This window comes from Phocaeicola sartorii JCM 17136 = DSM 21941 (assembly GCF_054653615.1).
The window spans coordinates 346,028-403,698 of the sequence record NZ_BAAIFW010000006.1; the positions used below are offsets into that span (position 1 = coordinate 346,028).

The window sequence follows — 57,671 nt, forward strand, 5'->3', positions numbered from 1 at the left end:
ACTTTATTGATACGGCACAAAGCCCCTACCATATCACAGAGGAAGAAGAGATCCGCAGCCTCATCAAACCGCGGAAACGATTTGCCCACAAGGGAACATTCGGACATGCGTTGCTCATCGCCGGATCTTATGGCATGGCCGGAGCATCCATTCTATCCGCCCGTGCCTGTCTGCGTTCGGGAGTGGGGCTGCTGACCGTCCATGTACCGATCCATAACCACGACTTACTTCAGACAACTGTCCCCGAAGCCATTGTACAGACAGACATACACGACCATTACTTTGCCGAACCTGTAGATACGGAACGCTATCAAGCCATAGCCATCGGTCCGGGATTGGGACAAGAAGAAGATACAGCGCTGGCCATGATGGAACAAATACAAGGTTGTCCGGTGCCTTTGGTTCTGGATGCGGATGCCATCAATATTTTCGGTACCCACCGCAACTGGCTCAGCCGGATGCCGAAGCGTTGCATCCTCACCCCTCATCTAAAAGAGCTGGAACGGCTGATAGGTAAATGCATGGACACTTACGAACGCCTGACGAAGACTAAAGAACTGGCCGCCTATCTGCAAAGTTACATCATCATAAAAGGATCATGGAGCACCGTTGTCACCCCCGAAGGAAATTGCTATTTCAATCCCACGGGAAATCCGGGCATGGCAACAGCCGGAAGCGGTGATGTGCTGACCGGTATCTTGGCAGCCTTGCTGGCGCAAGGATATACCCAGGAAGACGCTTGCCGTCTGGGAGTCTATGTGCACGGCCTGGCAGGAGACATCGCGGCGGAAGAAAAAGGAGAAATAGGAGTCACCTCAAGTGATATTATTGATGCATTGCCTGCCGCATGGAAGAAATTAACAGAAACAAAAAGCAGATTTACAAAAGAATAGCTATATTTGCTTACATATATGATAGAATATAGAAATATGAAAAAAGGATTAATCGCAGCCGGACTGCTGATTTCATTGAGCGGCGCCGCACAGGATGTCAGCACATATACTCCCGGAACCATGGGGGAAGGAATCGTTTACTACTTGCCCAAGACCGAAATAGAGTTGCAAGTCACCGCAACCAAAGTCGCCTACACCCCCGGAGAATTCTGCCAATACGCCGACCGCTATCTGCGTCTGACAGGCATCTCATCCAAGCCGGCAGAGTATTGGGAGATTAACAGCATCAAGGTAAATTCCGTAGGTATCCCCGATCCGGACAATGCATACGCTGTAAAGCTGAAAGACAAAAGCGCCGCCTCACAAGTGGAACTGACTCCGGAAGGAATCATAAAGGCCATCAACACCACTTCTCCTGTAGAAAAAGTACCTCTGACAAAGATCACCGATACGGCCAGAAAACGGGTTGACCCGCGCAGTTTTATGACTGAAGAGATCCTGTTAGCCGGTTCTACCGCAAAAATGGCTGAGCTGGTGGCTAAAGAAATCTACAATATACGGGAAAGCAAAAACAGCCTGACCCGCGGACAAGCTGATTATATGCCCAAAGACGGAGCCGCTTTAAAACTCATGCTGGACAACCTGGATGAACAAGAACAAGCCATGACACAAATGTTTGCCGGAACAACAGACCGCATGGAAAAGACGTTTACCATCCGCATGAAACCGGAAACCGACATGAAAGAAAAAGTCGCTTTCCGGTTCTCAAAGAAACTGGGGATGCTGGATGCCGACAACTTAGCAGGCGAACCTTATTATATCTCCATCGTCAATCAGGAGCCACTGCCACCTGCAGATCCGAAAACGAAAGAAAAAAAGAAAGTGGAAGGGATCATTTATAATATTCCGGGGAAAGCCCAGGTTACCGTATTCACTCCAAGCAAACGCTATTTTGAAGGAGAATTGCCAGTTACACAATTTGGGACAACAGAATGTCTGGTGGACAACCTTTTTAACAAGAAAGTAAACACACGAGTTCTTTTTAATCCTAATACCGGAGGAATTGTGAAGATTGACAAAGACTAAAATTCCATCTCATCCCTATATAGCAAAAAGAGGATGTTCCGGCCGGAACATCCTCTTTTTGCTATATAAGCCATCCATTACTTTTTAATATTGGGTTCTTCCAATCCATAGCCCTTTTTCCTGTTCTCACCTTTCAGCCACAAAGCAAAGCACAAGGCAGCCACCCCAAAGCCTGCAAAGATCCACATGGGAAGTGTATAATCATAAGTCTGCATTCCATCCACTACCGGCCCCTTGCAATACTCATTCAAGACAAAACCGATCAAAGCAGGTACGCCCATCAGCCCCCAGTTTTGCACCCAGAAGATCAATGCATAAGCTGTACCCAACTGCTTTTCCGGAATAATCTTAGGCACAGAAGGCCACATGGCCGATGGTACCAAAGAAAAGCCAATACCCAATATGATCATGATGATCGTAGCAAACCACCATACATTCAAAATGGGCAACGCAAACATGGTATGAACAAAGATCAACAACACGGAACCGATAATCATCAATGTAGCTCCCCTGCCTATACGGTCATATACATTACCGAAGAGCGGAGTAAGGAACAAGGTGCCCAACGGCAACAGACTAGGAATAGTGCCTGCCAGTTCCGGGTCCACATTATATTTCTGCACCATCAGGTCGGTGGCATATTTCAAGAAAGGGAATACGGCCGAATAAAACAAGACACACAGCAATGCGATCAGCCAGAATCCTTTATTGGAAACAATCAACAAAATGTCTTTCATACGGAAAGGCTCTTCAGGTTCAGCTCCTCCCTCTTCCAAAGAAGCATCCAGCTTCTTGTCATAGAACGTATAAATAAAGAATGCCACCGTGCCGATACAAAGCATGACAAGACACAACAACAACGGAGCAGGGATATTAGGATGGAACACACCCTCACTATCAGTAACGCCAAAGAAAGTAGCGATAGGCACTGTAACAGCCAGAGCCAGCATTGTACCTAAACGGGCTGTCGCCATCTCCATCCCCATGGCCAGAGCCATTTCTTTTCCCTTGAACCACTTCACAATGATTTTCGAGACCGTGATGCCGGCAATCTCCACACCGACACCGAATATGGCGTATCCCAACGCAGCCATCGCCACCTGAGTTTTCATTCCAAGCAAAGTGCTCCCCTCGGCAAATGTCGTAGAAATAGCATAATATTTTAATCCACAGCCCAGCACCATCAAAAGACAGGCTCCCATTCCGGTGAAACGCACTCCCATCTTATCCAGAATGATGCCACCGATAATAAGCATAAAGGCAAAAACATTGAACCAGCCGTACGCACTGGTAAAAATACCATAATCCAGACTATCCCACAGCAGCTCCTTTTCAAGCATCGGTTTTAAGGGGGACATTACATCGGTCAAGAAATAACCGCACAACATGGTGAAAGCCACCAGCACCAACACACTCCACCGGAGAGCCTTGGAGTCATTGAGCTTTTTTTGAATTCGTTCTTTCATTCTTTTATAGGATTTTTAATTAATAGTTTTTCATATTCGGAATACAAAGATACAGTTTTTTAAGCAGAGAAGCCTCTTTCCATAAAAAAGTTCTATCTTTGCGTAACGATAAAATCACTTCGTGGTGGAGAATCGTCATAAATTCACTTTTTATAAACTTAACTTTATTGATCATGAAGAAAAGCAAAACTCTTCTTGTCTGTGCCATATTGAGTGGCAGCGTCTTATTTTCATCATGCATCGGTTCTTTCGGATTATGGAATAGTTTGAAAGACTGGAACCAAGGGGTAAGCAACAAGTTTGTCAACGAACTTATCTTCCTTGCTTTCCATATTGTCCCGGTGTATGAAATCGCCTACCTGGCGGATGTCCTGGTTTTAAATTCCATCGAATTCTGGAGCGGCTCCAATCCCACGGCTTCCATTGGTGAAGTAAAGACCGTACAAGGAGAAAACGGTGAATACCTGGTTAAAACCAACGAAAATGGTTATACCATTACTAAAAAAGGAGAAGACAAATCTGTTGACCTGGTCTATAACAAAGAGAACAATACATGGAACGCTGTTGCTGACGGACAAAGCTTCGAACTGGTAAAAATGAACGAAGACGGAACTGCTACCATGAGCCTGCAAAACGGCACTTCCATGACAGTTACTCCCGATGCGCAAGGCATTGCCACCGCAAGAATGGCTACAGGAAGTTCCTTGTTCTTTGCAGCAAGATAACAGACACAATATGATTCAAACACAAAGAAAAGAAGTTGCTCATACAAACAACTTCTTTTCTTTCATAAATATACTACTATGAAAAAAACAATCATCCTAGGCGGCCTGATCCTATTATTAGGCTCCTGTGCCCCCCAGAACAATGCCGGCCACCCGGATGCGATCGACATTGCCGCAAGTTTAGAACACCCCACCGAGTTAAAGCTTTCCCAATTGGGAAAAGAGATCCGTTACATCCCTTTGGAAACAACAGACTCGTCCCTGATCGGCAACTCTTATTCCATCAAGCTGTCCAAAGACCACATCTTCGTCTCCACCAACGGACGATGCCTGTCATTCGACAAACAAACCGGGAAATACCTCGGCAGCATCGGCCACAAAGGGGAAGACCCACAAGGATACAGCAATGCCAACTGCTTCATTCATCCCCGGACCAACCATCTCTACTTTTACCGCCAGCCCGACAATCTGGTAAAATATGACGCAAAAGGCAACTATCTAGGGCAAGCAAGCCTGCCACAAAATATCTCCCCGACTCTTTATTTCACTTTCGCCGACTCCCTGATCCTTGCCCATTACGGAGAAGGAATAGGACAACCGCAAGCAAGTGCGTTACTTTACTTCAACGAGCAGGGAGAAGTCAAAGACTCCTTGCCGGAATTTGCCAACCCGGGGGATCCCATGGGCATGGATCAGATATCCAGCATCAACGTATTCAAACAACTACCCGGTAACGCTGGTATAGGAGGATTAATCTATATAAATTATCAGAATGGAACAATGACCGCTCTTCCCATAGACCAGCCTTCACTTTGGCAAAGCAACGGCAGCATACGTTTCAGAAAAACGTTCAATGACACGATCTATGACATCAAAGGACACGAAGCTACTGTCCACACCACCTTCCATACCGGACAATGGCATTTCCCGGCCGAAAAAATGGGACAGAAAGAAGATACGGACAATTACATCGTAGTCACCACTATCCTGGAAACCCCCAAACGCCTCTTCTTCATATCCCTACAAGGATTATACAATAAGAAAAAACCGTTCTACGGCATATACGACAAAGAAAAACAGGTGACTTATATGAACGATGCTAATAAGGGACTGGCAGATGATCTGACACATTTCATGCCTTTCTATCCCACCGCTTGTACAGAAGAGGGAGAGTATGCCACTTTATTGGAAATCGGGAAGATAGATGAATGGATGGATAAAAACCCGGGAGTTGTACAAGAAGGGAAGCTAAGCTTCTTACAAGAAATCAATGAAGACTCCAATCCGGTTTGTGCCATAGTGGAACCCTGATATACCCATAAAGGAAAGCCGCTTTCCTCACGGAGAGCGGCTTTCTCTTCCTTCAACACGTTGAAGATAACAGTATGCTAAATTAGTCACAACCTCCGCCCAATGCCTGATAGAGATTGATCACGCCCTGCACTTCAGCAAAGCGGTTGGCAACCTGGGCCAGTTCCGCGTTCAGCAAAGTCTGCTGAGCCGTCAAGACTTCCAGATAAGTCGTATTTCCATGCTGCATCAGCAAAGAGGTGCTTTCCAAAGCTTTATTTAATGAATTTATTTGTTTGTCATAATAAGCAGACTTATCACGGGCTGTCTGGTATTTCACCAAAGCCTCGTTCACTTCACTTCCGGCATTCAACAAAGCCTGTTGAAAAACCAGTTTTGCTTCTTCCTGCTGAGCCTTAGCTATCTTTAGTTGTGCGATGTTCGCACCTTTATTAAAAAGCGGCTGGGTCAGTGAAGCTACCGCCGTTGCAATGAACTTGCCCGGATTGACAATCATACTTCCGGCAGAATTAGTCCATCCCGCACTTCCACTTAAAACAATAGAAGGATAAAAAGCGGAACGAGCCTGATTTGTGGCATAGAAAGCCGCTTCCAACGAACGCTCCGCACTGCGCACATCGGGACGGTTGGCAAGCATCTGCACAGGAATGCCTACCGGGAAATGTTCCTTCAACATGTAAGAGCTGTCCCATGTGCCCGTTCTCTCAATGGCATGAGGAGACTCAGCCAACAATAACGATAAACTGTTCTCTACCCGGTTGATTTGTTCTTTCAAATCAAGCACCGAGGTACATATAGTATAATAGGTAGCTTCCATTTGTGAAACAGCAGCTTCATTTGCCAATCCGGCTTCCATCAGAGCACGAGTCGCATCTACGGTTTCCTTCCAGGACTTTTCAGTCCGGACAGAAATGTCCAGCTGATTGTCCAACATCAGCAAGGTATAGTAAGTATTAGCTATACCGGCTATCAGCTGCGTCCGGACAGCCTGTTTATAGTCACGGCTCTGTTCCAGCAATGCCTTCGCCTGACGTTTCGCATTACGGACACGGCCGAAAATATCAATTTCCCAACTTGCCGCTACCGGTAAAGTATAAGTTTGTGCAGCTTTTCCTTTATCAAAACTACTTGCTGTCCCTTGAGGTGACAGAGCGAAAGAAGGCAGATAAGCCAATTTGGCTGACAGCATAGCAGCCTCCGCCTCCTTCACACGCCATTGTGCAGACTGCAAATCCGTATTGTTCCGCAATCCTTGCTCTATCAATTCCTGAAGCCGCGGATCAGTAAAAACCTCCTGCCAGCCCAGTCTGCCGATATTATCCACAGTATCAGCAACCGCCACCTCTTCCCCATACAAATTCCCGGGCACTTCGGTTGCAGGTTTATATTGGGTATATATGCCGCAGCCGCTCAGTGTGAGCACCGCGACAGTCAGAGTGATCATCTGTCTTTTCATTTTTTCTCTTTGTTTTTGCTTTCGATGTGGTGTTGTCTCTCTTCTTTTGCTTCTACACATTCCTCCTGAATCTGCCAATCGGACGCCGGCTGGAACTGAATAGGACGTACCTTTTCCTGCAAATATTGGAATACGATAAACAAAGAAGGTACGATAAACAGCAATGCCAGCGTACCGACCACCATACCCCCCACAGTACCTGTTCCCAGTGAACTGTTGCCATTAGCACCTACGCCACTGGCAACCATCAACGGGAACAGACCGAAAATCATTGTTCCGGCCGTCATCAGAATAGGACGCAAACGAGCTTTGGCGGCAGAAAGTGCGGCAGAAGTCAGACTCATACCAGCCTTACGACGCTCGGTGGCGTACTCGGTCAGCAGTATGGCAGTCTTGGCAAGCAAGCCAATCAGCATAATCAAACCGGTCTGCAAGTAAATATTGTTTTCCAGTCCCATCATCTTCGCAAACAGGAAGCTGCCCATCAGACCGAACGGTACGGACAGCAACACGGCAAACGGAATGAGGAAACTTTCGTAAAGCGCACTCAAAATCAAGTAAATCATCAGGAAGCAGATACCGAAGATGATGATGGTTGTTCCACCCTGATCGGTTTCCTCACGGGTTATACCACCGAAATCATATCCAAAGCCTTTCGGAAGAGCCTGTACAGCAGTTTCCTGAACGGCACGGATAGCATCACCGGTACTATACCCTTCGGCAGGCATCGCATTCACCGCAATAGAGTTGAACATATTGAAACGGCTCAACGATTCCGCCCCATAACTACGGGTCAATGTCACGAACTGCCCCAGCGGGGCCATCTCACCATTTGACATACGTACAAACATATTGTTTAATGAAGCCTCATCCACACGGTATTTCGGATCGGCCTGAATCATTACCTTATACACTTTAGAGAAACGATTGAAGTTTGAAACATACTGTCCTCCATAATAACCGGATAATGTGCTCAGAACGGCATCCGGAGTAATACCGGCACGCTTACACTTGGAAGCATCCACCTCTACCGTCCATTGCGGATAACGGATATCGAAAGTAGAGTATGCCATCGCGATCTCGGGGCGCTGGTTCAGCGCACCCAGATATTGCTGGGTGGTATTGAAGAAAGTACCCACATCACCCCCTTGCTTATCCTGCATGTGAAGTTCCAACGCATTACCCATCCCATAGCCCGGAATCATACCCGGAGAAATAGCAAATATACTGGCATCCTTGATATCCACCGTACGGCCATACACTTGTCCGATTACTGCCTGGACATCATTTTCTTTTCCTTCACGCTCATCCCAAGGTTTCAGTTTCAGAATCAACATACCAAAAGAGTTACCCTGTCCCGACAGCAGATCATAACCTGCCACACGCTGCACATGCAATACCTGCGGAATATCTACCATACGCTTTTCAATACGCATCATCACGTCATTGGTCGTTTTCAATGAACTGCCAGCCGCCGTGCTGACATTGACAAACACAACCCCCTGGTCTTCATCAGGCACCAAACTGGTTTTAGTTGTATTCATCAAGAAAGCCAACAGTACCACCGAAGCCGCGAGAAGTGTCCATACCATCCATTTGCGCTTAATAAAGAACAATACCCCTTTCTTATATCTTTCAATCATCGCATCGAAAGCCGCATTGAACGCTTTACGGAAACGTGCCGCAAAATTGTTTTTCTCTGTACCATCCTCATTGATATACGGTTTCAAGAACAAAGCACACAACGCCGGACTCAAAGTCAGTGCATTGACGGCAGAGATACCTACGGCAACCGCCATAGTCAAGCCAAACTGAGTATAGAACGTGCCGGAAGTCCCACTCATGAACGAAACCGGAATAAACACAGCCATAAATACCAATGAGGAAGAAATAACCGCATTACTGATTCCCTTCATCGCATCAATGCTGGCCATATAAGAAGAACGATAGCCCACATCAAAACGCGCCTGCACCGCCTCGACGACAACGATGGCGTCATCCACCACCGTACCGATCACCAGTACCAAGGCAAACAGAGTAATCAGGTTGATACTGAATCCGGCTATGGACATAAAGGCAAATGTACCAATCAAGGACACAATGATACCCACCAACGGAATAACGGTAGAACGAATATCCTGCAAGAATACATACACAATCAAGATCACCAGAAAGATGGCCTCGAACAAGGTCTTTACCACCTCATGAATCGATGCGTACAAAAAGTCATTAGAGCTCATAACCTGAACCATCTCCACCCCTTTGGGCAGATCCTTCCTCGCTTCTTCCAAAAAGGCGTCAATCTTATTGTTCACTTCTGTCGCATTAGATCCCGCTGTCTGAAAAATCATACAGGAAATACCAGGATGACCATTCATAGCCCCGTGATAGGCATAGCTTTCTTCGCCCATCTCGATATCGGCAATTTCTTTCAGTTTCAACACTTCGCCATTATCCGAAGAACGGATCACAATATCCCCAAACTCTTCCGGAGTAATCAGACGGCCTTTGTACTTCATGGTATATTGGTAAGTCTCATCAGAGTTTTCACCGAATGAACCGGTAGCCGATTCAATATTCTGTTCAGCCAGCACCTGTGCCACATCCGACGGAATCAATTTATACTGGGCCATCACATCAGGTTTCATCCAGATACGCATACTGTAATCACCCCCCATAATCATCATATCACCCACCCCCTGGATACGGAGAACAGCAGGTTTCAGATTGATACTGATATAGTTGGACAAGAATTTCTCATCATACGAATCATCCGGACTATACAGTGAGAACATCTGCAAGATACTGGTCTGCCGCTTCGAGGTGGTCACGCCCACCCGGGTCACTTCGGCAGGAAGCTGTCCGGTTGCCTTGGATACACGGTTTTGCACATTAACAGCCGCCATATCAGGATCTGTCCCTTGTTTAAAATACACAGTGATGTCCACTACTCCGGCATTTGAAGCGGTAGAGGTCATATAAGTCATGTTTTCCACACCGTTAATCGCTTCCTCCAGCGGGGCGATAACACTCTTCTGAAGAGTTTCCGCACTGGCACCGAAATAAGAAGTGTTCACCTGAATGGTAGGCGGAGCGATGTCCGGATATTGCTCGACGGGTAAAGTGAACAACCCGATGATCCCCACTACCACTATCGAAATAGAAATAACGGCCGACAGGATGGGGCGTTCTATAAAGGTTCTTAAATTCATTTTCTTCTTAGTTTTGTTTTACTTTAACCGGAGTACCTTCACGCAGCAAGCCTACGCCTTCTGCGACAATGATATCTCCCTCTTTCAATCCATCGTTCACGATATATTCCTGACCTCCATTTACACGAGTCACACTGACAGGAGCCGACTGCGCCTTGCCATCCACCAGTTTATAGACGTATGTAATATCCTGAATTTCAAAAGTTGTAGCCTGCGGAATAACCAAACTTCCTTTCATCGTAACCGGAAGGATCACATTTCCCGATGTTCCGCTATACAGTAATCCATTCTTATTCGGGAATACGGCACGCAAGCTTGCGGTCCCCGTATTGCGGTCCACCACCCCGCTGATGGTTTCAACACGTCCCTTTTCACCATACATGGACTTGTCGTTCAATTGCAGTTCCACTTCCGGCATATTTTTCAACGCCTCCGCTTTGGAACCATACTGACGGGTCAGAGCCAACAATTGATTTTCAGTCATCGAAAAATAGACATACATATCCGAATTGTCAGAAACCGTAGTCAACGGTTGTGGCAGGCCGGCGCTGACCAATGCACCTACCCGGTAAGGCAAAGTGCCGATCACCCCGTCCGAGGGGCTTTTCACTTCGGTGTACGAAAGATTATTGCGGGCACTCACTTCCTGCGCTTTGGCCTGGGCCAACTGAGCCTTGGCGGTGAGCCATGAGTTTTCCGCTGTCTTCAAATCAAATTCAGAAACTACTTTCTTTGCAAACAATTCTTTTTTGCTGTCGTATATCAACTGAGCTGTTGCCAGTCCGGCTTTCGCCGATTCCACATTGGCCACAGCCGTTTCCAATGCCGCCTTATAAGGTACCTGATCAATCATAAACAAGATTTGTCCCTTACGTACCGACTGCCCCTCCTCCACACAAAGTCTGGTCAGGAAACCGGAAACTTGCGGATAAATATCAATATCCTGCCGTCCGCGGATGGTAGCCGAATAAGTGGTAAACAAGACCTTATCCGACGGCGACACCTTCAATACCGCATACTCCGCCTCCATTTGTGCTGCAGGCGCCTGTTTACACGAGGCTGTCAAAGCAGCACAACCAACTAATACCATTAGTCGCATCCATTTTCTGTTCAATGTCATCATATTCCAATCTTTTTAAATTCGGACGCAAAGGTAGATGGAATTTCTCAAGCCAACCCATTCAATTATTAGCCGCCATTGTTCAAATTCGGAACATATTTCTTGCTATAACAAAAAAAATAGTTAATTTTACGTCAAAATAAAAACAAACATGAAAGTATTGAGTTTACCAGAAAATGAACCGTTTATCACCGGGATAGATGATATGGATATATGTTCCAATCAGATTATAAAGCTGGCAGATGCGTCCATTTGCCATTGCCGTAGCGGGAAAGCCCACATAGAAATTGATCTGCAGGCATACGAAGTGACGGAGAACACCCAACTTCTTCTTCTTCCCGGCAGTATCTTCAATTGCACCTATGCCAGCCATGATTTTACCGTTTCCTATATTGTCTTCTCCGACACCCTTTTCCGGGAAATCACCTCACGTCTGGATCCCTCCTTCTTTCATTTCCTGAAAGAGCATCCATGCATTGTCATCCCCGAAGAACGTGTACAACCATTCATCGGGCTCAGCCTGGCCATGAAAGATCTTTATGAGGACAGGGACAACAGTTTCCGCATTCAGATCTTCAAAAAATTCATTCAAAGCTTTATTCTGGACTTCTATGACAAGACCCAGCACCTGTTTCTCCAAAAGAAACCCGAAGGAATCAGCCGTCAGGAAGAGATCTTCAAACGTTTCATCCAGCTGATCCATAAACATTGCGCCACCCAACGAGAAGTTTCCTTTTATGCCGCCGAACTGTTCATCACTCCCCGTTATCTTTCCACAATCGTGCAAAACGTATCCGGTGACACAGCCAAAAGCATTATCGACCGGCATGTGATTCTTGAGATTAAAGCATTACTAAAATCCACCTCCCTGAGCATTCAGGAAATCTCCAACCACCTGTCTTTCCCCGACCAATCTTTTTTTGGCCGCTATTTCAAAAAGCATACCGGCAAATCCCCCCTCCAATATCGGAATCAGTCTTAAAATAAAAAAGCTGCCTTCCATCAAGAAAGCAGCTTTTCCTTTTTATATCGGATGAACTAATTATTCAGCCAGTTTATTGTCTGAACCCAGCACGTTGATAATTTTGTGCTTGTACAGTTTTTCCATGTTGTCACGAGCCGGGCCCAAGTACTTGCGAGGGTCGAATTCAGCCGGTTTTTCAGCAAACACTTTGCGGACAGCAGCAGTCATAGCCAGACGAGAGTCTGAGTCAATGTTGATTTTGCAAACAGCAGACTTGGCAGCCTTGCGCAATTCTTCTTCAGGAATACCGATAGCAGCCTTCAATGCACCGCCATACTGGTTGATTGTCTCAACTTCTTCCTGAGGAACTGATGAAGAACCGTGAAGAACGATAGGGAATCCCGGAAGTTTTTCCATTACAGCATCCAACACTTCGAATGCCAAAGGAGGAGGAACCATGCGACCTGTGGCAGGATCAATGTGGCACTGTTCCGGAGTGAATTTGTATGCACCGTGAGAAGTACCGATAGAGATAGCCAATGAATCGCAACCTGTACGAGTAGCGAAATCAATTACTTCTTCAGGATCAGTATAAGTATGATGGTCAGAAGAAACTTCATCTTCCACACCGGCCAATACACCCAATTCACCTTCTACAGTTACATCAAACTGATGAGCGTATTCAACTACCTTCTTTGTCAACGCTACGTTTTCCTCGTAAGGCAGGTGAGAACCGTCGATCATTACAGAAGAGAAACCTGAGTCGATACAGCTCTTGCAAGTTTCGAAAGTATCTCCGTGGTCCAGATGAAGAACGATTTCAGGTTTTGCACAACCTAATTCTTTTGCATATTCCACAGCACCCTGAGCCATGTAACGCAACAAAGTAGCGTTGGCATACTGACGAGCACCTTTTGAAACTTGCAAAATAACCGGAGATTTTGTTTCTACCGCAGCTTTGATGATAGCCTGCATCTGTTCCATATTGTTGAAGTTGAATGCAGGAATTGCATATCCACCTTTGATAGCCTTAGCAAACATATCTCTAGTGTTTACCAGACCTAAATCTTTGTAATTAACCATTGTTCTAATATTTATAATTGTTAGTGAATTAAATTCCACCGCAAAAGTAATCATAAATGCGCTAACTATGGCAAGTTCACACCAAAAATATCTCATAAAAAATGATTTTATTAACTATTTTCCTCACTTAAACGTACAAACTGATTATATTGTAATGTCCACCTTACAATACTATAAAAGAAGAAAATAAGGCTTTTAGAAGAAAAAATAGCCCGAAGTTTTTTCTATTTCAAAGAAAAGCAGTATCTTTGCAGTCCGAAAATGGACCATTACACCCAATATTGTTTACCAAACAAGTAAAATAATAACAATAAAATAACATACAGAAATGAAAAAAGGTATTCATCCTGAAAACTATCGTCCCGTAGTATTCAAAGACATGTCAAACGGTGATGTATTTTTGTCACGTTCAACTTGTAACACAAAAGAAACCATCGAATTCGAAGGTGAAACTTACCCGTTGGTAAAACTGGAAATCTCTAACACATCACACCCGTTCTACACCGGTAAATCTAAATTGGTGGATACAGCTGGTCGTGTTGACAAGTTCATGAGCCGCTACGGTAACCGTATGAAAAAGTAATTTGTAACTTATCCATAAGTTTCAAAATAAAAGGCTGCAAACTCAATAAAGTTTGCAGCCTTTTATTTTGAAACACCTGTATCCGCTTCTATTATAAAGAGGTATCCCTGTACTTTCCTTCCTTCCATTCATATACCACAGGTTCTTTCCTGATATACACTACCCATTTTTCCCGTTCCGTCTTTGCCAGATAATCCGGAGTGGTATAAGTAAAAGAAATAATCGGTTTGTCTTCCGACAAAGTGGCTTTCACCAATTCCATATCCGCCTTCTCTCTAATCGCGGCATAAGCCTCATCGGCCAGCGTATCCACCGGCAGATAAAAAGCCCCGGCAGAGGGAAGCTGGATAAAATCCTCCTTCGCCAGCTGCTGCCAGCCCGTATTATAAAAACGAACCTCACTATCACAGGCCGGACCGCAAACAGTATTCACGACACAAATCACCTTTACGGAATCATTCAAGGGCAACAGCTTCATTTCCATAGAACTGCTTCCGGTGGTTTGCAGGAACAAATAATCATCCGTCAGCCTCTTCAGTTCGGACACTTTACCAAAACGGTTTTTCACTTCCGCCTTCATATTGCTTGCCAGAAAGTCCACACAATCCTCCCGGTTTACCTTGGTCAATAAAGGAGCCACCGAATCGGGCATGGCAATAAAGAGAGTTTTCATATCCTGGGCATACAATGACAGCCCACACAACAGCATACCTATTATAAAGAATGTCTTTTTCATCACATTTTCAAATTAAAATCCTTCAAAGATACATATTTTGTCAGCTTATTCCCAACCGCATTATATTTTTTTCTATTTTTGTCGGACTAATAACCAACTAAACAGAAAATGCTATGTATTTACACAAAGAGTTAGAGACTCTGACACGGCCGGAAATTGAGAGATTGCAATTGGAACGCCTGCAAAAGACAGTCCGTCATTGCATGAATTCTCCTTTCTATAAACAACGATTTGCCGAGAATCATCTGAGTCCGGAAGACATCCGTTCACTGGATGATTTGCAGAAAATCCCGTTTACCACCAAACAAGATTTACGCGACACTTATCCTTTCGGACTAGCCTCCGTACCTTTGGAAAAAACAGTCCGCCTTCACTCATCCAGCGGAACGACCGGAAACCCCACTGTCATTCTGCATACCCAGAAAGACCTTGACGAATGGGCCAACGCAGTAGCCCGATGCCTCTACATGGTGGGATTACGCCCGGGAGACATTTTCCAGAACTCTTCCGGCTATGGTATGTTCACCGGCGGACTGGGCTTTCAATACGGTGCCGAAAGACTGGGAATGCTGACCGTACCCGCTGCTGCCGGAAACACCAAACGCCAATTGAAATTCATCTCCGATTTCGGGACCACCGCTTTGCACGCCATTCCCAGTTACGCAGCCCGCATGTACGAGGTAATGCAGGAAATGGGAATTGACCCGCGTCGTGACACCAAATTGAGGACATTGATCATAGGGGCGGAACCTCATTCCGAGGAGCAACGCCGCCGCATCGAAGATATGCTGGGCGTGAAAGCCTACAACTCTTTCGGCATGTCCGAAATGTGCGGTCCCGGTGTGGCTTTTGAATGTCAGGAACAAAACGGATTGCATATATGGGAAGACTATTATATCGTGGAAATTATCAACCCCGACACCCTGGAACCGGTGCCCGAGGGTGAAGTGGGCGAACTGGTACTGACCACCATCAACCGTGAAGCGATGCCGTTATTGAGATACCGTACCCGTGATCTTACCCGTATTCTGCCGGGTGAATGCCCTTGCGGCCGCCATCACAAACGTCTGGACAGAATGAAAGGACGCAGCGACGATATGATCATCCTGAAGGGTGTCAATATCTTCCCCATTCAAATTGAAACGATCTTATTACAATTCAAGGAATTGGGCAGTGACTATCTGATTACACTCGAAACCGCCGAATCAAATGATGAAATGACCGTAGAAGTGGAATTGAGCCAGCTGTTCACCGACGACTACGGACGCCTGCAATCATTGACCCGGGAAATCACCCGCCAGCTGAAAGACGAGATCTTAGTTACACCGCGTGTGAAACTGGTGCCCAAAGGAACGCTGCCTAAATCAGAAGGTAAAGCCGTCCGTGTGAAAGACTTACGTAAAACCTTTTAAAAAAATAAGTTTATGACTATACAACAATTATCCGTCTTCATCGAAAACAAATCGGGGACACTACAGAAAGTATTGAACTTATTGAAAGAGGCAGGCATACAACTGATTGCCTCCACCATCGCCGATACGGTGGAGTATGGCATTTACCGTATCATCTGCTCGGAGCCCAAACGCGCATACGAAACGCTGAAAGAGGCGGGAATCTCCGTGGCGCTCTCCGATGTGTTCGCCATCACACTGGACAATCAGCCGGGACGGGCGGCAGACGCCATCACCATTTTCAGTGAAGCCAAAATAGGTATCACTTATCTGTATTCCTTCCTGTTGGGAAATAAAGGCATCCTGATTTTCCGGACAGACAATCCGGACAGAGCAAGAGAAGTGATTATTTTAAATAATCTCTCTTTTGTAGCCGAGAAAGATTTATCGATGCTTATTTCTGAGATAGAGTAAGCGTTCTTTTTTGCCACAGAGAACACAGGTTATCACAGATTGATAATTGAATTTAATTTAAGCTTGTGTAATCTGTGGCCCAATCCCATACCATTAATTCCAACAAAAAGGATTCCTAATATTTGGAATTTTAAAATGTTAATTCTACATTTGCAGCGTAGCTAGAGCTACAAAATTAAAATATCGATTACGTAAAGCGTTAATAATATTTGCCTTCTTTGAAACTTAGCCACTTTCAATACCCATAGGCAAAGAGAACAACGCTTACGTCTTGATTGTATATGTATTCTAAATTCATATACTCTTAAAGGCGTGGGCTCTTGTTTGTCATATGGGTAGGAAGGCTAAGTCCTCAAAGAATGACATTCAGTAGCTTAACGCCTTTTATTTGGGGAGTATAGAAATGATAAAGGAATTTAAGAAATTCATAAAATTTGAAGGGGCTAACTTTAACAAAGAATTCAAAACGATTTATGATGAATGTAAAGGTACATTCATGAGGGTATTTATCTCAAAATACCCTTCCATAAGTTCTGCTGACATAGAAGAAATCTACGATGATGCTATCCTTGCATTCTACAACAATGTTAAAATAGGAAAACTAACAGAACTGACCTGTTCCATACAAAGCTATATCAACAGAATAGGTGAAAACAAAATTATCGATTTATCGCGAAAGCAACATCTCACCCTTGAATCCTTGCCTGAACTTGAAACGACAAATTATTGTGATATGACTGACTGTTTTTGGACAGCAGGCAGTGATGTACAAGAAGAAGAACGTAAAACTACCATATACAATTTAGTAGAGAAACTGATAGAGCCCTGCAAAAAGATTCTGTTCAGCTTTTATTATGATCATTTTACAATGGATATGATTGCACAAAGTATGGGATTTGCCAATGCAGATGTAGCAAAAACACAAAAAAACCGTTGCATGAATAAGATAAAACGAATTGCGGAAATTGAATTCAGAAACAAAGGACTAATATAAACTCAACCATGGATTTCCAAGAACTCGACAAAATAGAAAAATACCTGTCTAAACAACTTACCGAAGAAGAAGAAAAATCATTCGAGAAAGATATTTCTACATTCCAAAATATGGATGAAGAAGTAAAAGCTGTAGCTTATATCATTTATTCCATCCATAAAATCGGTATTAAAAATGACAATAAACGTCTAGACGGACTCCGCTCTTCACTAAAACAAGACTATAAGAAATACTGGACTTCGATTGCAGCCTTATTCATCATAACTCTGTCAATCGCTGCAATCACTTCTGTCCCTATATATAAATATGTAGCAAAACCCATTATAGAAAAAATAATGTCACCAAAAATTTCCGTTCCCAAACAAAATACAGTCCAACAACCTGTAACACCCACCATTATTCCAGACAGTGTAATAGCAGACAGTGTGATAGCAGACAGTGTGATAGCAGACAGTGTGATAGCAGATATGAATATAACAACAGAATGCCCTCAAATGGTTCCAACAGCAAGAGACACTTCAAATACAGAAGTAAAACAAGAGCTTACTGTACAGCATAAAGATACGATTGCCGTCCCAGTTATTACAAAATGCATTCTTCCAAACAGAATTCTTTCATATAGCCATCTGACCAACTATTCATTCAGCCCTGTCAGTGTACAGCGCAATGGTCGTCTGGTCATTTGTACTTTCACCATGACAAACACCGAAGAAAGTGCAGATATTCAGATGCACTCGGCACGAGCTGTCGATAAAAACGGAAAAAACTATCCGGCAAAAGTATGTCTGCTAAATGGCTCAACAAAACGAATCAAAGAACATTGGAAAAAAAACATTCCCTATACTGTCAGTATCAGTATCAACGAAGTACAAGAAGACGTAGATGCATTTGAACAGATAAGTTTCTCCTTCCAGTCAGACGGAGATTACTTAAAACAGAAAAGTCAAAGCATCATTGTCAAAGTTGGCGAAATAAAATAAAAAAAGTTTTTCACTGTTTACCTTTTCTCTAAAATTACGATAGACCTATAAAAGAATAACAACTTAAAAAATTAAAGTATTTATGATGAAACGTTTTTTAATAACAGCATGTATGATGGCAAGTATGAGTTTCTTTGCCCAAGCACAAAATGAAGTAATAACCAATGAAACCATTGTCAGCCTCCTAAAAGAAGGATTCGGTAGTGATGAAATCATCGGATTAATAGAAACAAGCCCAGATCGCGCCATCACATTCAGCATTGCAGATATGCGTAAGCTAAAAAATGCTGGTGCAGATTCAGGGCTCATCACTTACATTCAGAAAATAGCCAAAGTAGACCAAGGCCACGAAGGTGTATTATGGTGGAATCCATCTGATGGAGGGAAACCCAAAAAGTTGTACCGTACTACTTTCGAACGTGAATCGGCAAACGGTAGCGGAGCTATCATCGGCATTTTAGGCAAAGCTACCGGAGTTATCGGGAACAATGCTCTAGGTAATGCCGCAACAATAGGTTTGCTAAGCAGTTCCGGTGGCATCAAAAAGGTAGCTATGCAGGGAGCACATGCTAAAATTGTATTGACAGGTGCCAATGCAAGCAATCCCATCTTCCGTTTTTATCTTCCTAAAAATGAAAATAATAGCTTTGAAAAAACATCAGACTCTTGGTATTATAGCATGATGAATGAAATAGAAAGTCCAAATGAATTTCAGTGTATCCGTATGAAGGAAAAGAAAACCAAACGTACTTTTCCCGATGGAATTTCTTATTCCACTATGGGATTTTCCGCCAAGACTGCAACACGTGACATTATTGACTTTGAGATAAAAGACATTTCAAACAACGTGTTCGAAGTAACTTTTCCCAATGGGTTGGAACCAGGTGAATACTGCTTCTTCTATAAAAACGGAGCTAACAGCCAATGGTTTGCAGAACACATGTTTGGCTTTGATTTTTCAGTCCAATAAGCAAGGAAAAACATTCCTCAAATAAAAACCAATAAACAAGTGCCCAAAAATGTGAGGAGTCCAAACAAGACCTGTATGATTCCTCACATTCTACACTTTATATCCCTATTTCAAAACTTTTATTAACATCAAACTATGAAAACTACGATAGAACACTTTCATATATACTTACTGTTTATAGCTACAGTCCTCTTTACAGCATGCTCGGATAAAGACGAATCTCCTGTCATCACTCCAGATACCGACAGTGAAATATATTTCACTGATGCCATGAATTTCAATTCTAATGGAGGAGTGAAAATCTTTAAGTTCGCTACCAACAAAAACTGGACTATCAGTATCGCAAATACTGTCAACGGAAGCCGCTGGTGTACTGTATCCCAAGATTCAGGCAAAGCCGGAACTATCTCCATAGAAGTCTCCGCATCGAAAAATGAAGGATATGATGACCGTAGCATAGCGCTTACCATACAAGCCGGAGACTTAAAACGCACTATTATGATTACCCAGAAGCAAAAAGATGCCCTTACTCTTACAACAGACCGTTTCGAAATAGACCGTGAAGGAGGAATAATCGAAGTAGAAATCAAATCGAACATTGACTATCAGATAATTATTGCAGAAAAATGCAAAAGCTGGATTACACAACATGCCCCCAGTTCAACAAGCCGCGCTCTAAACTCAAAGAAACAATCGTTTGATATTGCCCCTAGCGAAGAATATGACAAGCGGGAAGGCGAAATCTATATAAAGAGTAATGATAAAGTAGAGACTATCCATATTTACCAGACCGGAGGAGGAATCCTTCTATTGAGCCAAAATAACTATGCGGTATCCGACAAAGGAGAAACCATTTCTGTCGATTTAAAAAGCAATGCAGAATACGGTGTCATTATGCCCAATGTAGCCTGGATCAAAGAGGCAACATCACGCAGTGCTTCTACCCATACCTTACTCTATACAATCAGCCCCAATGAAACACACGACAACCGTTCGGCAGAAATCGTCTATTATGACAAGAATTCCGACTTATCCGATACTCTAAAAATCAAACAAGTGCAGAAAGATGCGATTATTTTGTCTAAAAAAGAATATACAGTGAGCCCTTCCGGAGAAGTCCTTGAAATAGAGTTAAACAGCAATGTAGAAATTGAAGTCACAACAGATGATAATTGGATTACCTCCATAGAGACCCCAGAATCGCGTGCGTTGGTCAATCATAAATTATTTTTCCAAATAGCAGCCAATGAAACGAAAAATGCCCGTAACGGACATATCTTTATATCCAATGCCAACAAGTCTGTATCCGAAACGATCTCTATCAGTCAAGGTATACCACAACTGAAAAATATACACGTAGAAAAGGCCGGAACTTTGCCCGATTATATTACAGCTGATGAAAAATATAAAATAACGAGTCTCATCTTATCCGGAGAGCTAAACGGAACTGACATCCGCTTTTTACGAGAAATGGCCGGAAGTGACGTACTCGGCAAACCTACCCAAGGCGTATTAGCCGTTTTGGACATGACAGAAGCAAAGATTGTAAAAGGCGGTGATTACTATTACAATCATTATAATAAATATCAAGAGGATAATCCCTATCATCAATACTATCTTTATTATGACAATGATATTCCAAGTTTTTCTTTTAAAAACTGCCATTCACTAAAATCGGTCAGCATCCCCAACACCGCGACTATAATCAGCAATTCCGCTTTCAGCGAATGTACTTCACTAGAGTCTGTAAAGTTACCCGACAGCCTCATAAAAATAGAGGGTGCATTCTATAACTGCAGTTCCTTAAAAACCATTCAAATACCAAACAGCGTAAAAGAGATAGGCGGTCTCTGTTTTGGATTCTGCAGCTCATTAACCTCCGTCAAGTTACCGGATAACATAGCCTCTATACCATTTGCCATGTTCGCAGATTGTAGTTCATTGACAGACATTCAAATACCTAATAGCGTAAAAGCAATAGATAACAGTGCGTTTAGCGAATGCTATGCACTGACCTCTATACGGATTCCGGAAGGCATAACAAGAATAGAAAGCGGCACCTTCCATAACTGCGAATCATTAGTTTCTGTTGATATTCCTCAAAGCGTAACATTTATAGGAAAGGATGCATTTTATAATTGCCAAACATTGCCTTCCCTGAATCTTCCCGATAATATCACGACAATACAAGAATGGGCTTTTTCCAGTTGCGATTCACTGAAATCCATACATCTACCAAGCAAACTGACCAGTATTGATAAATGTCTATTCAATCATTGCTCTTCACTCACCTCAATAGATCTTCCAGAAGGAATAACCCGAATAGACACTTGCGCTTTTCAAGATTGCTATGAATTAAAATCTGTCAAAATCCCAAACACAGTTCAGTCTATCTATTGGGGAACTTTCATCCGATGCTATAAATTATCTGAAGTAAGTATATCAAAATCCCTTGCACGCATACCTTATGCTATGTTTTATGGCTGCATAACCTTAGAAAACATCACAATACCCCAAAATGTAACAGAGATAGAAGGTAAAGCTTTTTATGCCTGCTGGAAACTAAAAAGTATCACAATAGAAGCGATTATACCCCCAACCTTTATTATAGAGGGAAACAGACCACCTTTTGAAGATGAGGACTATAAGGAACTTACTTTGTATGTGCCGGATGTAGAAGCCTACCGGAAAGCAGAGGTATGGAAGAACTTTGAAACCATAAAAAATATCAAAGACAAAGAGAAAAATTCATTTTAGTGTTTACCTTTTCTGTCTTTTCACGATAGGACAGTAGAAGAGAATAACAATTATGAACTATTTAAATTAGAGTCGCATGAAAAAAACATTTCATTTTACATTTGCAGTTCTTATACTGCTGACAGTTATTGTATTGGCAAGCCTTAGCAGTTGTTCTAAAGAAGACGACCTCATTGCTGAAAAACCGGACCTAGAAAATCCAGACAATAACGGTGAAGAAGATAACGGAACAGTAACCGTTAATGACTTGAAATACACTTTTGCCGAAGCCACCATCGAGAACAACACTTTACATCTTCCATTTACCATAGAAAATGGAACAAAGGAAAGTGTCAGACTAAAATCTAATTACTACAATAACAATGATTGGTTACTTGATGACTGGGGGCTTTATTATAACTATTCAGTCGAATTTGAAAACCAAAAGGATGTATATACATTAGAAGCAAAAAAGAAAGTTGAAGGAAAGATTACAGTAAAAGAGTTAGCTGTTTCCGCAGCAAAAGTCAATTTACACATAACCCTTCATGAGAAATTAACGATGAAAGCAATAGACAAAGCCATCACCGGAAGAGTCTCTTCTCTTCCGGAAAATAAATATAACCAAACGCGTATCATCTCAGGCATTGAATTCACGGCTTTATGTTCCGAAGTTTCCGATAATGCTTGTGCCATTTATTACAAGATAAAAAATACAAAATCGAAAACTATAAAATTCAATCTAGGCAGCACTTCTTCCAGTACCGAAGATTCTTGGGTTATTGATGACTGGGGGTACATCTATAAAGATGTGTATAACAATGTTGGAAATGTTGACTCAAAGTACGGAATCAATAACATCAGCATTCCATCAGGTATCAGCCTATATGGCAAGATTCATTTTAAAAATATCAGAAACAATGCCTCTTTATTAAATTTATCTCTGAGGACATCACTCTCTGAAGACTACCGTGCAGATAACCTTCCACTAGAAGGCCGTCAGTCATCACTACCTAAAAATGTACTGGACATGAAACAGACCATTGATGGAATTGACCTGACAGTGCTGAACTGTACACTAAAAAAGAATATATGCACGGTAAACTATAAAATAAGAAATACAAATGCTACCCCAAAAAAGATCTACATAAAAGGAACAGCTAACGATACATGGATTATGGACGATTGGGGATTCTCCTATTGGAAAGCATTACATAGCTTAGGTAATTCCGAGAATGAAATCTACGGCATCAATACATATCTACCAAGCAATATCAACCGATATGGAAGTTTCGTCATAAAAGACATCAATGCCCAAGCATCCAAGATTTTTATCAGCTGGATGACAAATTTGAGCAATGATTTCAGAATAGACGATATTCCCCTGCCAGGAAGGACTTCTGCCTTACCCACAGGTAAGGCTAAGTATGAAATCGTTTACATGCCGGAAACATTCGACATCAACTTCATCAGCTGTAAGCGAAATGCAGATAAAGTACTCATTACATACAGTGTAAAAAACCTAAAGGAAAAAACACAAGATTTTTCCCTCGCTACATCTTTATGGGGGTACATTTCCAATCAAAATGGGGAAAAATGGGATAACAGCTCCATAAAATTCTCTTTTGGAGAAAAAAGAATTCCTTCCGAACTTATTGTTTACGGGCAAATAGCACTAAGCAAAGTCAAACAAGAAACAACGATGATAAATATCAAATCAGCCTCTAATTCAGACCTCAATGATACCGACTTTGAAATCAAAAATCTAGTTATCGAATAAGTAGTGAAGGAATCCGTCATCTATTCAAATGGGGGGGAGCAAACGCATGATAATACTTGTCATTAGCTTTCCCCCTCAATGGTTTCTTTCATCAAGGTATATTCCAGATAATCGTAAAGGTTCTACAAAAATCAAGAAAGTCCCCCCAGCATCATTCCTCTGTGCTCCATTATAAAAACAACAATTCCAAGCCTATTCATTCTTTAAACGAGCCGGCAACTCAGGCATAGCCCCATTCTGCGTACACACGTATGCAGAAACTTCAACAGCCAACCGGTGTGCCTCGGATACTGGCTTTCCTTTCAATATAGCAGCCACAAAAGTTGCTGTGAACGAATCGCCCGCACCCACCGTATCAGCTACCTCCACCTTGGGCGTCTCCACAAATGAAATCTCACCCGGAGTAAAGACATAACTGCCATTGACACCACATGTTAAAATCAACATTTTCAGATTATATTTCGCCAACAGAATCCAGCATTTATCCTGCAAGTCTATGTCAGGATAACCGAACATACGGCTCACCGTGATCAATTCCTCGTCATTGATCTTTAAGATATTACATTTTTTCATGGAGTTGCAAAGAACCTCCTTCGTATAGAAACCTTGGCGCAAATTCACATCGAAAATTTTGTATCGTCCTTCTCCGTCGGGCATAACATTCAGGAAACGGTTGATCGTTTCCCTTGAAACCACGCTGCGCTGCGCCAACGAGCCGAAGCATACGGAACGGGCATTCTTTGCCAACTCTTCCAAAGCAGGCGTAAAAGGTATATTATCCCAAGCCACCCCTTCTTTTATATCATATACAGGTATCCCATCAAGATCCAGTTCCACCTGTACGGTTCCTGTAGGATAAGGCACTTTCTCTATCAGATAATTCAAATTCTTGCCATCAAAGTTCTCTAGTATCTCATTACCCAGTTTGTCATCGCCAACCGCACTGACCACCCGGCTGTCAAAACCGAATTGTGACACATGGTAAGCGAAGTTTGCCGGAGCACCACCAATTTTCTTTCCTTCGGGCAGCACATCCCATAGTGCCTCACCCATTCCTACGATGATTTGATTCATGATATTATTACTGTTTACAATTGAAATCATTTCTTTATTTTTAAGGTCTGTATTGACAAATAGACAACTCCGACAGTCATCACCGCCACAGCACCTACAAGGGAACAATGGAAAACACATTGGAGTTACCGAAACCAATCATGATTATGCAAATATAAATAATCCTGTCATTACCGGCAACCTCTATAAAACATTTGTTACAGTTGCCGGCATTTTTGTTTCATTGCAACAAAAGTGATGGATTATGTAACATTTTTCGTAAACATCCTGCGTGTCAGAAAACACGCTTTTTCACGTACGTCCGCAAAGAGCTACACATACGTATGTGTAGGCCTATGCATACGTATGTGAATCATGACTGAAAGATCAAGTCGTTCTCAAAAAAGATCAAGAGCTTTTTTTAAAGACCTTGAGCTTTTTTAAAAACGTCTTGGTCTTTTTACCGCTACCGGAGAATCATATCCCGTGAAGGTACAAACCCTTCAATGCGCACATTTTACAAGGAAAAAGCCTGAAAACGCTCTGCTTTGCATCAAACCGGAACAGCCTATAAAAAGAAGCATATATAACTGAAAACAAGCGCATTATACAGAAATATGTATCTATATTAGTGAGGACAATGCCCTCACTAATATAGATGCTACCACCATTAATAAGCAGTTCATTATAAACAAGTTGGAACAAAAGTGAGGGCATGAGGGCATTTTCGCCTCCAACTTTCCGGTGAGAAAGGCCGATACATCAAGGACACTTCCGGAAGTTGTCCGGAGAACAAAACGCTCCTTTATTGTTAGATCATGCAAACCACCGGTCTGGATTTACCATACCTCACAGGCATTTCGGACCGCCCTCTTTTTAATCATACCAGGCGGGTTCTTGCGTCATATCTTCCGCCCAATCCGTAAAATGAGGATATTTATGGTCTACCCGCTGGCGTTCACCTGGATAATCCCAATCTTTAGGAACAACGATGGCATAAGGGATAGATGCAGTGGAATACTTGGGAAGAGAAACGTACATGTTATTTTCCACATCAAGAATTTTAAAGTCAGCGTTGCCCAGTGTACCATCCCCCGGCCAAACGATTGAACAATCCGTCACTATATCCCCTTTAACACCACCCGTATTTACCATCTGCCCCGGCTCGCATCCCATGGCCACATGTACTTCCCGGGCATCAAACAAAGGCGTATTTCCATAAAACACCTTCAAGTTTTTTGTCGCACCTGCGGCAACCAGCTGCACTTCCATCTTTCCATCGACTGGTATAGCGGACACTTTCAGCACCACATCATTAAAGTCATAGTCACCCGCTGTGGTGGTGATATCCTCAAAAGCATAAGTATAGACTAAAGGAGTATCAGTACCGGTGGAAGTTCCGCCATTATCGGTGGTATAACTGTTACCACAGCCATTAGCCGTCCCTAGTTTTACTTGTTCTGTACCGATTATCTCCACCGCTTCTTCCGCTATATAATAAATATTCCACTGAGTGTTTTCCGGAGTATGACCTTTTACCGCCACTTTTAAGTTGCCACTGTAAGTTACCGACTTCCAGGCACACTGACAGACAGCATCCACCCATAGCAGGGCCGATTTATCCCCCACGCCGGTAATCCTGCTTTGTCCGCCACTATATGTCATTGCCGACTTCACATAAAACATGGACTCCGATCCCAGGTTGATGGTCATACCATCCATTTTCACCTCATCGGCTTCAAAGCAGGCCTGTCCGTCCTGTTGGATATCCCCTCTTAACATTGCCGCCCCTGTTACTGTGAACCGGCAATTATTATAAAGTTGCATACCACCGGACACCTTAAGTGACGCCGTTGTAAAAGAGCCATTATTTTCGATAATATTCGTGCGATTCGCCAAAGATGTCTCACCACTTACCACCACCTTGGCTCCTGATTCATTAAGCAGTCTGCCTGATGCTGAGAAGGCCAGCTGCCGGGTTCTAAGTTCCGACAGATTTATAAAAGTCGTTGAATTGGTTATATTTACAACAGAGGCTTCAAAGCTCCCATCATTATAAATGATATTATCGCCATTGGAATTTTCCTCCACTGTCCCCGATACAAGAACAGTACCTCTGTTATATAATTGGCTATAGCCACCACCTGTGAGCTGCATATTCGTCACATTCAGCGTCCCACCCCTGGAAATATACAACGCCGTTCCGGCCAGCAGATTCAGGCTACCACTCATCTCCAGCGTACTGCCGGGAAGGACATACACCGTGGTACCGGCCGGCCAGCTATCGGAGCCTAACGAAACAGTCCCTTTTATAAATAAGTTATAAGTACCCGTGGTTCCACCATGCAATTGGCTGAATTCACAATTCTCAAGATAATAATTTCCATTTAGTATTCCAGTCCATGTTGTTGGATAAGGCTGAGCACCAGCAGGTATATCATTAAAGAAATCAGCGTCGGTGGGAGCTATATATGAAATGACACTACGGGAGAGAGCGTTTGCGCTACGGACACTTCGTCCCACCGCACCCCATGACACTTGCGGAGCAGCGACAGACATATCAACCATCTTCACCGAACGGTTATAGATTTTATCTTCCAGCAACACATAAACAAAAGCAGTCGCTTTCGGCATATCAAAAGTCAATGACAGCACAGTACCATCCTTTACCTGTTCTCGTTTTGCCATCAGCCTGGCACCGCTCTGCTCATTCAGCGGATTGGCTGTATATACTTTCACCGTATAAACTTCACCGGAACCTTGATTGACAGAAACCTTCAAAACTCCCACCGACGTCATATTCCAATCATGATCAGAATCAATATCCTGAGCTGGAAAATTTTCTTTCGACTCCTCCTCCACTTTAGCCTTATCAAACAAATCTTCTCTCTTTGAACAAGATATCATGCCGGCCAGGCACAATAATAACACGATACTCTTTTTCATACCTTTTCGTCCTATCTATAGTCTGTCATAATCATAACTCCGTTTTATACCAGTCTTCAGAGCCGATGCCTTGCCCCCATTCTTCAAATTGGGGGAATTTAGCATCTATGCGCTGATGTTCCACCGGATACGACCATGCCACCGGCACACACAGGGCATAAGGCACCCCGCCCGCCGCTGTATGCGATTCGACAAGATGCGATTTGCCTTCTTCGTTCGTCACATGAATGCGTATTCTTCCATTTGCGGCGAATGAAAAGTCATTATCGGAAACCGGGATCATGCAGGACGGAAAACCGGCATCTGTATCTATGACAGGTCTGTCTGTATTCTTCATCTGTGTCACGGGCACTCCGAAAGCCGCATGAACTTCCTGTTCTCCATTGAAAAGCAAATCAGTATAACCCGCTCCATTGTCCAAGCTATACTGCACCGTGATCGCATTCGTCGCTCCCGCCGCCACCAATATCACTTTTATCTTGTTATCTATCACATTGGTAACATGAAGCACCACATCGTTAAAATCATAATCGGTAGTTCCACCTATTATATCCTCAAAGCCGAAAGTAGCCACCGCCAGCTTATCCTTATCATCCTCCTCCGCATTTCCATGAGCCACGGTACATTCACCTTCATCTATCAAAAATGGATTGACGATCTCCACATGATCCGGCAGGTTGTCCTCATCACCGATATCTCCGCATGCGACTCTTAAAGATGACGAGCCCTCTGAAACAGTGACCTCCTCACTCCAGTCCATTTCACCGGCTTTTATCAAAGTATTCGCTCCTATGACGGAAAATGTCACATTATCCTCCAAGTCCAGCTCTCCCTTGATATGGAAAACACCTTCCCCCGCCAGGTTTACATAAATGTTCTCCCAACTTGCATCACCGTCCACCACTACATAACCTTGATTATTGAATACTGAATAAGCAGCGCCCTTATCTGCCGCCGTTCTTAGAATATCATCCTTGCCGCCTTTCTTGCTTTTTATTTCCAGACGGCAGTTATTCTGAAGCTGCACACCGTGCCCCATCTCAAATCCATCATCCGTTAAAGCTGTAAACATGCCGTCGTTCATCCAGACGCATGCTTTCAAATCCACATCCTCCACGCTGACAATGCCTTCTTCCCCGCAATAAAACTGAGGATTTTCATTATTCCCATTACTTCCATTCATTTCCAGATCAGCACGCGGTATTTCCAATCTCCCTTCCAGCACGCTTACGGATGAGTTCTTTCCGTCTATCCTCAGACCTCCGGTTCCCGTCATGACCAAAGCACCGCCCTCTGCAATATACAAATGAACGTCATTCCCTATTTTCACGCCCTCATCAACAGTCACCTCTGTACGAATGACATAATTTCCAGCCTTATTCAGATTCTTCAAGTCCTGTTCTTCCACTTCTTCCGCACCGGCAGGACATTCTCTATATCGGGGAGAGAAAGCCATCGCCTTTGCAACGGAACGAGCACCGGCCGCACCGGATAAAGACTCTCCAAAAATGACCTCAAACTGTCCGTCTCTCAAATCAGCCGCTTTCACATAATAATCAGTCGAAGTGAGCCGGCGCATGACGTACACACGCTTCAATATGGCAGGCGCGTCAAACTTTATAGTCTTCATCCCACCATCCTTCACCACTTCCTTCGCCAGAAGACAGGCTCCGCCCGCAGCAAAAGGATAACCATCATATACTTTGATTGTATAAGTTTCTCCGGTCTTTTCATTTACCGACACATTTAAAGAACGAGAAGTTCCCATGTTCCAATCCTGTTCAGGATCAATGTTTTGAACCGGAAAATTCTTTTTGGCTTCTTCTTCCGCCGCTCGTTCCTCATCATATAAATTCTCACGCTTCATGCAGCCGGAGGCCAAGACTGCAAATAACAAAATAGAAAGACTCTTTTTCATATTCCCCTGATTTAAAACTCTAACATTAAATGATTTACAGGCAAAAGTAAAAATTAAGCCTTTATCCGCCAAGAATTGGAGTCATTATTTTTAATAAATGTTATAAAAAGAGGAAGCGGGGATTCTGTACTTCGATGCAGAATTCCCACTTCCTTACAAATGTCTTTTTCACCGGAAGAGCTTTTAGTCCCCCGAAGACGTCTGATTATGACCTTATTCTTTCCGGGTACGGCTGGTGGCAATAAGATACGCACCCAGCAGAATCAGCGGTACACTGAGCCACTGCCCTATATTAAGAGTCATATCCACCTCTTCGGCAACTTGCGGATTCTTCATAAACTCCAGCGCAAAGCGGGAGCCGAAAAAGATGAGCAAACTGACTCCGGTTATCAATCCCACTCTTTTTTGCAAATGGTATGTATGGTACATCACCCAGGCAGTCACGCCGGCAACCAAGCAATACAGCATTTCATAAATCTGGGTAGGATGGCAAGGCAAACCTTCATACAGCTGATGCCACTCCCGGGAACGGACGAATTCAAAGCCCCAAGGCAACGTGGTGGGATATCCGAATATCTCGGAATTCATTAAATTACCAAAACGTATACAGAAGCAGACAATCGCCACAGCAGGTATCATGCGGTCGAACAACCACCACACACTTTTCCGGGTTACTTTTTTTGAATACCACATCAGAGCCAGAATGATGGCGAACACCCCTCCGTGACTTGCCAACCCGCCTTTCCATATCTTGAATATCTCAACAGGATGGGCGCCATAATAGTCCCATTCATAAAACAGACAGTGCCCCAGACGGGCGCCAATGACCGTACTGACAATGCAATAGACGAAAAGCTTGTCCACCCAGTCTTCCGGATACTTCTCTTTTTTGAATAAACGGCTCACTATTTCATAAGCCAATATGAAACCAAGGCCCCACATCAGCCCATACCAACGCACTTCCCAACTACCTACTTTAAATAAGATAGGATCCACATCCCATACAATACTTGCTATCATTGTTCTATTTCTTTGTTTATGAGCACAAAGGAAATAAAAAAATCTCTTCTCCGGAATAAAATGGAGAAGAGATTTTCAGAATATCGTTCTTTTTGAGGAAACCTCTTTATACCAGGTGCGCAATCAGTTCCTCACGGTCACCGCACAACAGGTCAATTACCGGAACCTCAATCATGGTATAACATCCGGGCTGCTGTTTCATGGAAGCGCGTGCCACGCAAACCAGTACCTGTGCGGTAAGAGCCGGATTATTGATCTTCATATCAAACTCGAACAACTGATTGTGAGTCTTGCCCGACACCCCTTTACGAACCAGATTGACACCATGACCCACGTCATTCAAATCGTCTACACATGGAACTTGTTTCACATGTGTCTCGTCATTTACAAAATAAGGATCCGACTTGATGGCAGCTTCCACAGTCTTGAAGTCCGCACCTTCCTCCAGTTCCACATACACCATGCGGCGATGGATACCGGTACCCACAGGAATAGTCATGGACAAAGCATCCTTCACACCGTCAATGGCACGGACTGCTACAGAATGCCCCATGCTGCGTCCCGGACCGAAATTGGTATAAGTAATGCCCTTCGGAGCGATGGCTTCCAGCAGCGTACGGACTACAGAGTCGCTTCCCGGATCCCATCCGGCAGAAATAATAGCGACAGCCTTACCGGCCTTTGCCGACTCGTCCAACGAACGGCGCAGGGAAGTGATCTGCGTATGAATGTCGAAACTATCCACCGTATTGATACCCATTGCCAGAATCTCTTTGGCATATTTTTCCACGCTACGGGTCGGAGTAGCCAGCACAGCCACATCCACATCTTTCAATTCCTTTATATCTTTCACAACAGCGTATGCTTCCAACTCGGCAGGTTTGTTTTCCGCACCGCTACGACGGACGATACCTGCAATCTCAAAATCGGGAGCAGCTTCCAAAGCCTCCACTACATACTGACCAATGTTACCGTATCCAACCACGGCCGCTCTTATTTTTCTCATCTTTTATTGGGTTTAGTTTACTATTATCTGTTAATTGGCTGCAAAAATAAACATTTTGCCTCGTTTTTTTGTTTACTCCGGCCTAATAATTTAAAAATATTCTTGCCGAACTTATAATTTAAAAGATAGATGTCCTATTTTTGCAAAGAACTGTAAAATTTCAAAGGAGACAACCATGATAGAATATATTAAAGGAGATATTGCGGAGATCACTCCGGCAATGGTAGTTTTAGATTGTAACGGAATGGGATATGGCATCAATATCTCATTGAATACGTATTCGGCCATTCAGAATCAGAGCAATACGAAACTATATATTTATGAAGCGATCCGGGAAGACGCCTACGTACTCTACGGATTCTCGACCAAACAGGAACGGGAGTTATTTTTGTTACTGATTTCCGTATCGGGCATCGGCGGCAACACGGCACGTATGATTCTGTCGGCTTTATCCCCTTCCGAACTGTGCGGAGTCATCAGTTCCAGCAATGACAAGTTATTGAAAACGGTAAAAGGCATCGGCCTGAAAACTGCCCAACGCATCATCGTGGACTTAAAGGACAAGATCGCCACTTCGGGCATGGAGACTGTGAACAGCGAAATGTTCGCCAACCCGGCCAATACCGAAATTCACGACGAGGCTGTCGCCGCACTCACCATGCTGGGATTCGCACAGGCCGCATCACAAAAGGTAGTGGCCGCCATACTGAAAGAGGAGCCTGCCGCCCCGGTGGAGAAAGTGATCAAGCTGGCACTGAAACGATTGTAAGGGCTGCACATAAAACAAGGGACACGGACAATGCGGACTTTGGGATATCTCTTCAAAATCCGCTTTGTTTGTGTTCCGATTCACATCATTTCTCTTCCTTCTGTTCCTGCATTTTGCGAGTCACGAACTCTATTTTCAAGTTCGCTTCTTTCTTATCTTTACGGATCTGCTCCATGCCGGACAGGATGCGCGCCAGTTCCGTCAATTCCGCAATCGCCTTACGGTCATTGGGCTGCATGGCCGTCTTGTAAGTACGGTCTCCGATAAACTGAACTTGGATATTCTTATCTTTATTAGCCACAATAAAAGCGATGACGCCGCCGTCTTCCCCCATCTTGTAATCGGCCTTCTCGATTGCACGGCCCAAGTCAGTGGTTTCATAACTGTCTTTCGAAGCGGGAGTCTCGGCAAAAGTATCCCCCGCACTCACTTTCACCGCCGTGTGATGCAAAGTGCCGCCTGCACAATAAATAGAGGTAAGGGACATTTCCCCCTGCTCGTTCACTTGTCCGCGCAAGAATGAACGGCCTACGTTCTTCTCTACCGTCTGGGTAGGATAAAAATAATTACCCACCTCCTGATAGGCAGTATCTTTCTCAAGAACAAAATTACCTTTGACAGAATCCAGCTGAGCTTGTTTCACCACCATCATGCTGTCCAGGTAAACCAGACTCTTCTGCTGCTCTTTCAAATCCACCTGCTGCATCAGCTTGACTCCCTGTTTCCTGGCTTCAAACGCTTTCGGATAAAGGATACGGATACTGTCTATCTGCAATTTGGCCTCATTAAAGTTCTCTTTTTCCAACGCCGCCTCAGCCTTACGCAAATTTTCTTGCGCTTTCTTCTCGCCGCCATCATCGCAACCGGCCAGCAACAAGGCAAATAATGCTACTAATCCTATCTTTTTCATGTACTTGATCGTTTTATATGCAGGCAAAAATACAATTTAATTGCGTGATTTCTCCTTATCCTGCGCAAAAAATCGTAAATTTGCCCCTCTTTAAGATGAATATGGAACTAAAAGAACATTTTAATAATAAGATATTCAAGTTAATCTCCGAGACGGCAGACGAATTGGGATTGGAATGTTACGTTGTAGGAGGTTATGTACGAGATATATTTCTGGAACGCCCCTCGAAGGATATAGATGTCGTAGTGGTAGGAAGCGGAATTGAAATGGCACAGGCCTTCGGCAAGAAGCTGGGGCGCGGAGCACACGTTTCTGTTTTTAAAAACTTCGGCACGGCACAAGTTAAATACCATGATACGGAAGTGGAGTTTGTCGGCGCCCGCAAGGAGTCGTACAGCCATGACAGCCGCAAGCCCGTAGTAGAAGACGGCACCTTGGAGGATGACCAGAACCGACGCGATTTCACGATCAACGCCATGGCGGTGTGTCTGAACAAAGCACGTTTCGGTGAGTTGGTAGACCCTTTTAACGGTCTGGACGATTTGAAAGAGAGAACCATCCGCACGCCACTGGACCCGGACATTACTTTCAGTGACGACCCGCTCCGCATGATGCGTTGTGTCCGGTTTGCCACACAACTGAATTTCTATATTGACGACACCACTTTCGAAGCACTGTCACGCAACAAGGAACGCATTCATATTATCTCCAAAGAGCGCATCGCCGACGAGCTGAACAAGATCCTGCTCGCCCCCATACCGTCCAAAGGCTTTATAGAGCTGGACCGCTGCGGACTGCTGCCTTTGATTTTTCCCGAACTGGTGGCGCTGCAAGGAGTGGAAACCCGGAACGGGCGTGCCCATAAGGACAACTTCTATCATACCCTGGAAGTTGTGGACAATATCTCCAAACATACCGACAACCTATGGCTGCGTTGGGCCACGCTGTTGCATGACATAGGCAAACCACGCACCAAACGCTGGGAGCCGCGCATAGGCTGGACTTTCCATAACCATAACTTCATCGGTGAAAAAATGATTCCGGACATCTTCCGCAAGATGAAACTGCCCATGAACGAGAAAATGAAATATGTCCAGAAACTGGTCAGCCTGCACATGCGCCCCATTGTTATCGCAGATGATGTGGTGACCGATTCCGCCGTTCGGCGTCTGCTTTTTGAAGCCGGGAATGACATTGACGACCTGATGATGCTGTGCGAAGCGGACATCACGTCAAAAAATGAAGCACGAAAACAAAAATTCCTGGACAACTTCAAACTGGTACGCCAGAAGCTGAAAGACCTGGAGGAAAAAGACCGGATACGCAACTTCCAACCTCCGGTGGACGGAGAAGAAATCATGCGGATATTCGACCTGCAGCCCTGCCGCGAGATAGGCAGTCTGAAAAGTTCCATCAAGGACGCCATACTGGATGGCATCATTCCTAATGAACATGACGCTGCTTTAGAATACATGCTGAAGAAAGCGAAAGACATGGGATTAACCCCGAAAAACTTATAGGAAATTGGCTATACACTATACCCAAGGAGAGGAATGGGCCAATACCCTGTCGCACGGTGCTGGTATCCTGATAGGTATCATCGGAGGCGGTTATCTGCTGCTTGCCGCCATGAAAAGCGGCAACGCGTGGGCAGCAGGCGGCATGTGGCTTTATCTATTCGGTATGCTGTCGTCCTATATCAGCTCCACCTGGTATCATGCCAGTAAGCCGTCCCCTCACCGCGAGGTGTTACGCAAATTCGATCATGCTTCGATTTATCTGCATATCGCAGGAAGCTATTCTCCCATCATGCTGACAGTCTTACGGGAAGTTGGTGGTTGGGGATGGGGAATCCTTAGTTTCGTATGGTTGTGTGCTCTTGCCGGAATCATTCTATGTTTTGGTAACCTGAAAGAGCACAGCAACCTGGAAACTCTTTGTTATATAGCCATGGGATGCAGCATTTTTGTAGGTTTCAAGCCTCTCTGCCAACATGTACCTCCTGTTTTCATTTATTGGCTGATCGGCGAAGGAGTGTCTTACATCACTGGCGCTGTCTTTTATTCCTTCCCCAAATTGCCTTATATGCACTCCGTTTTCCATCTGTTTGTATTGGGAGGAACGATCTGCCACATGATGGCATTATGGTACATTTTATAACCTTCCCATCTTCAACAAGTTATCCGTGTTGGAAAACTTTTATTCATTTTTTAAACAGAAAGTTTCCCAAAAAGTTATACCTTTGCAACCGTCCGACAAGGTGAAGTTAACCACTTCTAAGAGGGAATGCCGTGAAAATCAGCAACAGTACCCGCTGCTGTAATTCTCATTGAGCTGAAACAATATGCCACTACAAAAACATTTGCGGGAAGGCGTTTCAAGGGAGAGATAAGTCAGAAAACCTGCCTGAAAGGACAGCCAAGTTTTTTTTATTAACAATTAATTTTTCCAACAATGAATTACGCTGAGATTTGTATTATCAAGCGGGATGGAAAGCGGGAAGACTTTTCCATCAGTAAAATTAAAAATGCAATCGGCAAGGCATTCCATGCCTCCGGAATTGACAATGAGGACAAACTGATTGCTGAAATCACCATGCGGGTTATCAGCAATTTTGCATCTCCAACCATCAGTGTGGAAGAGATTCAGGACCTGGTAGAAAAGGAACTGATGAAAGTACGTCCCGAAGTGGCCAAGAAATACATCATTTATCGCGAATGGCGGAATACGGAACGCGACCGTAAAACGCAAATGAAGCACATCATGGACGGCATCGTAGCCATTGACAAGAATGATGTCAACCTGAGCAATGCCAATATGTCCAGCCATACTCCCGCCGGACAGATGATGACTTTTGCCTCGGAAGTTACAAAAGACTATACCTATAAATATCTGTTGCCTAAAAAATATGCCGAAGCACATCAATTGGGCGACATACATATACATGACCTGGATTACTATCCCACCAAGACTACCACTTGTATCCAATATGATCTGGAAGATCTGTTCGAGCGCGGCTTCCGCACCAAGAACGGAAGTATCCGCACCCCCCAGTCTATTCAAAGTTATGCCACTCTGGCCACTATCATATTCCAGACAAATCAGAACGAGCAGCACGGCGGTCAGGCTATTCCCGCTTTCGACTTCTTTATGGCGGAAGGGGTACGGAAGACATTCCGCAAACATCTGAAAACTTTAACCGAATTTTATATAGAAGTAGAAGGAAAAGAACCCGGAACAGAAGCCCTCAAGAAAATTGAAGAGAAAGCGTATGCCATGACACGCAAAGATACACATCAGGCCATGGAAGGATTCATCCACAACCTGAACACCATGCATTCGCGAGGTGGGAATCAAGTGGTGTTCAGCTCCATCAATTATGGAACAGACACCTCCCCCGAAGGGCGCATGGTCATAGAGGAACTGCTGAAAGCCACCATCGAAGGTCTGGGTACCCGTGGCGAAGTCCCCGTCTTCCCCATACAGATATTCAAGATCAAAGACGGTGTATCTTACTCCGAAGAGGATTACAAAAAAGCCATGGAGAACTTTGAAGCGGCACTGGAAGGCAAAATGGAATTCCAGGCTCCCAATTTCGACTTGTTCCTGAAAGCTTGCCGCACCACCGCCAAAGCCCTATTCCCCAATTTCATGTTTTTGGATACTCCTTATAATAAAAATGAGAAATGGGACATCAATGACCCCAAACGTTACCGCTATGAACTGGCGACTATGGGATGCCGTACCCGTGTTTACGAGAATGTAGCAGGCGAGAAAGGCTCATTAGGACGCGGGAATCTGTCATTCACCACCATGAATATGCCCCGGCTGGCCATCGAAGCACGCATCAAGGCGGAAAGTCTGGAAGAATCAGGCAAGAAAGAAGCCATAGAAAGAAAAGCGAAAGAAATCTTCATAGAAAGTGTACATGCTTTGTCCGGACTGATCGCCGAACAACTGTATGCACGCTACCAGTATCAACGTACAGCCCTGGCACGCCAATTCCCATTCATGATGGGAAATGATGTGTGGAAAGGCGGAGGAAAACTTTCCCCCAATGACCAAGTGGGAGATGTATTACGCCAAGGCACCTTGGGCATAGGTTTCATAGGCGGACACAATGCCATGATGGCTCTTTATGGAGAAGGGCACGCACATAGCCAGAAAGCATGGGACACATTATTCGAAGCCGTTACAGAAATAAACAAGGTGGCAGACGAATACAAACAGAAATATCAATTGAATTTCTCCGTACTCGCCACCCCCGCCGAAGGACTGTCCGGACGCTTCACCCGTATGGACCGCCGTAAATATGGCATCATTCCCGGAGTGACGGATAATGACTATTATGTAAACTCTTTCCACGTAGATGTAAAAGAACCCATCACCATTACCGAAAAGATAAAACGGGAAGCTCCTTTCCACGCCATTACCCGCGGAGGGCACATCACCTACGTGGAACTGGACGGAGAAGCCCAGAAAAATGTAAAAGCCATAACCAAAATTGTAAAAGTAATGCATGACGAAGGCATTGGCTACGGCTCTATCAACCATCCCGTTGACACTTGCCAAGCCTGCGGTTACAAAGGAGTCATTTATGACAAGTGCCCTGTTTGCCAAAGCGAGAATATAATGCGTATGCGTCGCATTACCGGCTATTTGACAGGCGACCTCAGCACTTGGAACTCAGCCAAGCGTGCCGAAGAGCGCGACCGGGTAAAACATGGATAATCAGCATGAACTTGTTATTTACCTATCCTGAAACAATAGTCGATGGTGAAGGCATCCGTTATTCCATCTATCTGGCCGGATGCCGTCACCACTGTCACGGTTGCCAGAATCCCGAATCCTGGAACCCATCGGCAGGCACTCCGCTCACACCGGAAAAAGTAGAAAGAATAATCTGCGAAATAAACGCCAATCCATTGCTGGATGGCATTACCTTCTCCGGTGGAGACCCACTTTACCATCCCCAAGACTTCCTGGCATTGATCAAACAGATCAAAGAAGCTACCGGACAAAACATCTGGTGCTATACAGGATATACGTTTGAACAGATACAAAACGATGAAATGTTAAAACCAATACTGGATTATGTGGATGTCATAGTAGACGGGCGGTTCGAACCTGATTTATACTCCCCTTATCTGGAATTTCGGGGAAGCAGCAACCAGCGCATCATCCGTGTGCGATAACACAAAAAAGGAACAAAAAAGGGCGTTTTCTTGATATATATCATGAATTCAGCCTTTTTTATGTTTTTCAGCATCTATTCACTTGCTAATATCAAGAAAAGCCGTACCTTTGCAATGTGGTTGTGAAACCAAATATTAAGTTAATAAAGAAAAGAACAAAATTAGGTATTAAGTATTAAGGTAAAGATTTTAATCAAGGTATTAGATTTAGGTAAAAAAAGATTGAATTAGAAAGGTATTAGTAGTAAGATTTAAGGTAATTAGAAAAAGAAAGTTTTCAGGAGATTAGTTTAATAGGTATTAAAAGAGTTGTTTTTTTTAGGTACAAGAAGAGGATAACACAACTGAGACGAGAAAGATGAAAAGAACCCCATTTATGGAGGGGGGTTCTTCAGGATGTGAGCGGGTTTGATAAGAACTTTCGCTCTTTTTTTTATGTCTTTTTTTCACCACAGAAGAGAAACAATATAATAAACGCAAATTTCCGCAAAGACGATTGATTCAATCTTTGCGGAAATCCGTTTCTATCTGCACTTTACAAAAAATGCCGTATCCTTTTCTGTAGTGCAAACCTAGAACAAGAATCGCATGATATCATTGAAATTCGCCCAGATGAGCAAGGCAAACAACAGAAACATACCGACCATCTGCGCATATTCCATAAATTTGTCACTCGGCTTACGACGGGCTATAATTTCATAAAGCAGGAACAGCACATGTCCGCCATCCAATGCCGGAATAGGCAGAATATTCATAAACGCAAGGATGATTGACAGAAAAGCAGTCATTTCCCAAAAACGATGCCAATCCCATACTTTCGGGAAAATGCTTCCTATCGTTCCAAAACCACCTACGCTCTTGGCCCCTTCTTTGGTGAACACATATTTCATATCGTTCACGTATCCTTTCAATGTATTCACCCCTAATCGCACTCCTGCGGGGAAAGATTCAAAGAACCCATATTCACGGATTGTTTCTTTATAATCAGCCAATGAAGAAAATATCGCCCCCACTCTGAACAGCGAGTCCGTACGCACGGTAGCTGTATCGCGCAATCCGCCACGCGAATAGACCATTTGCATAACAGCACTTTTATCTCCTGCAGCTTCCGCTGCAGCCTGCATTTTATCCAGTTTTTCCACCAATGCATTCCATGAATTCAGCATCTCGCCGTTGACAGCGATCAGACTGTCTCCTTTCTGTATGCCGGCCTTATCCAGCCCCCCCCCCGGTATCACCGAATCAACCACATTAGGAGTCAGAGCGGTAACAAACATCGGATCGTCCTTTGCTATATCCAGCAGGCTGATCTCAGGCATATATACATCTGTTTCCTTACCATCACGCAATACTGTCACGACACGCGCCTCGGTTATATCGCGAAGCATATCCATCCCGAAACGTTCCAATGGTTTCTCGTCTGCACGAAGAAGGATATCACCGTCACGGAAACCTATTTCCTGAGCACGCTCGTTGAACTTCATCCCGTATGTCATATCTTGCAACGAGACAAAGGAATCCCCCCAATGAAATAAAATCATGGAATAGATGAAAATAGCCAACAAGAAATTCATCAAGACACCACCCACCATGATAAGCAAGCGCTGCCAGGCCGGTTTTGAACGGAATTCCCAAGGTTGGGCAGGTTGTTTCATCTGCTCGGTATCCATAGACTCATCTATCATCCCCGAGATCTTCACATACCCTCCCAAAGGCACCCATCCGATACCATATTCCGTATCACTGTTCTTCGGCTTGAATTTGAACAAAGAAAACCACGGATCAAAAAATATGTAGAACTTCTCTACTCTTACTTTAAAAAGACGTGAAAAAAGGAAATGTCCTCCCTCATGAATAATGACCAATAACGAAAGGCTCATTATCAGTTGAAGGGCACGAATCAAAAATGTTTCCATCTAGCTATTTACTATTTTATAATTTATAATTAACATAATTCTTTGCCAGCTATCGCTTAAGATGGCAAAAGGGATGACGCCATCCTACGGGCTTCAGCATCAGTAGCCACATAGTCTTCATAAGTCGGTTCCTTGATATAAGCGACTTTGCCCATCGTCTGTTCTATGACATCACTCATACCCAGGAAAGATATCTTGTCTTTCAGAAAAGCATCCACCACCACTTCATTAGCCGCATTCACTATGCAGGGCATATTTCCGGCCTGATACAAAGCTTCGTATGCCAACGCCAGATTACGGAAGCGTCTGGTATCAGGCTGTTCGAAAGTCAGGTCTGTTATACGGGCGAAATCCAACCGTTCAAAAGAAGATTTCACACGCTCCGGATACGAAAAAGCATATTGAATAGGCAGACGCATATCGGGCATGCCCAATTGTGCTTTCACAGCCCCATCCTCAAACTGCACCATGGAATGAATGACAGACTGTGGATGTACCACCACCTCAATCTGCTCCGGACGCATTCCGAACAACCATTTAGCCTCAATCACTTCAAACCCCTTGTTCATCATGGAAGCCGAATCAATGGTTATCTTCGCTCCCATCTCCCAATTGGGATGCTTCAAAGCTTGTGCCTTGGTCACTGTCTGCAACTGCTCCATAGTATAAGTACGGAACGGTCCTCCCGAAGCTGTCAATATCACTTTCTCCAACCGGTTATTTATTTCCAAGCACTGGAAGATAGCCGAATGTTCCGAATCCACGGGAAGTACAGCTGTATGATACTGATTTGCCAACGCATTAATCAACTCGCCGGCCACAACCAGTGTCTCTTTATTAGCCAAAGCAATAGCTTTACCTGCCTTTATCGCATTTATAGTAGGACGCAACCCGGCATAGCCTACCATAGAAGCCAGAACAATGTCAATAGGTTGTGATTCCACAATCTGAGAGAGCGCATCCGCTCCCGCATAGACCTTGACAGGCAGATCGCTCAACGCCTCCTTCAGTTGAAGATATTTCTCCTCATTGGCTATCACCACCGCCTCAGGCATGAACTTCCGGGCTTGTTCTATTAATAAACCGACGCTGTTATTGGCAGTCAGTGCATAGACCTCGTATAAATCAGGATGCTCCTCTATTACCTGTAAAGCCTGTGTACCGATAGAGCCGGTAGAACCTAATATCGCTATTTGTTTTTTCATAATGTTGTTAAAATACAATGTATTTTGAGGGATCAATCGCACGTCCCTTGTGCCACAATTCGAAATGCAGATGAGGACCGGTAGTCTTCTCGCCGGTGTTTCCTACCAGTGCAATAGCTTCACCACCTTTCACCGGATCGCCTTCTTTCTTTAATAACGAACCACAATGTTTATACACCGACACAAAATCCTGTCCGTGCTGTATCTGAATGACATAACCAGTTTCTGCTGTGTAAGTAGCCAGAATCACTGTCCCATCCAATGTCGCCAGCACACTTTCGTTAGGGTTGGCAGCAATGTCCACTCCGTAATGCCTGTTCTCTGAATTAAAATTTGATGACATCATGCCACGTGTGGGACGATAAAATATCAATCCGGAAGCGGCATTATTATCATTAACGGCCGTCAGATTATACCGTTCCGATTCTTCATACTGCTTGCGGAACTCTTCTTCCTGTCTGGTGCGCTCCATCAAAGAATCAGAACGAAGAATAGTCAGAGAGTCAATAGACTGAACCGTATCCGCTTTTACTTTTCCACTAAATATATCCTGAATATTCATGATATACATATTCTGCCGTGTCACTACTTGCTGCAATGAATCAGCCCGCAGAGCGTTGGTCACTACCTGCGCACGCACCTCACTGTTCATATATCCCGGCAAATAGTTACGTAAAGGAGTAAATACAATGATAGTTGCCGAAATCAGGAAAATTACCGTTACGGCAGACAGCAATACAGACACACCATTGAGCTTGGAAACGTGCAATTCCACAATCTCCTCCAACGTGTTTTCATTGGTTATCGTCAGTTTATACTTAAACTTGAAATTATGCCAAAACGCTTTCTTTCCTTTTTTCTTCATCGCGCGCACCTTCTCTATTTATATCAAGCCATCAGGTACTTCGACCGTCAGCAAACGCTTTTTCTTATCCAATTGGATGATAAATTCCTCGTGGGCAGGCAACAAAAGTTCCTCACCGTCTTTCTCAATGGAAAAAAGGACATTCATCGTACTGTCATCCACCGCCACAATCTCGCCTAACCCACCATGATTCACATCCTCCACCTTAAAACCAATAAAATAGTTCCAGGTAGGTATATCCTCCGAATCTTCCTCCTCATCGGCATATTTCTTGGGGAAATAAACCTCTACATTCGTAAACATACGGGCCTTTTCTGAGGTATCCACCCCCTCCAGCTTTACCAAAGCGGTAGTATCCGAACGAAAACGGTACTCTTCAATAAAAAAAGGCACAAATATACCATCCAACAGACAGACCAGATACTCACATTCCGCACGGTCAAAAATATCATCGGTAAAAGTGAATGAGATTTCTCCTTTCACTCCATGCGGTTTGTTGAATATACCAATCTTGAAAACTTCATCTTTCTTAATCATGATTCTCTAAATTCTAGTAATGCGTGCGCCAAGCGCATTCAAACGCTGGTCTATATTCTGATATCCCCGGTCTATCTGCTCTATATTGTGTATGCGGCTGGTACCATCGGCACTCATTGCCGCTATCAGCAAAGCGATACCGGCACGGATATCGGGCGAAGTCATATTTCCGGCACGAAGCTGGAAATTACGGTCATGCCCTATCACAACAGCACGATGAGGATCACATAATATAATCTGCGCTCCCATATCTATGAGCTTGTCCACAAAGAACAGGCGGCTTTCAAACATCTTCTGATGAATCAGCACGCTGCCCTTCGCTTGGGTAGCCACCACCAGCACCACACTGAGCAGGTCGGGAGTCAGCCCTGGCCAGGGAGCGTCCGCTATGGTCATAATGGAACCGTCAATAAACGACTCTATCTGATAATGTTCCTGCTCGGGGATAAAGAGATCATCTCCCCGCTGTTCCACCCTGATTCCTAAACGACGGAAACTCTCCGGGATAATACCCAGATTTTCATGCGATACATTCTTGATGGTCAGCTCGCTTCCTGTCATGGCAGCCATTCCGATGAAACTGCCCACTTCAATCATATCGGGCAATACCCGATGACTGCAACCATGCAGGCTTTCCACTCCTTCAATAGTGAGCAAGTTGGATGCAATACCGGTAATCTTCGCCCCCATGCCGTTCAACATGCGGCAAAGCTGCTGTAAATAAGGTTCACAGGCAGCGTTGTAAATGGTCGTCTTGCCCTTTGCCAGGACGGAAGCCATCACGATATTAGCCGTACCGGTGACAGAAGCCTCATCCAGCAACATATCAGTGCCTTCCAAATGATCCGCACAAATGCTGAAAATACTTCGCTCCTCATCATAATTAAAGCAAGCCCCCAGCTTCTGTATGCCGATAAAGTGAGTGTCCAGACGACGACGGCCAATCTTATCACCGCCCGGCTTTGAAATCAAAGCCTTGCCGAAGCGGGCCACCAACGGGCCAACCAACATGACCGATCCCCGCAGGCTGGAACATTTCTTTAAGAATTCATCACTCTCCAGATAGTTCAAATCCACCGTGTCAGCCTTAAACGCATACGAATCAATTCCTGTTTTCGACACCTTGACCCCCATATCACGTAACAACTGGATCAAGTTGTTCACGTCCAGAATATCCGGAATATTAGTCACTGTCACTTCTTCCGAAGTCAGCAAAGTGGCACAAAGAATCTGCAGCACTTCATTTTTAGCACCTTGCGGGTATATCTCACCGTGCAATTTATGTCCTCCTTCAATTACAAACGAAGCCATGGTATCAGTTTTTAGGAATTAATATTTCTTTCTTTGATTGTTGTTTTGTTGCGGTCTGCGCTGATTGTTGTTCTGTTGCGGCCTGCGTGGAACATAAACCCGTTGCTGCTCATTCAAACGCAGATCTTCAGGGTTCAGATTGATCGCCCCCTTAGAATAATCACGAAGGTCGTCCAGAATCTTCTGGTCTTCCACCCCGTCTTTATTCCAGTTAAGGAAGCATTTCTTCATGTGGTTTGCGATCAGACTGATCAGCTGCTTCTTTTCCTCACCTTCCGGATAGTCCACCGCCTTTTTAATCATGTTCTCCAGAATACGGCCATAATGACGGTAGCGGATCCCATTATGCGGATAAGGCAACATATCGGGTTTTACCTCCAGATTTTCTTTCTTCACAATCTCATACGGATAATCAATATCCAGTTTAAAACCGGCCATAATAGCCAGATGATCCCATAGTTTATGCTTGAAATCAGGCACATCCCGCAAATGCGGGAACATACCGCCCATAATATTAATAATCGTGTTCGCACAACGCTGGCGCTCAGCTCTATCCTCGATAGTCAAGGCATGATCCACCATGTTCTGCACACTTCTACCATATTCGGGAAGGGGTAAAGTTCGTTGTTGAGTATTATACTCCATATATATCTAAAATTTATAATTTATGCACTAATTTGTCCATTGGATATTACAAAAGCTTTTTGGGTTTGGAAGCTACAAACTCTTTCAGATAGAAAGGCTCAAAATAAGCCACATCCTTAAAGTTCTGTCTTATCATTTCCTTTTCCGCCAATGGGAACATCCATTTGCCCAACGGACGGATATCATCAATGAAATGAGCATGGGGATGAGTAATTTTCTCACGGCATTTGGCAGCCCCGTTGCCAAAGAAATAAACCGGGTGTTCATTCAGAAACTCCAAATAAGAATGCTCATCAACAATATCGGCGGCTATTTCTCTTTTCACATTCAACGCACGGTCATAAACAGCCGCATATACCTCCATGCGACGTGCGTCTATCATAGGGCAGAGCAACGCATCCTCGGGTAAATCATGATGCAGCAACACCGGCACACACAATACCTCCAAGGTAGGAAGTCCGATAAGCGGCAGATTACGTCCATAGCAAATGCCCTTCGCCATAGAAACGCCAATGCGCAGACCCGTGTACGAACCAGGCCCGCAGCTCACAGCCACTGCATCCAACGGCATACCACGACTGTCGACAAACGATAAAGCCTCATCTACGAATACGCCCAGCTGCACGGCGTGTGAAGGTCCTTTCAAATCTTCTTTGGAAAACACCGCCAATCCATCCTCGCTGACGGCAACAGAGCAGGCCTCTGTTGAAGTTTCAATATGCAAAATACACGACATAATGCTCTACTTATATAATATAATCTGCAAATATACACTTTTATTTATACTTCATTTCCATAAAAAGATTACTTTTGCAAAAAAACATATTAGTTATGATACAGTCAATGACCGGATACGGTAAAGCAACCGCTATATTCGGAGAAAAGAAAATTAACGTAGAGATCAAGTCTCTGAACAGTAAAGCAATGGACTTATCGACACGGATCGCTCCTTTATACCGTGAGAAAGAGATAGAAATCCGCAATATGGTTTCCAAATCACTGGAGCGCGGCAAAGTTGATTTCAGCCTGTGGGTAGAGAAAGACGTTTCGGACACAGCCACTCCCATCAACGCCGCCCTTGTAGAAAACTACTACAATCAGATAAAGGCCATCTCCGAAACCACCCATATACCGATGCCCGAAGATTGGTTCGCAACTCTTCTGCGGATGCCCGATGTACTGACCAAAGTCGATGTTCAGGAACTTTCGGAAGAAGAATGGGAAGTAGTCCGCCAGGTAGTGGAAGAGGCCATCAGCCATTTGGTGGATTTCCGCAAGCAGGAAGGTGCCGCCCTGGAAAAGAAATTCAACGAAAAGATAGACAACATTGAGAGTTTGTTGAAATCCATCGAACCCTACGAAACAGAACGTGTAGCCAAGATACGTGAGCGCATTACGGATGCATTAGAGAAAACCATCAATGTGGATTATGACAAGAACCGTCTGGAACAGGAATTGATCTATTACATTGAGAAACTGGATATCAACGAAGAAAAGCAACGTCTTGCCAACCATTTGAAATATTTCCGTGAAACCATGGCCGGTGGTCACGGCCAAGGGAAAAAGCTTGGTTTCATAGCACAGGAAATGGGGCGCGAGATCAATACCACCGGCAGCAAATCCAATCATGCCGAGATGCAGAATATCGTGGTACAGATGAAGGATGAATTGGAACAGATCAAAGAGCAGGTATTAAACGTAATGTAACCGTCCCACACACCGGGCGATTTTTCATAAAAGAATAAAATATGGCAACAGGAAAACTTATCATTTTTTCAGCCCCTTCGGGTTCAGGCAAATCAACCATTATCAACTATCTGTTGACACAAAACCTGAATCTGTCCTTCTCTATTTCCGCCACCAGCCGTCCTCCCCGCGGAGAAGAGCGGCATGGTGTGGAATATTTTTTCCTATCTCCGGAAGAATTCAAGCAACGCATTGCCAATGACGAGTTTCTGGAATATGAGGAAGTGTATGAAAACCGTTTCTACGGAACGCTGAAAGCACAGGTGGAAAAACAACTGGAAGCCGGACAGAATGTGGTTTTTGACGTTGATGTAGTGGGCGGATGTAATATCAAAAAATACTATGGAGACCGTGCACTGTCTGTTTTCATCCAACCCCCCAGTGTGGAAGAGCTCCGTAAGCGTCTGACAGGTCGCGGCACCGATGCCCCCGAAGTGATTGAAAGCCGGGTGGCAAAAGCGGAATTCGAATTGGGGTTTGCCGATAAATTCGACACTGTGATAGTAAATGATGATTTGGAGAAAGCAAAAGCGGAAGCGCTGAAAGTTATTCAAGATTTTATAAAAAAATAAGATGATGATCAAAGATCCGAAAAAACTGGCTCGAAGAATGTTGATACTTTGTATCCTCATCGGCATCATAGCTTTTGCAGTGGGCATCATCGCTATGGTAATGGAACAATACATTATTGCCATAGCCATGGGCATCGTCACTGTAGGACAAGTATGGAATTACAATAAATGGAAAAGTATAAGATAAAGACCGGCATTTTTGGTGGTTCGTTCAATCCTGTCCACATAGGGCATCTGGCACTTGCCAACTACCTGTGTGAATATAGCGGGCTGGACGAACTATGGTTCTTGGTCTCTCCTCACAATCCATTAAAGCGACAGACGGATTTATGGGATGATAATCTGCGATTGGAACTGGTAAAACTGGCCATTGCGGATTATCCCAAATTCCGGGCTTCCGACTTCGAATTTCATCTTCCCCGTCCCTCCTATACCATACATACCTTGGATGCTTTACAGAAAGCCTATCCCGACAGGGAATTCATTCTTATCATCGGAGCAGACAATTGGCATCTTTTCCCCCGTTGGTACAAGGCTGAGGAGATTTTAAAGAATCACCAAGTAATGGTCTATCCCCGTCCGGGCTTCATGATTGATCCGGGCACTCTTCCCTCTTCCGTACAATTAGTCGATACTCCGCTCTTGGAAATCAGCTCCACTTTTATCAGACAGGCGCTGGCCGAAGGGCGGGATGTACGATATTTCCTGCATCCGGCGGTGTACGAGCGGCTGAAGAAATCCTAAGAAGCGATCTAAATTTACCTTTGCCGTCTGATGAATTTACAAGAGACCTGTTTAATTATAATTTTAAGGCGTAGTGTGATTGCATCAATAAGGGAAAAGACAGACTAAAAAAATCCCCGGGAAGACACAGCCATAGCTCCCCAGGGAAAAAACACATCAATTATTTAATCTAAAATTCAAAGGACGCACTCCTTTAACGTTTTGCCAACAATACTTCATTATTTATCAATCCGTTCAACTCCCACCCGGTCATTTCCTTTTTGTAGGAGTGCCATGCCAGAAACTTCCCGGCTTCATCCAACGTATATACATATTTCTGAGTAAGGACAAACGCTTTTTTATCCTTGTTCCACAAAGAATAATCAATATACGCTTCTGTGTTTGTGTACGCAACTTTCATACAATAATAATTCATCCAACTCGTACCATTCCATTTCATACTTTTCTTTTCAACAATTTGTCCCTTATCGTTGTATCTGAACTCAAAACGATACTCCGGAGTCAGAAAGGTACCCTCCTGTTCATAAACCACCTTCGCTGATACACGGCCATTCTCCATCTCTTCATTGGTAACCTTAACAGGTTCGGCTGCATTCACTGTCAATACACTTGCCATTGCAAAAAGGACTGCCATCATCGCTTTAGTAATCATTGTAGTTTTCATAATGTTTTATTTTAATGTTTGTAACTCGTGTTTATTTGTGTCTTTATCTATTAGACGCAAGCAACTCTAAAAACGTTGCAGCATTTCTGCTATTTTTTATTGAACTGCTTCATTTTATAAAATGCAAAGTACATGCCACAACGATAATATATTGATTATCAGCACAAGCAAATAAAAAAGGGTGTCCGATAATGAACACCCTGTACGTTATTGACGAACAACCGAATCTAATTTTTCTATTTTTCAACGCGATGCAAAACCACCAGGACCACTTCACTGGGAGTAAACAAACGGACATCAATGCGTGAGGTTCCCAACCCGTTGGTTATAATAACGGGAGTACCTTGACTGTTTTCTTTCCAGCCAGTGAGAAAACGGTTCCCATAGATGGAATGTTTTACCGGCGAATACTTTTTGAACAAACTTACCTGACCGCCATGCGTATGTCCAGCCAACACCAGATTGGCATTCGAAACATTCGTATCTTCCGCATAATCCGGTGTATGGGTGAGTAATATCACGAAGTCATCCGCCGGGAAATGCTGGGAGGGAGAATCACCGTTTTTCTTCAAATCGAACGGATTGCGCACCCCGCTTACTATAATATGCTGGCCGTCTTTCATCAACTTATAACTGTTGTGTTCCATCAACCGCACATGATTCTTCCGCATAGCCTCCACTACTTCAGAATAACAATAGTCATAATCATGATTCCCCATCACGGCAAATGTTCCGTAAGGTGTATAAACCCTGCTCAACGCAGCGAACAAAGTGTCCAGGTTTCCACCTTTCTTGCTACGATAATCCCCACCCAACAGCAAAGCATCGGCATGTACAGACTTTAATGCCCGCACAACACTATTCAGATCGTTTTTTTTCAAACGGCTCTCATAATGAAAATCCGAAGCAAACCCTATCCTGAACCCGTCGAAAGCCGGCGGAAGATCATAACTATAAAAATCATACCGCTTCACACGGCCTACTCCCGGGAACTCGGACAAGGTGGCTGTAGCGCAAGAAGACAATAAAACAACCGCCAAAAGCAGAAAAAGAAGCTGTTTCTTCATAATCCTTTCTATTTGGAGACAAAGATATGAAATTAATTGTCTTATCTTTGCATAACCTTATTATAAAAAGACATGGGAACAGTTCAAGTCAATTCAATAAAAGCATGGCTTCTGGCCGCCCGTCCCAAGACACTGGCAGGAGCCGCCACTCCGGTTTTGCTGGGGTGTGCCCTGGCTTATGCAGAGGGCCGGTTTCAGATGATACCGGCATTGCTTTGTTTTCTATTCGCTTTTCTGATGCAGATAGACGCCAACTTCATTAATGATTACTTTGATTACTTGAAAGGCAGCGACCGGGAAGACCGTCTGGGTCCCGAACGTGCCTGCGCACAAGGCTGGATCACACTGGACGCCATGAGGAAAGGAATCGCCCTGACCACAGCAGCAGCCTGCCTGACAGGAGCATGCCTATTGGCTTATGGAGGATTTGAAATGATTCCCGTCGGAATCTTATGCATCTTATTCGCCTTTCTTTATACAGCAGGGCCTTACCCGCTGGCTTATCACGGATGGGGAGACATACTGGTCATTGTCTTTTTCGGGTTTGTACCGGTAGGCTGCACCTACTATGTGATGTGTCGTGACTGGACTTGGAACGTGACTCTCGCTTCCCTGGCTTGCGGACTGATTATAGACACCTTGTTGATGGTGAATAATTACCGCGACCGCGATCAGGATGCGAAAAGCGGAAAAAGAACAATTGTGGTACGCTGGGGAGCCAAGACAGGACAGCGGTTATACTTATTTTTGGGATTAACCGCCGCATGGCTTTGCTTGTTGTTTATTCCGACCGGGCACATCTGGGCTGCCTTACTGCCCCAAATTTATCTGCTGCCCCACTTCATGGCATGGCAAAGAATGGTAAAAATCAGCAAGGGAAAAGAACTGAACAGCATACTGGGGGAAACATCCCGCAACATGCTGCTATTCGGAATACTACTGGCATCCGGGCTTATCCTATAACCCAACTCATTCCGCTTTCTCTATCAATACAGTGGTGTAAGCGGAAATACCTTCCTCCCTGCCTGTGAACCCAAGTTTCTCTGTAGTGGTAGCCTTTACGGAAACATCATCCACATCCACCCTCATCAAACGGGCAAGCACCGACTGCATTTCCGGAATCCGTGCTTTCAACTTGGGACGCTCGGCACAGATTGTTGCATCCACATTACCCACCTTATACCCTTTCGTCGCAATCAGATCCACGGTTTCAGCCAACAAAATCTTGCTGTCAATGTTCTTGAACTCTCCCGCAGTATCAGGGAAATGATAACCTATGTCACGCATATTGGCCGCTCCCAACAAGGCGTCGCAAATGGCATGAATCAATACATCGGCATCCGAGTGCCCCAGCAATCCCAATTCATGCTCCAATTTTATTCCTCCGAGCCATAACTCACGCCCTGCCACCAACTGGTGCACATCGAATCCGAATCCTACCCTTATTTTCATCTTACATAAAAATCTAATAATTTCTCACCTTCCAGATACCCCTCCAAATGCTGTCCTATACTGACCGGACCTACCCCTACAGGAGTTCCTGTATAGATCAAATCTCCAATCTTTAATGTAAAGAACCGGCTGACGTACGCGATTATCTCATCCACTTTGAACAACATATCCGCTGTGTTACCTCTCTGCACCGTTTTCCCATCTATATCCAGATGAAAGTCTAAATTCTGTATATCCTTGAATCTGTCTGCCGGCACGAAATCACCAATAGCAGCCGAGCTGTCAAATCCTTTGCATAGTTCCCAAGGCTTGCCTTCCTCCCGAAACCGCCGCTGAAGATCACGCGCCGTAAAATCAATTCCTACCGTCACCGCATCATAATACCTACTGGCAAAACGCGGAGCAATATTCTTTCCCAAACGATTAATACGCACCACCAACTCCGTTTCATAATCCACCTGCCGGGAGAAATCGGGAATAAAAAACGGCTTGCTGTCTTTCAGCAGAGCCGAATCCGGTTTCATAAAAATAACCGGTTCTTCCGGTAGATTTTCATCTGCATGCAACTCGTGGCAATGTGCAACGTAGTTCATTCCTACGGCTATAATCTTCATATTATTATTCTTGAATTACATTTAATCTGTTAAACATTACAGCCAGATGGGCATAAAGCGATGTATTCTGCACCACAATATTTTCCGGCACACGAATACGAAACGGCGTAAAGTTCCATACCGCCTTAATGCCACCCGCTATCATCTTATCTGTTATCTCCTGTGCTATATTAATGGGGACTGTCAGCACCCCGATGTTCACATCACAGGACTTCATTTTTGTTTCAAATTCATCCGAATGATAAATAGGAATTCCATTTATTTCCTTTCCTACCAGTTCGGGATTAATATCAAACGCACCTACTATCTCCAATCCGAAATGATGCAGGCCCGAATCGCGCAACAAAGCGCCTCCCAGACTACCGACACCAAACAAGAAAGCTTTATGCATCTTGGTAAATCCCAGAAAACGCTCCAGCACCTCTATCAACGCATCAATCTCATACCCCACACGTGTACGGCCGGATATGTTTACATAAGAAAGATCTTTCGCTATCTGGGAAGCATCGACGTTGATTTGCCTGGATATTTGGGTAGAAGACACATACGTTTCTCCCTGCTCTTTCATCAGTTTCACATTCGAAAGATACCACGGAAGTCTGCGCAAAGTCGGCTCAGGCACTTTATCCGAGAATTTATGCATACGTATATCCATCTTTTTCTTTAGGTATTATCATTAGGTAATTTGCAAAAGTACACTTTTATTTGTTACATTGACGGGTAGAGTATAAAAAAAGTCTTATCTTTGAGTATTCATTTAAGCAAAATTCACATGAAAAATAACGATTGGAAAGAACGTTTGAATGTGGTTTATTCCACAAATCCTGATTTCAAGTACGAAAACGTTGAAGAGGAAGAGTCCGAAACATTAGATAAAAAACAACAAAAGCTCCGCGTCAATATAGAAAAGAAAGGGCGGGGTGGCAAGACTGTGACATTAATCAACGGATTCATCGGCACAGAAGACGCCCTGAAAGAATTGGGTAAATTGTTGAAAACCAAATGTGGGGTAGGCGGTTCAGTCAAAGACGGGGAAATCCTTATCCAAGGAGAGTTCAAGCAACGGGTCATCGAGTTGTTGAGAGCGGAAGGATATACCCAGACCAAATAAATCAGGAAAAAGAAAGGGACTGTTGTCACACAGTCCCTTCCTTCTATAATTGCGGAAATCTTATTCAGCACGCAAAGTGAAACGTTTGAAAGCAACGATCTGCAATTCAGGATCAGCTTCCTTCAACACTTCTCTTACAGTCTTCTTACCATCCATGATATCCTCCTGGTTCAGCAAGCAAACTTCCTTCAAGAACTTACCCAGACGACCTTTAGCAATGTTTTCAATCATCTGTTGTGGCAAGTTGGCAGCTTTTTCAGCAGAAACAGTAGCAATGATTTCTTTAGCCTTGGCAATATCTTCGTCAGTGATCCAGCCCTTAGCCTTGTTACTTTCCATGTGCTCTTCGCTATCCACATGTGCAGGGTTGATACCAGCCTTCTTCAAAGCAACTTCAACAGCCTTGTCTACTTGTTCTTTCTTAGTTTTGTCAATAGCAACCTGTATTTCAGCTTCTTTTACAGATTCAGGAACACCGGCTTCATCAATTGCAATAGGATTCATAGCGGCAATCTGCATGGCAACTCCGTGAGCGGCAGCTTCAGCTTCCTTATTCATAGCAACGATAGTACAAAGCTGGTTGTTTCCCTGGTGGTTATAAATAGAAGTATAAGCACCTTCAACCACGTTGTAACCATCCAATTCCATTTTCTCACCCGTGATACCGCTACGGTCTGTCACAGCATCTTGTACAGTACCGTTACCCATAGGCAACGCCTTTACTTCTTCCAGAGTCTTACATCTGTTGGCAACAGCAGCATCCAGGATAGCTTGAGTCAAAGCTACGAAATCAGCATTCTTAGCAACGAAGTCTGTTTCGCATTTCAAAGCGATGATAGCAGCGAATTCGCCATCTTTCTTTGCCAGCACACAACCTTCGGCAGCCTCACGATCAGAACGTTTTGCAGCGACAGCCTGTCCTTTTTTACGGATAATTTCCATTGCTTTATCGATATCGCCGTTTGCTTCAGTCAAAGCGTTCTTGCAATCCATCATACCAGCTCCACTAATCTTACGAAGCTTGGTTATCTCAGCCATAGTTACAGCCATAATATTCCTTATTTTTTTAATTGTTAGTAATATCTTTAAAACAGAATTGAGAATTGAAAATTGAGAATCGAGAATTAAAAGCATAACCTGCCCCTTTCCCAATTTTCAATTCTCAATTCTCAATTTATACTATTAAGCTTCTTCGTCTTCTTTCAAGAAGGCGGCAGCCTTAGCAGCATTGATAGCCTCTTCTTCGGCTTTATCCATACGAGCTTTGGTATTTTTCTTCTTACCAGCACCCTTAGGAGCATTTTCACCGGCAGTTTCCATATCTACTTTCTCAGCTTTTCTTTCTTCCAGACCTTCAGCGATAGCACCGCAGCAAGCGTCCAGAATTACTTCTACCGACTTAGTAGCGTCATCATTTGCAGGGATCACGAAATCCACGTTTGAAGGATCTGAGTTTGTATCAACGATAGCAAATACAGGAATACCCAGACGGTTAGCTTCACGAACTGCAATGTTTTCTTTCAACACGTCGATAACGAACAGTGCTGACGGCAGACGAGTCAGATCAGCGATAGAACCTAAGTTCTTTTCCAATTTAGCACGCTGACGAGAGATTTGCAGAACCTCTCTCTTGGAAAGGTTTGAATAAGTACCATCGTTGGTCAACTTATCGATAGTAGCCATTTTCTTCACAGCCTTACGGATAGTCGGGAAGTTAGTCAACATACCACCCGGCCAACGCTCGATTACATAAGGCATATTTACAGAAGCAGCTTTCTCAGCTACTACTTGTTTAGCTTGTTTCTTAGTAGCAACAAACAGGACTTTCTTACCTGATTTTGCGATTTGTTTCAGTGCGTCAGCAGCTTCATCTACTTTAGCAACTGTTTTATGGAGGTCAATGATATGGATACCATTGCGTTCCATGAAAATATAAGGAGCCATTGAAGGGTTCCACTTTCTTTTAAGGTGTCCGAAGTGGCAACCGGCTTCCAATAATGTATCGAAATTAGTTCTAGACATTTTGTTATTCTTTAAATCGTTTACTTTCTTTTTTGTTTATCTCAACCAACCATCGGGTAGTCTGCTACCAAGTAGAGTCCCGCTGGTTTAGATACTAAACGCTTCTTAACCAGTTCCAAGTAAAACCGGATATTAACGTTTACTGAACTGGAATCTACGACGTGCTTTCGGCTGACCCGGTTTCTTACGTTCTACAGAACGAGAGTCACGTGTCATGAAGCCTTCTGAACGAAGAGCTGTTTTGTCTTCAGGGTTGATTTTAACCAGGGCACGGGCGATAGCCAGACGCAAAGCCTGTGACTGACCTGTAAAACCACCACCACAAAGGTTTACTTTGATATCATATTTTTCAGCAGCCTCCAGCTTGTTCAAAGGCTGTTTTACTACATACTGAAGAATAGTTGATGGAAAGTACTGTGCAAGGTCTCTCTTGTTAATAGTAATCTTTCCTGTACCTTCGCTTACGAACACGCGTGCTATGGCGCGTTTACGTCTGCCTAATGCATTTACTACTTCCATTCTTTATTATTTAAGTGAGTTTATATCAATTGATTTCGGAGTCTGAGCTTCGTGTTTGTGTTCACTACCAGCGTAAACATACAGATTACCCAGCAACTGTGCTCCCAGACGATTTTTAGGAAGCATACCCTTTACTACTCTCTTCAACAGTTTTTCTTCACCGTTAGGTTTCTTCATCAACTGGGCAGGAGTCATCTCTCTCTGACCACCGGGATAACCTGTATAACGCAAGTAAACCTTGTCGTTCCACTTGTTTCCGGTAAATTTCACTTTGTCCGCGTTAATAATAATAACATTATCACCGCAGTCAGCATGAGGGGTAAAGTCTGGTTTGTACTTTCCTCTCAACAGTTTCGCAACTTTCGAACCGAGACGGCCTACGACCTGATCGGTTGCGTCGATAACAACCCATTCCTTATGAGCTGTCTCTTTGTTTGCAGAAATGGTCTTGTAACTTAAAGTATCCACTCTTAAATTCTTTTTTAAATGTTAACTACTAAAAAACAATTCTTCCCAGCGTCTCTAACCGTTCCCGGACAAAGAACTATTAACACGCTAAGAATTAATCTTTTATAAACTTTTGATAATAATCGGCTTGCAAAGGTACGGCTTTTCTTTGAACTGACAAACAAATTAAGATATTTTTTCCTCTTGCTTTTTGTATCCAGGAAGCGGACACAACCACATCCAAGCTTCGAATAACGGAGTAAAAAACATAGGGAAGAATCCCGGTTCTTCCCTATACATATACTGTTACTCATGCTCTATTCAACAATCCCATCCACTCTCCATCTCGGAGCAGGCACAAACGGCTACAGACGCGGTGTTGTTTTCACCAGACTGACGAAGCTTTAAAAGTTCGGTTGCCGACACCCGCACCACTTTTCCATCGGGACGGCCATAGCACAATGTACCTTCGCGTCGTGCAGTTTCCTCAATCAACCGCTGTTCCGCCAGTTCCAAACCATAACGCAACTTCGCACTTAATTCCTTATATTCTTCTTCAGTTGACATAACTTCTGATTTTAGTAAAAAGTTCTTGATTATAGATATGGGCTTCGTCTCCCAAGCGGAAAGCGTCCGCCACAATAACACGCGGTGTGCAGCTATTGTCCGCAAGCATCCAATAATCCACGCAAGGCATATAAATACGGAAAAAGTTTTCCAATCCCGAGCGATAGCGACGGCGGATAATGGGAGCAGGCACGTCATGTCCTCCGTTAGCGACACGTTGTTTCACTCGTTCTATAGCCAGTTCAGGCGAATTCAGCCAAAAATAAATGAGGCTGACGCTGTATCCTTGATTTTGCGCCTGCTGGATAAGGTTGATGTAAGAACGGGTGGACAAGGTGGTTTCAACGGAAAAGCTGACTCCGGCCGACAGTAGTTCTCCGATGCGTTTCAGCATCAGCCGTCCGGCTTCGATAGCTACGCTTGAGGGGTTAAAAGGAGAAAGCCCCTTAGCGATTTCGTCGGCATTGACAAACTCGCGGCACTCTAAAATTTCGGGTAATACTGTGTACGAAGCTGTGGTTTTACCGGCCCCGTTGCACCCCGCTATTATATAAAGCTTAGACATTAATCTCCTTTTCTATTTCTGTTATTGGCGACAAAGTTAACGATTATTTCCAATCTTTGTTCTCGAAAAGGCATAAAAGTGATGAAGAATAGCACATTTTTTGAAATTCTGTGCAAAGAATGGAGGATTAGGGGAGCTTTAGCTTTATCAAGAAAGCCATCCCGCTTAATCAATCATAAGCCATTTCCATAATAGGAATCACTTCTACCACAACTCCACTATCATGGGAAACAGTTCGTTCTTATCCATCTTATATTCATGTATTCCCTCCTTTGGCATCATGGAATTTACACCCTTTGCACATTTCATATTCTTCCAGCCTCTT

The 57,671-nt window shown here is 44.0% G+C and carries 55 protein-coding genes, 1 pseudogene and 1 riboswitch (2 of these 57 running past the window's edge); of the genes and pseudogenes, 24 read left to right on the plus strand and 32 right to left on the minus strand.

Annotated features, from left to right (window positions below):
- Together ACYQ0C_RS18465 and ACYQ0C_RS18470 are read left to right on the plus strand one after the other, a co-directional pair.
- A protein-coding gene (locus ACYQ0C_RS18465) for a bifunctional ADP-dependent NAD(P)H-hydrate dehydratase/NAD(P)H-hydrate epimerase (RefSeq protein WP_016278530.1) crosses the window boundary here: on the plus strand, window positions 1-893 show its 3' portion. Its footprint begins 643 nt before the window's first position; 893 of the gene's 1,536 nt are visible here — the last part of the coding sequence; its start codon lies beyond the left edge, outside the window; its stop codon occupies window positions 891-893.
- 36 nt (window positions 894-929) lie between these two features.
- Complete coding sequence (locus ACYQ0C_RS18470; protein WP_016278531.1) at window positions 930-1,979, plus strand: DUF4831 family protein; 1,050 nt, start codon at window positions 930-932, stop codon at window positions 1,977-1,979.
- A 77-nt stretch (window positions 1,980-2,056) separates the two neighbouring features.
- Here ACYQ0C_RS18470 and ACYQ0C_RS18475 read toward each other — a convergent pair whose 3' ends face one another.
- Window positions 2,057-3,445: an MFS transporter gene (locus ACYQ0C_RS18475; RefSeq protein ID WP_016278532.1), complete on the minus strand. Its 1,389-nt coding sequence runs from the start codon at window positions 3,443-3,445 to the stop codon at window positions 2,057-2,059.
- 173 nt (window positions 3,446-3,618) lie between these two features.
- Between ACYQ0C_RS18475 and ACYQ0C_RS18480 the strand changes: the two genes are divergently transcribed.
- Entirely contained in the window at window positions 3,619-4,170 is a 552-nt protein-coding gene (locus tag ACYQ0C_RS18480; RefSeq protein ID WP_016278533.1) for a DUF3332 domain-containing protein, read from the plus strand.
- Between the two features lie 78 nt (window positions 4,171-4,248).
- Window positions 4,249-5,481: a DUF4934 domain-containing protein gene (locus tag ACYQ0C_RS18485; protein ID WP_016278534.1), complete on the plus strand. Its 1,233-nt coding sequence runs from the start codon at window positions 4,249-4,251 to the stop codon at window positions 5,479-5,481.
- Between the two features lie 82 nt (window positions 5,482-5,563).
- Here the strand turns inward: ACYQ0C_RS18485 and ACYQ0C_RS18490 are convergent, their stop codons facing one another.
- The 3 genes from ACYQ0C_RS18490 to ACYQ0C_RS18500 are packed head-to-tail and all read right to left on the minus strand — an operon-like array spanning window position 5,564 to window position 11,272.
- Window positions 5,564-6,937, minus strand: coding sequence for a TolC family protein (locus ACYQ0C_RS18490; RefSeq protein WP_016278535.1), 1,374 nt, complete (start codon window positions 6,935-6,937; stop codon window positions 5,564-5,566).
- Window positions 6,934-10,149 (minus strand): efflux RND transporter permease subunit, encoded by a 3,216-nt coding sequence (locus ACYQ0C_RS18495; protein ID WP_025077064.1) that lies wholly within the window; start codon window positions 10,147-10,149, stop codon window positions 6,934-6,936. The genes ACYQ0C_RS18490 and ACYQ0C_RS18495 overlap by 4 nt, the downstream gene beginning before the upstream one ends.
- A 7-nt stretch (window positions 10,150-10,156) precedes the next feature.
- A complete protein-coding gene (locus ACYQ0C_RS18500; protein WP_016278537.1) occupies window positions 10,157-11,272 on the minus strand; it encodes an efflux RND transporter periplasmic adaptor subunit in 1,116 nt (371 codons plus the stop codon).
- A gap of 148 nt (window positions 11,273-11,420) precedes the next feature.
- Between ACYQ0C_RS18500 and ACYQ0C_RS18505 the strand changes: the two genes are divergently transcribed.
- Window positions 11,421-12,251, plus strand: coding sequence for an AraC family transcriptional regulator (locus tag ACYQ0C_RS18505; protein ID WP_128812039.1), 831 nt, complete (start codon window positions 11,421-11,423; stop codon window positions 12,249-12,251).
- A gap of 60 nt (window positions 12,252-12,311) precedes the next feature.
- Here the strand turns inward: ACYQ0C_RS18505 and ACYQ0C_RS18510 are convergent, their stop codons facing one another.
- Window positions 12,312-13,316: a class II fructose-bisphosphate aldolase gene (locus ACYQ0C_RS18510; RefSeq protein ID WP_025018890.1), complete on the minus strand. Its 1,005-nt coding sequence runs from the start codon at window positions 13,314-13,316 to the stop codon at window positions 12,312-12,314.
- 328 nt (window positions 13,317-13,644) lie between these two features.
- On the opposite strand from ACYQ0C_RS18510, the gene ACYQ0C_RS18515 reads away from it, so the two are divergent.
- Window positions 13,645-13,899 (plus strand): type B 50S ribosomal protein L31, encoded by a 255-nt coding sequence (locus tag ACYQ0C_RS18515; RefSeq protein WP_016278542.1) that lies wholly within the window; start codon window positions 13,645-13,647, stop codon window positions 13,897-13,899.
- A 91-nt stretch (window positions 13,900-13,990) separates the two neighbouring features.
- Here the strand turns inward: ACYQ0C_RS18515 and ACYQ0C_RS18520 are convergent, their stop codons facing one another.
- Window positions 13,991-14,635, minus strand: a complete 645-nt coding sequence (locus tag ACYQ0C_RS18520; RefSeq protein WP_016278543.1) for a DUF3256 family protein — start codon at window positions 14,633-14,635, stop codon at window positions 13,991-13,993.
- A 113-nt stretch (window positions 14,636-14,748) separates the two neighbouring features.
- Here ACYQ0C_RS18520 and ACYQ0C_RS18525 point away from each other — a divergent pair, with 113 nt between their 5' ends.
- The 7 genes from ACYQ0C_RS18525 to ACYQ0C_RS18555 all read left to right on the plus strand — a co-directional run bounded on the left by ACYQ0C_RS18525 (window position 14,749) and on the right by ACYQ0C_RS18555 (window position 23,960).
- Window positions 14,749-16,047 (plus strand): phenylacetate--CoA ligase family protein, encoded by a 1,299-nt coding sequence (locus ACYQ0C_RS18525; protein ID WP_016278544.1) that lies wholly within the window; start codon window positions 14,749-14,751, stop codon window positions 16,045-16,047.
- Window positions 16,048-16,059: 12 nt separating this feature from the next.
- On the plus strand, window positions 16,060-16,500 hold the full coding sequence (locus ACYQ0C_RS18530) for a hypothetical protein (protein ID WP_016278545.1): 441 nt from the start codon (window positions 16,060-16,062) through the stop codon (window positions 16,498-16,500).
- 403 nt (window positions 16,501-16,903) lie between these two features.
- Window positions 16,904-17,494: a sigma-70 family RNA polymerase sigma factor gene (locus ACYQ0C_RS18535; protein WP_016278546.1), complete on the plus strand. Its 591-nt coding sequence runs from the start codon at window positions 16,904-16,906 to the stop codon at window positions 17,492-17,494.
- An 8-nt stretch (window positions 17,495-17,502) separates the two neighbouring features.
- Window positions 17,503-18,474, plus strand: coding sequence for a hypothetical protein (locus ACYQ0C_RS18540; RefSeq protein ID WP_025077061.1), 972 nt, complete (start codon window positions 17,503-17,505; stop codon window positions 18,472-18,474).
- Window positions 18,475-18,556: 82 nt separating this feature from the next.
- Window positions 18,557-19,444 carry a hypothetical protein gene (locus ACYQ0C_RS18545; RefSeq protein ID WP_016278548.1) on the plus strand — a complete coding sequence of 296 codons (888 nt, stop codon included), beginning with the start codon at window positions 18,557-18,559 and terminating at the stop codon, window positions 19,442-19,444.
- Between the two features lie 135 nt (window positions 19,445-19,579).
- Window positions 19,580-22,201, plus strand: coding sequence for a leucine-rich repeat protein (locus ACYQ0C_RS18550; protein ID WP_016278549.1), 2,622 nt, complete (start codon window positions 19,580-19,582; stop codon window positions 22,199-22,201).
- Window positions 22,202-22,277: 76 nt separating this feature from the next.
- The gene (locus ACYQ0C_RS18555) at window positions 22,278-23,960 is read left to right on the plus strand and encodes a hypothetical protein (protein ID WP_016278550.1); all 1,683 of its coding nucleotides are present in this window, start codon (window positions 22,278-22,280) and stop codon (window positions 23,958-23,960) included.
- 192 nt (window positions 23,961-24,152) lie between these two features.
- On the opposite strand, the gene ACYQ0C_RS18560 is transcribed toward ACYQ0C_RS18555, so the two are convergent.
- From ACYQ0C_RS18560 to ACYQ0C_RS18585, 6 genes and pseudogenes are all read right to left on the minus strand, one after another.
- Window positions 24,153-25,034, minus strand: a complete 882-nt coding sequence (locus ACYQ0C_RS18560; protein ID WP_025077058.1) for a carbohydrate kinase family protein — start codon at window positions 25,032-25,034, stop codon at window positions 24,153-24,155.
- 26 nt (window positions 25,035-25,060) lie between these two features.
- A pseudogene (locus tag ACYQ0C_RS18565) lies at window positions 25,061-25,203 on the minus strand (MFS transporter); the annotation flags it as partial.
- A gap of 686 nt (window positions 25,204-25,889) precedes the next feature.
- Complete coding sequence (locus ACYQ0C_RS18570) at window positions 25,890-27,959, minus strand: DUF4842 domain-containing protein (RefSeq protein WP_016278552.1); 2,070 nt, start codon at window positions 27,957-27,959, stop codon at window positions 25,890-25,892.
- Window positions 27,960-27,990: 31 nt separating this feature from the next.
- Entirely contained in the window at window positions 27,991-29,877 is a 1,887-nt protein-coding gene (locus ACYQ0C_RS18575; protein ID WP_016278553.1) for a DUF4842 domain-containing protein, read from the minus strand.
- A gap of 213 nt (window positions 29,878-30,090) precedes the next feature.
- Complete coding sequence (lgt, locus tag ACYQ0C_RS18580) at window positions 30,091-30,897, minus strand: prolipoprotein diacylglyceryl transferase (protein WP_016278554.1); 807 nt, start codon at window positions 30,895-30,897, stop codon at window positions 30,091-30,093.
- Between the two features lie 106 nt (window positions 30,898-31,003).
- Window positions 31,004-31,903, minus strand: coding sequence for a diaminopimelate dehydrogenase (locus ACYQ0C_RS18585; RefSeq protein ID WP_007831351.1), 900 nt, complete (start codon window positions 31,901-31,903; stop codon window positions 31,004-31,006).
- Between the two features lie 175 nt (window positions 31,904-32,078).
- Here ACYQ0C_RS18585 and ruvA point away from each other — a divergent pair, with 175 nt between their 5' ends.
- Entirely contained in the window at window positions 32,079-32,672 is a 594-nt protein-coding gene (gene ruvA, locus ACYQ0C_RS18590) for a Holliday junction branch migration protein RuvA (RefSeq protein WP_016278555.1), read from the plus strand.
- 85 nt (window positions 32,673-32,757) lie between these two features.
- On the opposite strand, the gene ACYQ0C_RS18595 is transcribed toward ruvA, so the two are convergent.
- The gene (locus ACYQ0C_RS18595) at window positions 32,758-33,582 is read right to left on the minus strand and encodes a hypothetical protein (RefSeq protein ID WP_016278556.1); all 825 of its coding nucleotides are present in this window, start codon (window positions 33,580-33,582) and stop codon (window positions 32,758-32,760) included.
- Between the two features lie 17 nt (window positions 33,583-33,599).
- Here ACYQ0C_RS18595 and ACYQ0C_RS18600 point away from each other — a divergent pair, with 17 nt between their 5' ends.
- The 4 genes from ACYQ0C_RS18600 (at window position 33,600) to nrdG (ending at window position 38,777) form a co-directional block, all read left to right on the plus strand.
- Complete coding sequence (locus ACYQ0C_RS18600; protein ID WP_016278557.1) at window positions 33,600-35,102, plus strand: CCA tRNA nucleotidyltransferase; 1,503 nt, start codon at window positions 33,600-33,602, stop codon at window positions 35,100-35,102.
- Between the two features lie 4 nt (window positions 35,103-35,106).
- Complete coding sequence (gene trhA, locus ACYQ0C_RS18605; protein ID WP_016278558.1) at window positions 35,107-35,742, plus strand: PAQR family membrane homeostasis protein TrhA; 636 nt, start codon at window positions 35,107-35,109, stop codon at window positions 35,740-35,742.
- Between the two features lie 81 nt (window positions 35,743-35,823).
- Window positions 35,824-36,006, plus strand: a riboswitch (cobalamin riboswitch).
- Between the two features lie 30 nt (window positions 36,007-36,036).
- Window positions 36,037-38,313, plus strand: a complete 2,277-nt coding sequence (locus tag ACYQ0C_RS18610; protein WP_016278559.1) for an anaerobic ribonucleoside triphosphate reductase — start codon at window positions 36,037-36,039, stop codon at window positions 38,311-38,313.
- A 5-nt stretch (window positions 38,314-38,318) separates the two neighbouring features.
- Window positions 38,319-38,777, plus strand: coding sequence for an anaerobic ribonucleoside-triphosphate reductase activating protein (gene nrdG / locus ACYQ0C_RS18615; RefSeq protein ID WP_016278560.1), 459 nt, complete (start codon window positions 38,319-38,321; stop codon window positions 38,775-38,777).
- 572 nt (window positions 38,778-39,349) lie between these two features.
- On the opposite strand, the gene rseP is transcribed toward nrdG, so the two are convergent.
- Genes rseP through tsaB form a run of 7 tightly spaced genes read right to left on the minus strand, consistent with a single transcriptional unit; the run spans window position 39,350 to window position 45,992 of the window.
- Window positions 39,350-40,693 carry an RIP metalloprotease RseP gene (rseP, locus tag ACYQ0C_RS18620; protein ID WP_016278561.1) on the minus strand — a complete coding sequence of 448 codons (1,344 nt, stop codon included), beginning with the start codon at window positions 40,691-40,693 and terminating at the stop codon, window positions 39,350-39,352.
- A gap of 56 nt (window positions 40,694-40,749) precedes the next feature.
- Complete coding sequence (locus ACYQ0C_RS18625) at window positions 40,750-41,898, minus strand: 1-deoxy-D-xylulose-5-phosphate reductoisomerase (protein ID WP_016278562.1); 1,149 nt, start codon at window positions 41,896-41,898, stop codon at window positions 40,750-40,752.
- 7 nt (window positions 41,899-41,905) lie between these two features.
- The gene (locus ACYQ0C_RS18630; protein ID WP_016278563.1) at window positions 41,906-42,763 is read right to left on the minus strand and encodes a M23 family metallopeptidase; all 858 of its coding nucleotides are present in this window, start codon (window positions 42,761-42,763) and stop codon (window positions 41,906-41,908) included.
- An 18-nt stretch (window positions 42,764-42,781) separates the two neighbouring features.
- Window positions 42,782-43,300, minus strand: a complete 519-nt coding sequence (rimM, locus tag ACYQ0C_RS18635; protein ID WP_016278564.1) for a ribosome maturation factor RimM — start codon at window positions 43,298-43,300, stop codon at window positions 42,782-42,784.
- Window positions 43,301-43,306: 6 nt separating this feature from the next.
- Window positions 43,307-44,611: a UDP-N-acetylglucosamine 1-carboxyvinyltransferase gene (murA, locus tag ACYQ0C_RS18640; protein WP_016278565.1), complete on the minus strand. Its 1,305-nt coding sequence runs from the start codon at window positions 44,609-44,611 to the stop codon at window positions 43,307-43,309.
- A gap of 18 nt (window positions 44,612-44,629) precedes the next feature.
- Window positions 44,630-45,256: a DUF4290 domain-containing protein gene (locus tag ACYQ0C_RS18645; protein ID WP_016278566.1), complete on the minus strand. Its 627-nt coding sequence runs from the start codon at window positions 45,254-45,256 to the stop codon at window positions 44,630-44,632.
- A gap of 46 nt (window positions 45,257-45,302) precedes the next feature.
- Window positions 45,303-45,992, minus strand: coding sequence for a tRNA (adenosine(37)-N6)-threonylcarbamoyltransferase complex dimerization subunit type 1 TsaB (gene tsaB / locus ACYQ0C_RS18650; protein WP_016278567.1), 690 nt, complete (start codon window positions 45,990-45,992; stop codon window positions 45,303-45,305).
- 95 nt (window positions 45,993-46,087) lie between these two features.
- Here tsaB and ACYQ0C_RS18655 point away from each other — a divergent pair, with 95 nt between their 5' ends.
- From ACYQ0C_RS18655 to nadD, 4 genes are read left to right on the plus strand one after another with little or no spacing between them, the layout of a single operon-like run.
- Window positions 46,088-46,963 carry a YicC/YloC family endoribonuclease gene (locus ACYQ0C_RS18655; protein ID WP_025077056.1) on the plus strand — a complete coding sequence of 292 codons (876 nt, stop codon included), beginning with the start codon at window positions 46,088-46,090 and terminating at the stop codon, window positions 46,961-46,963.
- A gap of 41 nt (window positions 46,964-47,004) precedes the next feature.
- Window positions 47,005-47,574 (plus strand): guanylate kinase, encoded by a 570-nt coding sequence (gmk, locus tag ACYQ0C_RS18660; protein WP_016278569.1) that lies wholly within the window; start codon window positions 47,005-47,007, stop codon window positions 47,572-47,574.
- Window positions 47,575-47,578: 4 nt separating this feature from the next.
- Window positions 47,579-47,761 carry a hypothetical protein gene (locus ACYQ0C_RS18665; RefSeq protein WP_016278570.1) on the plus strand — a complete coding sequence of 61 codons (183 nt, stop codon included), beginning with the start codon at window positions 47,579-47,581 and terminating at the stop codon, window positions 47,759-47,761.
- The gene (gene nadD / locus ACYQ0C_RS18670) at window positions 47,743-48,318 is read left to right on the plus strand and encodes a nicotinate (nicotinamide) nucleotide adenylyltransferase (RefSeq protein WP_016278571.1); all 576 of its coding nucleotides are present in this window, start codon (window positions 47,743-47,745) and stop codon (window positions 48,316-48,318) included. The genes ACYQ0C_RS18665 and nadD overlap by 19 nt, the downstream gene beginning before the upstream one ends.
- Before the next feature lie 193 nt (window positions 48,319-48,511).
- Here the strand turns inward: nadD and ACYQ0C_RS18675 are convergent, their stop codons facing one another.
- Window positions 48,512-48,982, minus strand: coding sequence for a DUF3836 domain-containing protein (locus tag ACYQ0C_RS18675; protein ID WP_016278572.1), 471 nt, complete (start codon window positions 48,980-48,982; stop codon window positions 48,512-48,514).
- Window positions 48,983-49,218: 236 nt separating this feature from the next.
- Window positions 49,219-50,049, minus strand: a complete 831-nt coding sequence (locus tag ACYQ0C_RS18680) for a metallophosphoesterase (protein ID WP_016278574.1) — start codon at window positions 50,047-50,049, stop codon at window positions 49,219-49,221.
- Window positions 50,050-50,121: 72 nt separating this feature from the next.
- Between ACYQ0C_RS18680 and ACYQ0C_RS18685 the strand changes: the two genes are divergently transcribed.
- Window positions 50,122-51,012 (plus strand): 1,4-dihydroxy-2-naphthoate polyprenyltransferase, encoded by an 891-nt coding sequence (locus tag ACYQ0C_RS18685; protein ID WP_016278575.1) that lies wholly within the window; start codon window positions 50,122-50,124, stop codon window positions 51,010-51,012.
- 6 nt (window positions 51,013-51,018) lie between these two features.
- On the opposite strand, the gene ispF is transcribed toward ACYQ0C_RS18685, so the two are convergent.
- Genes ispF through ACYQ0C_RS18700 form a run of 3 tightly spaced genes read right to left on the minus strand, consistent with a single transcriptional unit; the run spans window position 51,019 to window position 52,770 of the window.
- Window positions 51,019-51,501 (minus strand): 2-C-methyl-D-erythritol 2,4-cyclodiphosphate synthase, encoded by a 483-nt coding sequence (gene ispF / locus ACYQ0C_RS18690; protein ID WP_016278576.1) that lies wholly within the window; start codon window positions 51,499-51,501, stop codon window positions 51,019-51,021.
- Window positions 51,498-52,115, minus strand: coding sequence for a fumarylacetoacetate hydrolase family protein (locus ACYQ0C_RS18695; protein ID WP_016278577.1), 618 nt, complete (start codon window positions 52,113-52,115; stop codon window positions 51,498-51,500). The genes ispF and ACYQ0C_RS18695 overlap by 4 nt, the downstream gene beginning before the upstream one ends.
- 4 nt (window positions 52,116-52,119) lie before the next feature.
- Entirely contained in the window at window positions 52,120-52,770 is a 651-nt protein-coding gene (locus ACYQ0C_RS18700) for a redox-sensing transcriptional repressor Rex (RefSeq protein ID WP_016278578.1), read from the minus strand.
- Window positions 52,771-52,887: 117 nt separating this feature from the next.
- On the opposite strand from ACYQ0C_RS18700, the gene ACYQ0C_RS18705 reads away from it, so the two are divergent.
- Entirely contained in the window at window positions 52,888-53,226 is a 339-nt protein-coding gene (locus tag ACYQ0C_RS18705; protein ID WP_016278579.1) for a translation initiation factor, read from the plus strand.
- 60 nt (window positions 53,227-53,286) lie between these two features.
- Here ACYQ0C_RS18705 and tsf read toward each other — a convergent pair whose 3' ends face one another.
- The 7 genes from tsf to ACYQ0C_RS18740 form a co-directional block, all read right to left on the minus strand.
- Complete coding sequence (gene tsf / locus ACYQ0C_RS18710) at window positions 53,287-54,276, minus strand: translation elongation factor Ts (protein WP_016278580.1); 990 nt, start codon at window positions 54,274-54,276, stop codon at window positions 53,287-53,289.
- 132 nt (window positions 54,277-54,408) lie between these two features.
- Window positions 54,409-55,248 carry a 30S ribosomal protein S2 gene (gene rpsB / locus ACYQ0C_RS18715; RefSeq protein WP_025077055.1) on the minus strand — a complete coding sequence of 280 codons (840 nt, stop codon included), beginning with the start codon at window positions 55,246-55,248 and terminating at the stop codon, window positions 54,409-54,411.
- Between the two features lie 132 nt (window positions 55,249-55,380).
- Window positions 55,381-55,767: a 30S ribosomal protein S9 gene (gene rpsI, locus ACYQ0C_RS18720; RefSeq protein WP_016278581.1), complete on the minus strand. Its 387-nt coding sequence runs from the start codon at window positions 55,765-55,767 to the stop codon at window positions 55,381-55,383.
- Between the two features lie 6 nt (window positions 55,768-55,773).
- A complete protein-coding gene (rplM, locus tag ACYQ0C_RS18725) occupies window positions 55,774-56,235 on the minus strand; it encodes a 50S ribosomal protein L13 (RefSeq protein ID WP_016278582.1) in 462 nt (153 codons plus the stop codon).
- 300 nt (window positions 56,236-56,535) lie between these two features.
- Entirely contained in the window at window positions 56,536-56,781 is a 246-nt protein-coding gene (locus tag ACYQ0C_RS18730) for a hypothetical protein (protein ID WP_016278583.1), read from the minus strand.
- Entirely contained in the window at window positions 56,771-57,346 is a 576-nt protein-coding gene (locus tag ACYQ0C_RS18735) for an ATPase (RefSeq protein WP_007842172.1), read from the minus strand. The genes ACYQ0C_RS18730 and ACYQ0C_RS18735 overlap by 11 nt, the downstream gene beginning before the upstream one ends.
- Window positions 57,347-57,602: 256 nt before the next feature.
- Window positions 57,603-57,671: the 3' portion of a hypothetical protein gene (locus ACYQ0C_RS18740; RefSeq protein WP_016278584.1), read on the minus strand. Its footprint extends 312 nt past the window's final position; only the last 69 of its 381 coding nucleotides appear in the window; the start codon falls outside the window, past its right edge; its stop codon occupies window positions 57,603-57,605.

Bases quoted from the DNA above. Each gene is read 5' to 3' on its own strand.
- ACYQ0C_RS18560 (WP_025077058.1), bottom strand. From the start codon at position 25,034: ATGAATCAAATCATCGTAGGAATGGGTGAGGCACTATGGGATGTGCTG.
- ruvA (WP_016278555.1), top strand. From the start codon at position 32,079: ATGATAGAATATATTAAAGGAGATATTGCGGAGATCACTCCGGCAATG.
- ACYQ0C_RS18470 (WP_016278531.1), top strand. From the start codon at position 930: ATGAAAAAAGGATTAATCGCAGCCGGACTGCTGATTTCATTGAGCGGC.
- tsf (WP_016278580.1), bottom strand. From the start codon at position 54,276: ATGGCTGTAACTATGGCTGAGATAACCAAGCTTCGTAAGATTAGTGGA.
- ACYQ0C_RS18540 (WP_025077061.1), top strand. From the start codon at position 17,503: ATGGATTTCCAAGAACTCGACAAAATAGAAAAATACCTGTCTAAACAA.
- ACYQ0C_RS18585 (WP_007831351.1), bottom strand. From the start codon at position 31,903: ATGAGAAAAATAAGAGCGGCCGTGGTTGGATACGGTAACATTGGTCAG.
- ACYQ0C_RS18480 (WP_016278533.1), top strand. From the start codon at position 3,619: ATGAAGAAAAGCAAAACTCTTCTTGTCTGTGCCATATTGAGTGGCAGC.
- ACYQ0C_RS18700 (WP_016278578.1), bottom strand. From the start codon at position 52,770: ATGGATATACGTATGCATAAATTCTCGGATAAAGTGCCTGAGCCGACT.
- ACYQ0C_RS18570 (WP_016278552.1), bottom strand. From the start codon at position 27,959: ATGAAAAAGAGTATCGTGTTATTATTGTGCCTGGCCGGCATGATATCT.
- ACYQ0C_RS18645 (WP_016278566.1), bottom strand. From the start codon at position 45,256: ATGGAGTATAATACTCAACAACGAACTTTACCCCTTCCCGAATATGGT.
- ACYQ0C_RS18680 (WP_016278574.1), bottom strand. From the start codon at position 50,049: ATGAAGAAACAGCTTCTTTTTCTGCTTTTGGCGGTTGTTTTATTGTCT.
- ACYQ0C_RS18600 (WP_016278557.1), top strand. From the start codon at position 33,600: ATGCAGGCAAAAATACAATTTAATTGCGTGATTTCTCCTTATCCTGCG.
- ACYQ0C_RS18730 (WP_016278583.1), bottom strand. From the start codon at position 56,781: ATGTCAACTGAAGAAGAATATAAGGAATTAAGTGCGAAGTTGCGTTAT.
- ACYQ0C_RS18630 (WP_016278563.1), bottom strand. From the start codon at position 42,763: ATGAAGAAAAAAGGAAAGAAAGCGTTTTGGCATAATTTCAAGTTTAAG.
- rimM (WP_016278564.1), bottom strand. From the start codon at position 43,300: ATGATTAAGAAAGATGAAGTTTTCAAGATTGGTATATTCAACAAACCG.
- ACYQ0C_RS18515 (WP_016278542.1), top strand. From the start codon at position 13,645: ATGAAAAAAGGTATTCATCCTGAAAACTATCGTCCCGTAGTATTCAAA.
- ACYQ0C_RS18705 (WP_016278579.1), top strand. From the start codon at position 52,888: ATGAAAAATAACGATTGGAAAGAACGTTTGAATGTGGTTTATTCCACA.
- rpsI (WP_016278581.1), bottom strand. From the start codon at position 55,767: ATGGAAGTAGTAAATGCATTAGGCAGACGTAAACGCGCCATAGCACGC.
- ACYQ0C_RS18520 (WP_016278543.1), bottom strand. From the start codon at position 14,635: ATGAAAAAGACATTCTTTATAATAGGTATGCTGTTGTGTGGGCTGTCA.
- ACYQ0C_RS18675 (WP_016278572.1), bottom strand. From the start codon at position 48,982: ATGAAAACTACAATGATTACTAAAGCGATGATGGCAGTCCTTTTTGCA.
- rpsB (WP_025077055.1), bottom strand. From the start codon at position 55,248: ATGTCTAGAACTAATTTCGATACATTATTGGAAGCCGGTTGCCACTTC.
- ACYQ0C_RS18475 (WP_016278532.1), bottom strand. From the start codon at position 3,445: ATGAAAGAACGAATTCAAAAAAAGCTCAATGACTCCAAGGCTCTCCGG.
- ACYQ0C_RS18685 (WP_016278575.1), top strand. From the start codon at position 50,122: ATGGGAACAGTTCAAGTCAATTCAATAAAAGCATGGCTTCTGGCCGCC.
- tsaB (WP_016278567.1), bottom strand. From the start codon at position 45,992: ATGTCGTGTATTTTGCATATTGAAACTTCAACAGAGGCCTGCTCTGTT.
- ACYQ0C_RS18505 (WP_128812039.1), top strand. From the start codon at position 11,421: ATGAAAGTATTGAGTTTACCAGAAAATGAACCGTTTATCACCGGGATA.
- ACYQ0C_RS18485 (WP_016278534.1), top strand. From the start codon at position 4,249: ATGAAAAAAACAATCATCCTAGGCGGCCTGATCCTATTATTAGGCTCC.
- ACYQ0C_RS18530 (WP_016278545.1), top strand. From the start codon at position 16,060: ATGACTATACAACAATTATCCGTCTTCATCGAAAACAAATCGGGGACA.
- lgt (WP_016278554.1), bottom strand. From the start codon at position 30,897: ATGATAGCAAGTATTGTATGGGATGTGGATCCTATCTTATTTAAAGTA.
- ACYQ0C_RS18555 (WP_016278550.1), top strand. From the start codon at position 22,278: ATGAAAAAAACATTTCATTTTACATTTGCAGTTCTTATACTGCTGACA.
- ACYQ0C_RS18655 (WP_025077056.1), top strand. From the start codon at position 46,088: ATGATACAGTCAATGACCGGATACGGTAAAGCAACCGCTATATTCGGA.
- ACYQ0C_RS18575 (WP_016278553.1), bottom strand. From the start codon at position 29,877: ATGAAAAAGAGTCTTTCTATTTTGTTATTTGCAGTCTTGGCCTCCGGC.
- ACYQ0C_RS18495 (WP_025077064.1), bottom strand. From the start codon at position 10,149: ATGAATTTAAGAACCTTTATAGAACGCCCCATCCTGTCGGCCGTTATT.
- nrdG (WP_016278560.1), top strand. From the start codon at position 38,319: ATGAACTTGTTATTTACCTATCCTGAAACAATAGTCGATGGTGAAGGC.
- ACYQ0C_RS18500 (WP_016278537.1), bottom strand. From the start codon at position 11,272: ATGATGACATTGAACAGAAAATGGATGCGACTAATGGTATTAGTTGGT.
- ACYQ0C_RS18525 (WP_016278544.1), top strand. From the start codon at position 14,749: ATGTATTTACACAAAGAGTTAGAGACTCTGACACGGCCGGAAATTGAG.
- ACYQ0C_RS18625 (WP_016278562.1), bottom strand. From the start codon at position 41,898: ATGAAAAAACAAATAGCGATATTAGGTTCTACCGGCTCTATCGGTACA.
- ACYQ0C_RS18695 (WP_016278577.1), bottom strand. From the start codon at position 52,115: ATGAAGATTATAGCCGTAGGAATGAACTACGTTGCACATTGCCACGAG.
- ACYQ0C_RS18595 (WP_016278556.1), bottom strand. From the start codon at position 33,582: ATGAAAAAGATAGGATTAGTAGCATTATTTGCCTTGTTGCTGGCCGGT.
- gmk (WP_016278569.1), top strand. From the start codon at position 47,005: ATGGCAACAGGAAAACTTATCATTTTTTCAGCCCCTTCGGGTTCAGGC.
- ACYQ0C_RS18665 (WP_016278570.1), top strand. From the start codon at position 47,579: ATGATCAAAGATCCGAAAAAACTGGCTCGAAGAATGTTGATACTTTGT.
- ACYQ0C_RS18535 (WP_016278546.1), top strand. From the start codon at position 16,904: ATGATAAAGGAATTTAAGAAATTCATAAAATTTGAAGGGGCTAACTTT.
- nadD (WP_016278571.1), top strand. From the start codon at position 47,743: ATGGAAAAGTATAAGATAAAGACCGGCATTTTTGGTGGTTCGTTCAAT.
- ACYQ0C_RS18510 (WP_025018890.1), bottom strand. From the start codon at position 13,316: ATGGTTAATTACAAAGATTTAGGTCTGGTAAACACTAGAGATATGTTT.
- ispF (WP_016278576.1), bottom strand. From the start codon at position 51,501: ATGAAAATAAGGGTAGGATTCGGATTCGATGTGCACCAGTTGGTGGCA.
- ACYQ0C_RS18610 (WP_016278559.1), top strand. From the start codon at position 36,037: ATGAATTACGCTGAGATTTGTATTATCAAGCGGGATGGAAAGCGGGAA.
- rseP (WP_016278561.1), bottom strand. From the start codon at position 40,693: ATGGAAACATTTTTGATTCGTGCCCTTCAACTGATAATGAGCCTTTCG.
- murA (WP_016278565.1), bottom strand. From the start codon at position 44,611: ATGGCTTCGTTTGTAATTGAAGGAGGACATAAATTGCACGGTGAGATA.
- ACYQ0C_RS18490 (WP_016278535.1), bottom strand. From the start codon at position 6,937: ATGAAAAGACAGATGATCACTCTGACTGTCGCGGTGCTCACACTGAGC.
- ACYQ0C_RS18735 (WP_007842172.1), bottom strand. From the start codon at position 57,346: ATGTCTAAGCTTTATATAATAGCGGGGTGCAACGGGGCCGGTAAAACC.
- ACYQ0C_RS18550 (WP_016278549.1), top strand. From the start codon at position 19,580: ATGAAAACTACGATAGAACACTTTCATATATACTTACTGTTTATAGCT.
- ACYQ0C_RS18545 (WP_016278548.1), top strand. From the start codon at position 18,557: ATGATGAAACGTTTTTTAATAACAGCATGTATGATGGCAAGTATGAGT.